The following is a 57,671-nucleotide window of genomic DNA, read 5'->3' on the forward strand; positions in this document are numbered from 1 at the left end:
AACCGGATTATTGGAAAGGTAAACCCTGATAAGCGAATCGTCGATCCTGGCCTGCTTCACTGCATCAACATTGGGAGCTGTTTTACAGGATGCAAAGGCGATAACAGAAATAAATAGTACTAACAATAGGTTCTTCATATCATTTTTAAAATCCGGGCGTTTAAAACTACTCAATTATCGCCATAAAAAAAGCCCGGCGATTTATCATACCAGGCTATTATTTTCATTTAAATTTATTTAAGCGCCTGTGGGCGTAAGGTCCACATTAAATATCAACACCGAGTTTGCCGGGATTTTATCTGTTGTAGTAGTACCATATCCGTATTGCGATGGTATCAGCATGATGAGTTTCGATCCTATGCGCACATGCGGTATTACTATTCGCCAACCATAAATCAAGCTTCCTAAGGTGGCGTTAAGGCTGGTGCTCGAGTCAAATACGGTACCGTTAAGTAACGTACCAATATAGCTTCCGGTGATTTTTGTATTAAGCGTTGGATAAGCCCCTCCTCCTTCGCTAATAACCTGGTAGTAACACCCTAAGGTATCTTTCACATTGGTAATCTCGGGGTGGGCAGTAAGATATGCCTTAATTGCAGCATCGTCATCCGAAGCCTGTTGTATTGCGGCACTAATTGTCGGGTCACTTACTTTTGTACACGATGACAGCGAATAGATGGCTAAGGGAAATAGAATTAAAAATAAAAGTTTTTTCATTTTCATACAGATCAGTTAACATTAATAGGGTTAAAAACATTAAACGTTGCAAATTGTGAAAACTTATTTAGGCAGGTATTTTAATTCTGGCAAAAACACCGTTGTAAATATACAATCGAAACCGTATTATAATAGCAAACAGAGCACTGTTTTTTATTTATCGCGTTGTACCAAAAACCGTGGCTAATTGGCTACCGCTGTTAAATTGACAGAAAATATCAGTACTGAATTTGCAGGGATAATGCCGGCCTGCGCATTACCATAGGCGTAGCGCGATGGGGTGATTATCAGCATTTGCCCGCCTGTTTTAAGGTAGGGTAATGCAATTTGCCATGCTGGTATCAGGCCATTTAAGCGGTACACCAGGTTGGTGCTCGAGTCAAATATAGTCCCGTTGGTTAACTTGCCGGTATAAGCCGCTGTAATTGTAGTTGTTAAAGCAGGGTTAGCACCGGTACCCTGGGTAATTATCTGGTAGTAAACACCGGTTGTATCTTTTACCGCATGAATTTCGGTATGTGCTGCAAGGTAGGCCTGGATGGTTGTTTCATCTGCGGCGGCCTGTTTGGCGGCATCAAAAGGCACCACGTTATTATTCGATTTCAGGCACGATGAAAACAGTGCAACGGGTAGCAGCAACAATAGCAGAAGTTTTTTCATTTTTATTCAGATCAGTTTAGCACCTATACGGTTTAACTAATATAAACGCTACAATTTAAAAATCTTATACTGTTGTTTTAATCTTAAGCTCGTTAAGCTGTGTATCGGCGATGCTTGATGGCGAATCGATCATCACATCGCGACCCGAATTGTTCTTAGGGAAAGCGATAACATCGCGGATAGAATCTAACCCGGCAAAAATAGATACCAGCCTATCAAACCCAAGGGCTAAACCACCATGCGGAGGTGCGCCATACTCAAAGGCATCCATCAAAAAGCCAAATTGCTTTTGCGCCTCTTCGGGCGAAAAGCCCAGGTGCTTAAACATCAATGACTGCATGGCACGGTCATGGATCCTTATGGATCCGCCACCAACTTCAGTGCCGTTAATAACCAGGTCATACGCGTTGGCGCGTACAGCCCCCGGATCGGTATCCAGCAAGGCAATATCTTCCGGTTTTGGCGAAGTGAAGGGGTGGTGCATGGCATGATAACGTTCGGTTTCTTCGTCCCACTCCAGCAGCGGAAAATCAAGCACCCAAAGCGGCGCGAATTTATTTTTATCGCGCAGGCCTAAACGGCTACCCATTTCCAGGCGCAATTCGTTCAGTTGCTTGCGTACTTTATCGGCATTGCCGGCCAATACCAGCATTAAATCGCCCCGTTCTGCCTCAAACGCTGCAGCCCAGTTGGTCAGCTCATCTTCGCTGTAAAATTTATCAACCGATGATTTTAAAGTACCATCTTCGTTATAACGGCAATATATCATGCCGGTTACGCCAATTTGTGGGCGTTTTAACCATTCGGTAATTTCATCCAATTGCTTACGGGTGTAGCTGGCACAGCCTTTGGCGTTGATACCCACAACCAGTTCGGCGTTGTCAAATACGCCAAAACCTTTGCCTTTTACAACATCATTCAGTTCTACAAACTCCATCCCGAACCTTACATCCGGTTTATCAGAACCGTAAAGGCGCATCGCGTCGGCATATTGCATCCGTGGGAAATCGCCAAGGTCGATACCTTTTACCGTGGTGAACAGGTGGCGGGTAAGGCCTTCAAAAATATTCAGGATATCCTCCTGGGTAATGAACGATAGCTCGCAGTCAATCTGGGTAAATTCTGGCTGGCGGTCGGCACGCAAATCCTCATCCCTGAAACATTTCACAATCTGGAAATAACGGTCGAACCCGCTTACCATCAGCAATTGTTTAAATGTTTGCGGCGATTGCGGCAACGCGTAAAATTCGCCCGGGTTCATGCGGCTTGGCACCACAAAATCGCGGGCTCCTTCCGGGGTCGATTTGATCAGTACCGGGGTTTCTACCTCCAAAAAATCAATGTCGCTTAAATAGCGGCGTATTTCCTGTGCCATTTTGTGGCGCAGGATAAGATTATTACGAACAGGCGCACGGCGTAAATCAAGGTAGCGGTATTTGGCACGCAGCTCTTCGCCGCCATCAGTTTCGTCTTCTATCAGGAACGGCGGAATTTTAGCCGAGTTCAATATCTCTAAACCGACTACAGCAATTTCAATTTCGCCGGTTGGTATTTTTGTGTTTTTGTTTGATCGCTCCAGCACCTTGCCGGTAACCTGTATCACAAACTCACGGCCAAGCTCGCGGCTTTTTTCGCGCAGCAAGGCATCAGTATCCGTATTAAAAACAAGTTGGGTTAAACCATAACGGTCGCGCACATCAATAAATGTGGTGCCGCCCAAATCGCGCGATTTTTGTACCCAGCCACACAATGTAACTGTTTGACCTAAGTTGCTGATATTTAATTCGCCGCAGGTATGAGTTCTTAGCATAACAATATTTATAAAAGTTTGCAAAAGTAAGTTTTTAGTTCGAAGTCCGAAAGTCGGGAAGACGGAAAGTCCGAAAGATTGAATATTGCTGAAATTTTACTCTGCTTTTTTTTCCACCTTCTGACCAAATCGCTAATTGCTAATCTTTTCTTTCGGACTTTCCGTCTTCCCGACTTTTTTGACTTTCCGACTAAAAAACTATCTTTGCCCATAATTCTCAAGGGGTGCCTTGCTTTGGTGTATCTAAAAACGAACTATAACGCGTTTTTAACCAAACTGAAAGACAGGCTGAGATCAAACCCATTGTTTGAGTCTTAAGTTCCGAGTTTAAAGTTCTAAGTCTTTTATTGACTTCCGACTACAGACTTCCGACTACAGACTTAAACATGCACCTGATCCGGATAATGCCGGCGTAGGGAGAGGTGACAAGTTAAGTGTACTGCCATTGTACCCTGGTGAGCAGATGGTTTAACTAATTTTTAGTTTAAAAATTTTGAAAAATGTATTCGCGGCTATCATAGCCCTGCTGCTGCCTGTTTTGGCATCGGCCCAGCTTTCCATATCCGGAAAAGTAACCAATCAATCGGGCGAAGCACTGCCCGGTGCAACTATTACCCTTACAAACCCAACTACCAGCGTTGTTGCCGATGCTACCGGCAAGTATGGCTTTACTAATCTTAAACCCGGCAACTACACACTAAATGCCAGTTTTATTGGTTACCAAGCCATCAGCAAAAATATCGTTTTAGCGGCCAGCCAGGTTATCAACCTAACGCTCAATAATGGCACGTTTGCGGCCGAGGAAGTGACCATCAGCGCCACCCGTGCGGTTAAAAACTCGCCAACGGCATTTACCAATCTCAGCAAAAACGATTTAGCAAAAAATAACTTCGGGCAGGATCTGCCTTACCTGTTGAGCCTTACCCCATCGGTTGTGACAACATCAGATGCGGGCGCGGGCATCGGCTACACCGGCATCCGCATCCGTGGCTCTGATAATACCCGGGTTAACGTTACCATCAACGGCATTCCGCTGAATGATGCCGAAAGCCAGGGATCATACTTTATCGACCTGCCCGACCTGGCCTCGTCGGTTGATAATATCCAGGTGCAGCGCGGCGTGGGTACATCAACCAATGGCGCTGGCGCTTTTGGCGGCAGCATCAATATCCAGACTACCGCGCGCCGCGATACTGCTTATGCCGAGATCAATACTTCGGCCGGTTCTTACGGTTCTATCAAAAACACGGTTAATGTCGGTACCGGCTTACTGGGCGGGCATTTCAGTTTAGATGGCCGTTTATCACGCATCCACTCCAATGGTTATATTGACAGGGCAACGTCCGATTTAAAATCTCTTTACTTAAGCGCTGCCTGGTATGGCAAAAACAGCACCATCAGGGCCAACGTAATATCGGGCCACGAGCGCACTTACCAGGCCTGGAATGGCATTGCCGATTATGTTATTGGTGATAATACCCGAAAGGATAACCGCACTTATAACGAGCTTGGCCTGATGGACGACGCCGGTAATTTTTATAAAGACCAGGTTGATGATTACCTACAAAACCACTACCAGTTGCTGTACGATCAGAAGATAAGCAGTAAGCTATCTTTTAGCGGCGCATTGCACTACACCAAGGGCAAGGGTTACTATGAAGAGTACCATCAACAGGATGCTGTAGTCAATTATGGACTCACCCCGGTTATTATGGGTACAGATACCATTAAAACTACCGACCTGGTACGCAGGCTTTGGCTTGATAATGAATTTTATGGTGTTACGTACGCTTTAAAATATCAGCCGCAAAGTAACCTGAACATGACCCTGGGCGGCGCTTATAATGAATACAAAGGCGCGCACTACGGCAATATTCTTTATACTAAAGAAAGTGCCGGTATTGGCCCCAACTATGAGTACTATCGTGATAATGCCAAAAAGAACGACTTTAATATTTTTTACCGCGCCGAATGGCATTTAAACAAGTTACTGCTTTATGCCGATGCGCAGTACCGTCACCTTTACTACAATTTTTACGGTATAGACAAAAACCAGCAGAACGCGCAGCAAAGCATCGAGCTTAACTTTTTTAACCCCAAAGTAGGTATTACTTACCAGCTTAATGAGCAAAACAATGTATATGCATCATTTGCGGTAGGTAACCATGAGCCAAACCGCGATGATTATGTTAACTCCACCCCGCAAGCCAGGCCTAAGGCCGAAAACCTGAAGGATTTTGAAGCAGGTTACCGTACTGTTGGCAAAATTTTTAGCGGCGGTATTAATGGCTTTTATATGCTGTATAAAAACCAGCTGATACTAACCGGGGCGCTTAATGATGTGGGCAGCGCTATACGCACCAACGTTCCGGATAGCTATCGCGCAGGTGTTGAGCTTGATGGCAAAGTACGTATAACCAGCCAGCTTAACTGGGGCCTTACTGCTACCTGGAGCGCCAACAAGATTAAAAACTACCACCAGTTTTTCTCTAATTACGATGACGGCACTTTGGTTGAAGAAACATTTAAAAAAACCACCATTGCTTATTCGCCATCGCTTACCGGGGCCAGCATCATTAGCTACAGCCCGGTTAAAGGCGGCGAAATCGCTTTTATAAGCAAGTACGTGAGCAAACAGTATTTAGATAATACCATGAACCAAAACCCTGCCGGTTTTAACATAGCGCCCGATAACGCCGCTAATCCGTATGCCGCCAACAGGTATTTAAAAAGCTATTTCACCAGCGATGTAAGGCTGCGTTATAACTTCAGCATCAGCTCGGTAAAAAACATTGGTTTGGGCCTGCAGGTTAATAATGTTTTCAGCAAAAAGTACGAGGCTAACGGTGCTACATACCCGGATATTGAAGGCGGCAACATGGTAAACTATAACTACTATTTTCCGCAGGCGCCGCGCAATTTTATGGCGATGCTTAGCCTAAATTTTTAATACACACGAATGGATGCACACGAATCGTCTCGAATTGGGGCGAATTTCACGAATCCGGGCAGATGTTATGCTTGGGATGGATTAGCTATACAGATGACAAATTAATTAAGAAACGCGTTTATGCATGATTTAATAAAGCTTTTCTTTGATCAGATAAAGGAAACCACCTGGGTGCAATGGCTTGCCGTTGCCCTGGGTGTTGCCGAAGTTTTGCTGGCGCGAAAAAATAATATTTTGCTTTATCCTGCCGGTATTTTGGGAACCGCAATTGCTATTTATTTGTTGCTGGATGTAGGCTTGTACGCCGAGTCGATACTGAATGGCTATTATGTGATCATGAGCGTTTATGGCTGGTGGTACTGGGTAAAACGGCGCAACCAGCCACCTGTAGAAATTTCATGGAGCACCAAAAACGAATGGGGTATAAGCATTACCATATCCGTTATTGGCTGGGTATTTTTTTATGTGCTGCTCAAAAACCTGCCGGCTAAATATTTTACGCCATCAAACGTACCTGTTTGGGACGCGCTGATATCGTCAACCGCCTGGGCAGGCATGTGGCTGCTGGCCCGCCGAAAAATAGAGAACTGGATTTTTTTAAACATATCAAACCTGTTTGCCGTACCCATCCTGTTTTACAAGCACCTCCCCATGTTTGCGCTGCTCACCATCTTTTTATTTGTTGTAGCTATTTTAGGGTACTTTGACTGGGCGGCGAGAGTCAAGAATCAAGAATCAAGAATTAAGACAGGAAATTGAAACGTGGGATGAGGTTGTTAGTTGGATTCCATCTGTTCTTTAAACGGGTTCATATCAACCTATTGTATCAAGGCCGAAAATCTATCATCTGCACATCTGAAATTTGAAATCTGCACATCTATGCCCCATCCATCATACTTACTAAAACCCGAATGGGTAAAAACAATCAGGGACGCATCGGCGGAGGCCGAAAAACTGGCCATGCTGCACCCTGATCAATTGAAACTGGTTTACGAGCAGGGCTGGTTTAGATTCCTGGTTCCGAAAGCCTATTCGGGCCTGCAACTGCCTTTGCCGGAAATGGTGCGGTTGGAAGAAAGCCTGGCCTGGGCCAACGGCAGTTTGGGCTGGGTGGTTACCCTTTGCAGTGGTGCGGGCTGGTTTGGCGGTTTTTTATCGGCAGATATCGCCCCGGAATTATTGAACAACCCTGAATTATGCCTGGCAGGCAGCGGCGCATCAACAGGAACGGCAACTATTACCAATGGCGGCTACATCATTAACGGCACCTGGAAATATGCCAGCGGCGCGCACCATGCCACCCATATAACAGCCAACTGTATCATCAAAAATGGCGACGAATCTGTTTTAGATGCCGACGGAAACGAACTGGTATTACCATTTATTTTTGATAAAAAAGACGTGGAGGTTTTCCCCGCCTGGAAATACATCGGCATGATGGCCACCGGCAGCGATGCCTACCAGGTAAGCAACCTGTTTGTTAAAGCCGACAGGTGTTTTAAGATCGACCCGGAATATGCTGTAGTTAACGCCCCCTTGTACAAATACCCCTTTTTACAATTGGCCGAGGCTACCCTGGCAGCAAATATATCGGGCATGGCTGTACACTTTCTCGACCTGTGCGGGCCATTGTTTGATGAAAAAGAGTTAGGCAAACGGCAACCCGATACTCACCGCGATACAACAAAACAACTGCTGGATGAATTAACTACCACCCTTAATAAAACCCGGGCCGAATTTTACCAGGCCGTTGATGCTTCCTGGCAAAGTGGCTTAACAGGCCCCGCCGGGTATCTGACCGAGGTAAGCACAACCAGCCGCAAGCTGGCCAAAACAGCACGCGAGAGTGTTGACAGGCTGTACCCCTACTGCGGCCTGCAGGCGGCCAACCCCAATACCGAAATAAGCCAAACGTGGCGCGATTTGCATACCGCAAGCCAGCATAGTTTGTTAAATAGCATCGGCGGGTAAACAGAAGCTGAAAGCAGAATGCCCAAAGCTTAAAGCTAACTCATATATTTTCTATCCGACAAAAACATATGTGAAATTAAATAACAGGTTGGGCGAATCCAAATATTTGTACCTCTTGCCGGCCAACACAAGTCTCCCCTGGCTCCCGTATCTGCAAATAAAATAAGTTATGTTTGATGCCTATAACTTCGCAACGCTATAAGCTATCCGTTAGTTCTTATTAAATAACAACTTACGGCCCTTAACTATTCAACGCAAATTCTCTGTCTTGATTCTTGACTCTTAATTCTTGATTCTTATTTGTAACAAAACCCATACTTAACATAAACTTCATATGGCTTTTTAATTTCATTGTTGATATTTGGCGATCCAAAAACAAAAAAATGAAGCTTAAATATCTGTTGCTTTTAATTTTAGCCACTGCCTCTCTTTCGGCATCGGCACAATCTCATAAAAAAAAACATAAACATACCAGCAGGAGGAACAACGATAGCGAAATTACCTACCACCGCGAACGCGCTATGCCCATGCCTACCGGCCTGCCCCGCCCCAAACTGGTTATTGGCCTGGTGGTTGATCAAATGCGGTGGGATTACCTGTACCGCTATTTTGACCGTTACGAAGATGGCGGTTTTAAACGAATGCTTGGCGAGGGCTTTACCTGCGAGAATACCAATATTGATTACATCCCCACAGTAACAGCCGCCGGCCATACCTGCATTTACACCGGGTCGGTACCGGCCATTCATGGTATTGCGGGCAATGATTTTATTGTACAAGCCACCGGAAAATCGATGTATTGCACAGATGATAGCACGGTAACCGCCGTTGGCAGCACCTCAAAGGCCGGCCAAATGTCGCCACGCAATTTGCTGGTAACTACCGTTACTGACGAGCTTAGATTGGCAACCAATTTCCGCTCAAAAGTTATCGGCATAGCTTTAAAAGACCGCGGTGGAATTTTGCCTGCAGGGCATACCGCCAATGCGGCCTACTGGTTTGACGACGCCAGCGGCAACTGGATAAGCAGCACTTACTATATGACGGATTTGCCTGCCTGGGTTAAAAACTTTAACAGCCAAAAAATTGCCGAAAAATACCTTAAACAGGATTGGAATACCCTTTACCCTATAACCACCTACCTGCAAAGCGCCCCTGATAACAGCGGCAAATACGAGGGCAAATTTGCCGGCACCAGCGCGCCAACCATGCCGGTTAATACATCGGCATTGTACAATGGCCATTTAGGCATGATCCGATCTACACCTTACGGCAATTCGATGACGCTTGATATGGCTAAAGCGGCTATAGCAAATGAACAATTAGGCAGCAATACAGTTACCGACTTTTTGGCCGTAAGCCTGTCTTCTACAGATTACATAGGGCACCAGTTTGGCCCTAACTCTGTAGAGATAGAGGACACTTACCTAAGGCTTGATCATGACCTGGCCGCCTTTTTTACTTATTTGGATGGCACCCTGGGCAAAGGCAGTTACTCGGTATTTTTAACCGCCGACCATGGCGCCGCTCATAACGCCAGCTTCCTGAAAGATCATGACGTACCTGCCGGAACCTGGGACGATGCCGCCGCGCAGAAAGAAATGAACGCTGCATTGAACGACAAATACAAGGTTCAAAACCTGGTTATCAGCATGGATAATTACCAGGTTAACCTTAACAATGCCGCCATCAAAAAAGCAGGCATCAGCGAAGACGCGATAAAACTTGACTGTATAAACTATCTGCAAAAACAACCGGCTGTACAATTTGCCGTTGATATGCAAAACGCAAACGCCGCGACTATCCCGGTTGATCTGCGCAGCCGTATTATAAACGGCTACAATACCGAGCATAGTGGCGTGATACAAATTGTATTAAAACCAGGCTATTATTCGGGGCACGGGGCAACCGGAACAACCCACGGCACCTGGGCGCCATATGACACCCACATACCGCTTGTGTTTATGGGCTGGGGCATTAACCATGGCAACACTACACGCCAAACCCACATGACGGATATTGCCCCTACCGTGGCATCACTATTACACATACAAGCCCCCGATGGCTGCATTGGCAAAACCATTAGCGAAGTAATCAGGTAATTCGGGGTCGGGTTGCGGGGTTCGAGGCTGGGGTTCGACATTTTACCGGCAACCCGCCCCTCGCAACACGAACCACGAACCTCGAACCCCAAACCCCGAACCTCGAACCAGGCAACACACCACCGAAATGAAAAAATACATATCCAGGTTTCATTACATCACACAGGACATGCCGCAGCGCAGCCATACACAACAGGTTGAAATTGCCTGTAGCGCCGGCGCCAACTGGATACAGTATCGATGTATGACTAAATCAGACAACGAACTGGTTGCCGAAATTGATCAGATAGCATCGGTTTGTGATGACTGGGGAGCAACCCTTATCATTACCAATCATTACCACCTGCTGGATAAAGTTGATGCCCAGGGTGTGCATATCGAACATGAGTCCGCCGATTTCAGCGTGATTCGCGAGGCTATTAGCGACGATAAAACTTTAGGTGCATCGGCCACTAACCTGGCCGGCCTGCTAAAAACACAGCATTCAGGCGTGGTTGATTACTGTGTATTGGGCCCGTTCGCCCATACTGAAACCAGGCCAAATAATTTCCCCTTGTTGGGTTACGATGGTTATCGCCAATTGGAAAAAGCCCCCATCGAAATTCCGGTTATTGCAACCGGTGGAATCCAACTACAGGATGTTGAATTATTACTTAAAACAGGCATTTACGGTATAGTGATATCCTCGGCCATTAACCGTTCTATTGATCCGGCCGGAATGGTTAAGGAGTTTTACCGCAAAATGTACTAAACTCACTATTGACCTGAAGTGAGCTTCATTTTTGATATTAATATTGCTTAATAACAAAGGCGCTGTTGCCTGCATGCCAAAACAGCAGCAAAATAGCCGGTCAAAGCAGGCAGTTTTTTGTTTCGACGATGCACATTTAACTATAACAAAGAAAATTTTAGTTCATTGAACAAAATGAGTTATTGATTTTGTAAATTGCATGTGAAATCCAATATATAACCTATATTTCTTTATGGAAACCTATAATAAACTGTGGCGGTTGTTTTTTGCTATTGCGTTAGTTTCAATCGCGGTTCAACAATTTATCTGCTCTGGTTTCAGGCCGGTTATTATGCCTCCCGAGCCGGCGTTTATAGGGCAAAGCACTTTTTGCATGTGTGTAGCAGGCATTTTGATGATACTGATATCGGCCGCTATTATTTCGGGCATCAACTCACATATAGTTGCCGATTACCTGGGGGCATTCATGTTGTTGATGATTATCCTCTCACACATACCATACAATATTAAAATCAACCCGTTTTTTTTGGCAGGATGGAACGATGCCTTTAAACTGCTGGCCTTGTGTGGCGGGGCCTTTATAGTGGCTACCTCCTTCCCTGCCGATACAGTAAGCGGCATTGATGCGGTTACAGAAAAGTTACGGCCCGCCGGCCCATACTTTTTTGCTACAACCATGATTGTTTTTGGCATCGAGCATTTTATATATCCAAAATTTGTAGCGCTGCTGGTACCATCGTGGATTCCATTTCATTTATTCTGGGTGTATTTCGCGGGTATAGCGCTTATTGCTGCCGGCGCCGCCATTATGCTTAAATTTAAAGTAAAACTTGCGGCCTCTTTGTTAGGCTTAATGCTGTTTTTATGGCTTATCATGGTGCACATCCCACGCGGGCTCGATACCTCCATAGTGGATAGGGCTAATGAATGGACAAGCGTCTTTGAGGCTTTGGCATTTAGCGGCATAGCATTTTTAATAGCCGGCACTTATAAACCAGCGCAAACGGCAGCCAGTCAATAATTAGTCAAATCATCCGTATGGGTTTTAGCTAAAATGGTTTTGTTGTATATTCACGCCAAATTTTAAACTCATGACAGCTTATAGCTTTTTACAACATCTCCATTCGGGTTTCAGGTATATTGTACTGGCCTTAATTTTGGCGGCCATTATAGGTGCGCTTATTGGCCTGATAGGAAAAAAGCCTTATACCAACGGTAGCCGCAAACTCAATTTGTTTGCCATGATATCGGCGCATACGCAGCTGCTTATTGGCATAATACTTTATTTTGTAAGCCCGCTGGTACAGTTTAACAGCGAAACCATGAAAAATAAAGTGACCCGGTATTTTACTGTAGAGCATTGGGTTATCATGCTGATTGCCCTGGCTTTAATAACCATTGGTCATAGCAAATCAAAAAAAGCAGCCACCGGCGAGGCCAGGCATAAAGCCATTGTTACCTTCTATTTGATAGGTTTAGTGATAATTTTAGCCGGTATTATACTTATCCCACGTAGCTAATAGGATTTAGCAACAAATAAACTTTCAAAAAAATTTGATAATTCATTTTTCTTTATAAATTTGTGGCCACGATGATTAAAAACACAAATAAAAATAGCTGGTGGCACCAATTAAATTTGGCAGCCGGATACGTTTTTAGTCAGCGATGATCTAATCAATTGTAAACCTAAGTGGAAAACCCGGCGACCCCAATTCGCCGGGTTTTTTTATTTATATATTTTTGAAAACATAACATGAACACTTTTAAAATAACAACCACCTATAAAAAATTACTGGCCGATACCACCACGCCGGTGAGCATTTACCTGCGCCTGCGCGATGTATTCCCCAACTCGCTGCTGCTGGAAAGTTCGGACTATCACAGTCGCGAAAATAGCTTAAGCTACATTTGCTGCGAACCTATTGCCGGCTTTGTACTCAACAACGGCATACTAAAAAAGCACTATCCCGATGGCAGTCATGAAAGCCTTGAAGCCGGCAGCTTTGAACTGATTGACCAGCTTAACCAATTTGTTGGCAGTTTTGAAACCGACCCCAACCCGTTGAAAATCATATCAAACGGTTTGTTTGGCTATTTTACTCATGAGGCGGTTGAACATTTTGAAACTATCAAACTAAAACAAACCGACGATAATCCCCGGCAAATCCCGGTAATGCAATACCACATTTACCGTTATATCATCGCTGTAGATCACTTTAAAAACGAGCTTTACATTTTCCACAACCAGGCCGAAGGCGGCCCAACCAACGGCGGTATCGAAAAACTGGAATACCTCATCAAAAACAAAAACTTCCCCGAGTACAGCTTTAAAAGCAGCGATGTAGAAAAATCAAACCTTACCAACGAGGAGTTTATCGCCATTGTTGAAAAAATGAAGCAGCATATTTACCGGGGCGATGTTTTCCAGATAGTGCCATCAAGGGCATTCTCCCGTACCTTCCAGGGTGATGAGTTTAACGTGTACCGGGCATTGCGCTCCATCAACCCATCACCCTATTTATTCTATTTTGATTATGGCGATTTCCGCATCTTCGGCTCATCGCCCGAAGCGCAAATCACTATCAAAAATAACGTGGCCAGCATCTTCCCTATCGCCGGCACCTTTAAACGCAGCGGAGATGACGTGAAAGATGCCGAGATAGCCCGCAACCTGGAAAATGATCCCAAGGAATCGGCCGAACACGTAATGCTTGTAGACCTGGCCCGTAACGACCTGAGCCGCCATTGCGAGCAGGTACAGGTTAAAGCATTTAAAGAAGTACAATACTATTCGCACCTTATCCACCTGGTATCGCATGTAAGCGGCAAGCTACTACCCGGCGTGTCATCATTCAAAATAGTTGCAGATACTTACCCAGCGGGTACCCTGAGCGGCGCGCCAAAATACAGGGCAATGGAAATTATTGACGAAAATGAAAAAGCCAAACGCAGCTTTTATAGCGGCGCCATAGGCTATATGGGTTTTAACGGCGAATTTAACCACGCCATCATGATCCGATCGTTCCTGAGCAAAAACAACACCCTGCACTACCAGGCCGGGGCCGGCATTGTAGCCGGATCAGTTGCCGAAAGCGAACTGAAAGAAGTGGATAATAAAATTGCTGCATTAAGACGGGCTGTGGAATTGGCGGAAGAATTGTAGGCCCCCTAACCCCCTGAAGGGGGAACAATAGTGGGTAAATTAAATAATTGATAGATTTTTTTACGACATAACAAATGAACGAACATACAAACTCCCCCTTCAGGGGGCCGGGGGGCACCGGCGGCAATATCCTGATAATAGACAATTACGATTCCTTCACCTATAACCTGGTGCATTTGGTTAATGAGCTTGGCCTGCAATGCGATGTTTGGAGGAATGATAAATTTGCTTTGGAAGATGTGGATGCTTATGACAAGATCATCCTATCTCCGGGGCCTGGCATACCGTCCGAAGCAGGTTTATTACTGGATGTGATCAAAAAATATGCGCCAACCAAAAGCATATTTGGCGTTTGCCTGGGGCAGCAGGCCATTGCCGAAGTATTTGGCGGCAGCCTTTATAACCTGAGCCAGCCTATGCACGGGATTGCTACCCCCATAAAAGTGACCGATACCGACGAGCAATTGTTCCGCGATTTGCCCGATAGCTTTAAAGTTGGGCGTTATCATTCGTGGGTTGTAAGCGCAAATGATTTACCCGAGGTATTGAAAGTAACGGCTATCGACGAGGAGGATAATTCTATCATGGCATTATCGCACCGCGAATATGATGTGCGCGGCGTACAGTTTCACCCGGAATCGATATTGACTGAGTATGGTAAAGAAATGATGGGTAACTGGCTGAATGGCTAATTAACAGATATTGATAACTTTGCGAACATGTAATGAGATATAAACAACCGTCATTGCGAGGTACGAAGCAATCCCCGACATGCTAAGTCCCACATAGTTCAGGATTGCTTCGTACCTCGCAATGACGGTCCTATTATAATTTGATCTATGACGATACTTGATAAAATAGTTGCCAATAAAAAAAAGGAAGTGGCGTATGCCAAAAAACGGACATCATATGTACAACTGGAAGAATCGGAATACTTCCATAGGGAAACCTACTCATTTAAGGATTTTCTGCTTGATCCTGCCCGTACCGGTATAATTGCCGAATTTAAGCGTAAATCACCCTCAAAAGGCATTATTAACGATAAGGTAAGGGTTAGCAAGGTGACAACCGATTACGCGACTGCAGGTGCATCCGCGCTATCTGTATTAACCGACCGCGATTTTTTTATGGGCCGCAAAGCCGATTTAAAAAGAGCGCGTTCTGTAAATAACATCCCTGTTTTGCGCAAGGATTTTATGATAGACGAATACCAGGTAATTGAGGCCAAAGCATTGGGCGCCGATATTATCCTGCTGATAGCGGCTATTTTAACCCCGGCAGAAATTGATAAGCTTGCCACGCTTGCCAAAAGTTTAAACCTTAACGTGCTGCTCGAAGTACATAACCTGGAAGAGTTGGAGCGCAGCATTCACCCAAAACTGGATGCAATTGGCGTAAATAACCGCAACCTGGCCGATTTTACGGTATCTGTAGAAACATCCTACCAGCTGGCCAAACATATCCCTGCCGAATTCATGAAGATATCTGAAAGCGCCATCAGCGATCCGGAAACCATCAGGCACCTGAAGCTGGCCGGCTTTAACGGCTTTTTAATTGGAGAAACCTTTATGAAACAGGCCGATCCAGGGCTGGCGATGAGGGATTTTGTAGCGCAGCTTTAAAGGGAAAACCTTAATAAAAAAGCGGGACCGCCAATTGGCAGCCCCGCTTTTTTATTAGCGTCACTATAAATTAGTGCTTGTCGAAAAACAATTTGGTAGTTACCAAGTCGCCGCCAATGGCAGCTGAAGCGGCTTTATAGTTAGCCCCGTTTACATTGCTCTCTGCAATTGGGTAAGGGAAACGTACCGGGAATGCACTTGAAGCCGTTGATGGCGCAACCAATGCAGGTACATCCAGCCTGCGGGTTTCTATCCATGCATCCCAGCCCCTGTTATAATCTGCAATCCATTTTTGGTAAGCAAGATTAGTTGGGGTATAGGGATTAACCAACAAATAGGCGGTTGCATCACCTGCACCCCAATATGAATACGATGCCTGAACACCGGCAGCATAGTAGAGTGCAGCAGTGCCGGTAATATACCCTTTCGCAACAGCTTCTGCCTGATAAAACGATACTTCAGCAAAATCAAGTAATAAACCAGGAAAAGTTGGCGCAGTTAACGTAGGACTAACGTGCGAGAAACTGTCATAGTTTGATTTAGCACCAGGGGCGCTGCCTTTATATGTACCATCAGCTAAGGCAGTAAAATACTTGCCCACGCGGGCGTCTGCATGACCGTTTAAGTAACTAACAAGTGTATTACAGGCTACATAGTCAAATCTGCCACTTTGAACGATATCAACATAAACCGGGTTTGTATTTGGAGTAGCTCCTAAATAAGCAAAGGTTGCGTTATCCGCATTAGAGGTAAACACACCGCCAGAAACCGCAGATGCCGCCGCTGCAGCCGCAGTAGTTGGATCAGAGTCGGCTATGGTCAAAGCCATTTTTAATTTAAATGAATTGGCAAACTTTTTCCACTTTGTTGTATTGCCTCCGTAAATTACATCAGCACTTCCAAAACTTCCTGCGTTTGTATTTAACGCGGCTATGTCTGCATTTAAACGGGTTAGCAGATCTTTGTAAATAGTTGCTGCGTCATCATACTTAGGAAAGTTATTATTAGCATCAAATGCCTGTGTATAAGGAACATTACCAAAAGTTGTTACCAGGTAATAAAAAGAATAAACCTGCAGGATATCCAGTATTGCTATATCGTTTTTCTGAATATCAGCGCTGGCGATAGAAGCGTCAGTAGGTACAATGGTTTTAGCCAAGCGCAAGTTATTTAATACATCACGATAAAGGGCGTTCCATTCCGCACCATTTATATTACGGGCATTGATGAGGTAATTACTTTCATCAGTGTACGTGGTTTCTTGCCATTGCTGTTCAATTAACCTATAAATATTAGTGTTTACGCTTGACGTGGTAACAGTATTGGTTAAAACCCGCTCAGCCTGTGTAAATAATGAGGCGGCCGGAACCGTTGGGAAAAGCTTTGGATTCGAATTTAACGAAGCCAGGTCTTTATGGCATGCTCCAAGCGAAAGGATCGGAAGCAATGCCGCGATAAAATATTTTTTCATAATCGTTAGAATCTTACTTTTAAGTTAAGGTTAAACATTCTGGCGGTTGGGAAAGCACCACTTTGATAACCTTGCAGGTTACCTGAGCTTAAACCTTCTTCAGGATCGGTATAAGGGGTGTTTTTATGGATGATCCATAAGTTACGACCACTTAAACCAACGTCGATGCCTTTAACACTGCCAAGCCGTGAAAGAACAGATTGAGGCAAAGAGTATGCAATCGCTGCCTCACGTAATTTCACATAACCCGCGTCATAAACGAAACCAGCTGCAGGATTATGCTCATAGCCATATAAACCAGAACCTGTGTTATCTGCTCTAACGGTATTTTGAGCTCCTGTAGAGGTAACACCAGGTAAAATCACACCGCCACCATCTGACAATGCATTTCTTGATGGCTTACCTAAATCGTTGTTACCTACAGTTTCAGGATACAAACCTGTATCCATACCATAATAAGTATCTAACGAGAATACGCTACCACCTTTTTTAACGTCAACCAGGAAGCTTAAAGTAAATGATTTATACCTAAACGAACTATTGATGCCGCCCGTCCAATTTGGGTTAACGTTACCCAACACTACGTTATTGCTTGAAGAAAGCACATAATACCCGTCGTCTCCAACAACTTGCTGCCCGTTTTTAGTAGCAAGTGCATTTCCATCTTTATCAACATAACCATTACCGCGAATATCGCCATAAGGACGATCCAGGCTTGCATTAAGCGAAACCCCGCCCTGGAACGAACCAAGCTGAAGATTGGTAGCCTGTTGACCAGAGCCATCAGTATAAAGTTTTAATACTTTGTTTCTGTTACGGGTAAAGTTAACATTCACTTTCCACGTAAAGTCTTTTGTTTGTACCGGTGTACCATTTAATGCAACTTCGATACCTTTATTTTGAATAGTACCGGAGTTAATATAAGCAGCATTATAGCCGGTAGCTGTAGATAATGTCACCGGAATCAGCTGATCAACGGTTTTGTTGTTGTAATAAGTGAAATCAAAACCTAAACGGTTGTTGAAAAATGCCATTTCCAAACCACCCTCAGAGGCTTTTGTGCGTTCGGGCTTTAATTTTGCATTGTTTTGAGTTGTACCGATAAATGCCTGAGGGCTTGAGCCAAATGCTGTAGTAAGCGAATAGTAATTACTTGTGCTTTGTGGCGTGCCGCTATTACCAACTTCAGCATAATTGATTCTTACTTTTCCATACGATAGCCATGAATATTGTTTAAGCAATTCAGAGAAAGTAAAACCTAAATTAACTGACGGATAGTAATATTTATTGCTATATGAAGGCAAAGCCGAAGAAGCATCACGCCTTAAAGTACCATCTAAAACCACCATTTTTTTCCAGGTGAACGTAGCACCGGCAAAAATACCATCTGTTTCAAATGGGACATACGTTTCAGTTGGAGCGTTTGGCGTATTCTTAGAATTTGATAAGCTATAAATACTTGGTACAATTAAGCCCCCGTTTGTGGTTGCCGCAATTGACTGGTAAAGATTTTTACGTACGTTAACCCCTAACAGACCTTTAAAATTAAGATCCTGAGTTATATTATTGTCAGTTGTAGCAAGGAAATCAAAGTTGGTTTCATTAAAGCTCAGGTTTCTCCTGGTGTATGATGATAAACCAACAGAACCAACTTGCCTGCGTTCTTCCTGAATCTGGCTCCAGTTATCAACAGTTACACGGCCTAATAAATTTAGCCAATTTGTAGCTTTATAATTTAAGCTAACGTTACCGAAGTAACGGTTGCGGGTATCTGTTTCAAAGTTTTGATACCGGATGAAGTAAGGATTATCCCAATAAATTGGAACCAGATTGGTTGGGCTTGCCCAGTTCCAGGTAATATTTTGACCACCGGAAGCAAAGTATTGATCTTTAAGTTCTTTGATGTCGTTATTTACCTGATACCATTGCCTGAAAGAGTTCAGGATGTTATCTGATTGATAACCGCTTCCGTAACGTCCTTTACCATCTGTACGAGTGTAGCTGATATTGGCAGCTGCAGTTAGTTTACTGTTGATGTTATATGTTCCGCCAAAGTCAAGGTTGTTTTTCAACTCGTTACTATTAGGCATAAAACCGGTTTGGTTATTGCGGGTATAACCTAATTTAAAAGTACCATTATCGCCACCATTAGTAATGAACAAACTTTGGTTATTACTGATTGGGTGAGTGAAAAATGTATTGGGATCATTAGCAGCAGCAACCCAAGGCGTAGCCTTACCAAAATTAGGAGAGTATTTGCTAAACGCATCCCATTGATAAACCTTCAGGTTTGGATCGAAGGCATGGCCATATGAAGCGTCTTCGGTCAAAGGATCAACCAAATCTTTAACACCGTCGCCATTGATGTCCCTATAAAGGAAATAACCGCTTGGATCTTCATAATAGGTTCCGTAACCACCGCCATATTGTTTTTGGTATGTTGGCAAGGTTGATTTATCAACAGCACCGTAACCGTAACTTGTGTTAAAAGTAATACCAAGTCCTTTATTAACTTTTTTGGTTGTAATTAAAATTACACCGTTGGCACCGATAGAACCGTATAATGCAGTAGCAGCAGCGCCTTTAAGAACGGTAACTGACTCAATATCATCCGGGTTGATATCTGAAGCGGGCGAACCATAATCATAACCACCTGTACCGGCAGCTACTGAGCTCGAATTGCTGTTACCCTGGTTGCCACCGCCAGAACCACCGTTGTTGTAAGGCACGCCATCAACAACAAATAAGGCCTGGTTGTTGCCGAGGATTGATTTAGTACCACGTAAAACAACATTTGTTGAACCGCCGAGGGCGTTGTTCTGCCTGATTTCTAACCCGGCTACCTTACCTGATAAACCGCTTACAAAGTTACCGCTACGTTGTTTGCTAACCTCGTCGCCGGTTACTTTCTGTGCAGCATAGGCTTGCTGGTTACGCGTTCTGTTTAAGCCCAGCGCTCCAGTTACCACTACCTCGCCAAGTTGCTGGCTCGAGGCAACTAAAACAACATTAACTGTTGGTCCATCGGCAGGCAAGGTTTGGGTAATGTAACCAAGAAAACTAAATGACAATAAAGCATTGTTGGGCACGGATAAGGAGAATCTTCCGTTTGCATCGGTCTGGGTACCGGTTGTAGTACCCTTAATGCTTACTGATACCCCCGGCACCGGTAAGCCATCTTCCCTGGCCGTAACCTTTCCGGTTACGGTATGGTTTTGCGCATATAGCTGTGTTGCAGCAAGTAAAAAGATGCACAAAGTCGTAAGTAGACTTTTTTTCATGAATAATGTGTTAGTTAATAGTTAAAAACTTTAAGAGGTTAAATGTATATGGGATTTATAAAAAATCAAATAAATAATTGTAACATTTCGTTTACATAAATATTATTGCGCAAAATACATATTTTTCATAAAAAATTCATAAACATTTATTTCCTTTGCATGTTCTTACGCTATTACTAAATCATTTAGTTAATAATAAGACAGTTAATAAAGTTAATTAGAACAGGGAAAATGCGCGAGGCATTTTCCCTGTTTGCTTTTATTGCCTATTCCACAAAATACATTAAAAAACAGGACTCAGCCTGCAAAAAAGACAAGGCACACCATAGTCAACCAAAGTGCTACTAACAGACAAACATTTTAAAATACCAAAAGATAGTTTTGCAACAATGTCAGCGGAGCCAGAAAAAGCCAGAAAAAGCCTAGCAGATGGAGTTATTAACCAATATCTATTATTACAATAATTCATATTAAATATCATTTTCTTTAAAGTAAACAAAATGTTACAATTTATTAACTCGCTGAAAAATAAATGATTAATTAAAAAGGGCTTGTGAAAACACAAGCCCTTTTTAAACCTATACAATATTGGGAATTATTTTTCGTTGCTCATCGAAAAAGGCACGTCGGCGTCTTTTGTGCCACGTTCTTTATTGGGGGTAGCAATCATATCAAAATTCAATTCAGCGCCGTTTAACAGGCCTTTGTGGCTCACCCAGTTATTGGTGTAGGGCTTGCCATCAATAGTAAGGTTGTTTACATATTTGTTGGCGGCACTGTTGTTGGGCGCGGTAATAGTCACCGTCTTACCATTCTCTAAATTAATGGTTACCTTTTTAAATAAAGGCGCTCCTAATACGTATTGATCGCTGGCCGGTGTTACCGGGTAAAAGCCCATGGCCGAGAAGATGTACCAGGCCGATGTTTGCCCATTGTCTTCATCGCCGCAATAACCATCGGGGGTAGCTTTATACAATTTATTCATGGTTTCGCGGGCCCAGTATTGGGTTTTCCATGGCTGGCCGGCATGGTTGTACAGGTAAATCATGTGCTGTATAGGCTGATTGCCATGCGCGTACTGCCCCATGTTGGCTATCTGCATCTCGCGGATCTCGTGTATTACGCCGCCATAGTAGCTATCGTCAAACGTGGGCGGCATGCTGAATACCGAATCCAGTTTGGCAGCAAATTGTTGCTTGCCGCCCATCAGGTTTATAAGGCCCTGTATGTCATGAAAAACGCCCCAGCTATAGTGCCAGCTATTGCCTTCGGTAAAGGCATCGCCCCATTTAAACGGATTAAATGGCGTTTCAAAAGTACCATCCTGGTTTTTACCGCGCATCAGCTTAGTTTGCGGATCGAAGATGTTACGGTAATTCTGGCTGCGTTTTTTATAAATATCAATCTCTGATTTTGGTTTGCCCAAAGCTTTCCCTAATTGGTATATCGCAAAATCATCGTAAGCATACTCTAAGGTACGTGCGGCATTCTCGTTTATTTTAACGTTGTAGGGCACATAGCCAAGGGTGTTATAATATTGCACTCCCCTGCGGCCGGTTGCGTTTGGCCCTTCGTTGTTGGCGCCGTGTTTAAGTGCCTGGTACAATGTTTCAATATCATAACCACGCATTCCTTTCAGGTAAGCTTCGGCAACTACCGAGGCCGAATTATTACCAATCATACAATCGGCATAGCCCGGGCTCGACCATTCGGGCAGCCAGCCGCCTTCTTTATAATCATTTATCAGGCCTTCCTGCATCTCTTTATTGATAGAGGGATAAACCAGGTTCAGGAACGGGTACAATGCTCTGAATGTATCCCAAAAGCCTGTACCGGCAAATAAATAACCGGGCATCACCTTACCATTGAAAGGGCTGTAGTGAATTTTTTCGCCTTTGGCATCTATCTCGTACATTTTATTAGGGAAGAAAAGCATCCTGTACAAGCTGCTGTAAAATGTTTTGGTTTGCTCCACGGTGCCGCCTTCTACATTCAGCCTGCTCAGGGTTTTGTTCCAGGTGTCTTTGGCTTTCTGGCAGGTAACTTCAAATTTATCATCAGCCAGTTCGCGCTTTAAATTAAGATCGGCCTGTTCAATACTTACAAATGACGAAGCTACTTTTAAATGCACCTGTTCGCCGTTGGTGGTTTTTAGGGTGATAACCGCGCCCGCGTGGTCGCCCATATATTCCAGCTGGCCGTCGTCTTTTTTCCAATCGTGCCATGCCGATGCCAACGCAAAAGGTTTATCTACATAAATAACAAAGTAGTTTTTGAAGTTTGCCGGAACAGCGCCGCTGTTTTTGGTGCTGTATCCTACAATCTTTTGCTCACCGGGAATAATCTTCACGTATGATCCTTTGTCAAAAGCATCAATTACAATATGCGAGCTATCGCTTTTGGGGAAGGTAAAGCGGAAGCTTGCAGCACGCTCGGTTGGGGTAATTTCGGTAGTTACATCATAATCGGCCAGGTAAACGCTGTAGTAGTAGGGTTTAACAATTTCGGCCATGTGCGAAAACCAGCTGGCACGCTCTTTTTCGTTCAGCTTTAACTTGCCGGTTTCCGGGAAGATGGAAAACATACCATAATCATTCATCCATGGTGATGGCTGATGGGTTTGCTTAAAGCCGAGGATCTTATCAGCATCATAAGTATACTGCCAACCATCGCCCATTTTACCGGTTTGCGGAGTCCAGAAGTTCATGCCCCATGGCAGGGCGATGGCCGGGTATGTGTTTCCGTTTGACAAGGATGGTTTGGATGCTGTACCCATCAGCGGGTTAATCAATTCAACGGGGTCAGTTACCCTGGCGCTTTGCTGGGCAATTGCAGCTGCCGGTAAACAGGCCAGGGCCAGTAAGAATAGTTTTTTCATTAATCGGAGTTTGTTTTTTAAGGGTGATGAAAGCAACAGTGGTTATTATAAAAGCTGCTGTTGATATCGTCGGATGTATTTGCTTTGTTATTTGTTCTAATAATTTTTCCCCGGTGCGAATATGGCAATCTGCCATAAGTAAAAAAACTCCCGCGCATGAAAATTCACGCACGGAAGTATTAATCAACTTTCTCTCAAAAAGTATCGTTCACCATTTCAACTCAACCTTTATACCATCGGGACTATTGGCGAAGCCCAGGTATAAGGTTTTTGATGAGGTATCCCATGATGTTTTAATATCAGTAATCATTTGCCCTTTGCTATCGCTTATAACAATTTGCTTTGGTTGACCCGGCAATAAAACCCTTGCGCTGGTAAGCGTTTTTACCGGGCTTTTGGCTATAAAAGAATAGCTGCCGCCTGCAGCTTTTTCGTCATAGATCCTCGAAGCCGAAGCTAATACCTGGGGTATGTTGTTATTGGCTACCCGTGCAACATTGTACAACAACGCCTGCTCGCCGGGATTGATCACCTTTTCGGCCAAGATCGGCAGCTGCGGATCGAACAGATCAATTACCGGACCTTTTATTGTATAAGGCTTGCTATCGGCATTTTCATCCATTACGGCTACAATATCGTAAGGGCCACGGGGCAGGTACAAGCTATTTTTAAACGTTAAGGTACCTGCATGGGCATCTTTTTCATAGGCTTGTTTAACGGTGCTGATGTAATTACCGTCGTTATCGGCCTGTAGTACGTATTCTTTGGGGTTTTGCCTCAACACATATACTGCGCCTTTACCAACGTTAAGCTTTTGGCTGTCGCCGACGGGGTTTATCCCTAACAGTTTAAATAAGTGTTGCGATGGCGCTGTAAAGTTATTGCCCTTGGTATCCCACCATTCCATAACCGACTGGTAAGGGTCATCATCCCGGCCGCAATAAATTAATATGCCACCCTGTTTTACCCAGGCGGCCAATTGCTGGTGAATTTGGGCCGATATGGGCTTCATATTAGCATAACTCATCACCAGCACCTTGATATTTTTAAGCGATGCCGCATAGCCCAGGTTTTCCATGTGCACCGTTTGTACCGGAACGCCATGTTTTAGCAGTGGCAATGTTTGCCCGTAAAAGTTTGAGAACTGCGGATCCTCGAACCCGTTATGGGTAGGGAAACGCTGAAACATCAGTGTATTACTCATCAACACGCCAATGCCGTTCACACCCGTTACTTTATTGGTTGATGGAGGCATGCTATTGAGGGCGTTAACCATCACCTGCATTTGGGTAGAGTAATACTGGGGGATCAGGATCTTTTCGTTACTATTGGCAACCTTGTAGGGATGCGTATAAATGCGCTCGGGCCAGGGCATCACCTCATAATCAGATACCGTTGGGTACAACAACTTGGCCGTAAAGGTAGCCTGGTAATTTAGTTTATAATCGCTCCAGTCCTTTTGCCTGTCCTCAATTGGGTCGGTTAAAAAAAACATTTTGCGGCCGGTTGGCGCCGTCATGGATACCATCGACCCATATTCCAGGTAGGCGTTTTCAAATACGCGTTCTTTTTGCAAGCCGTTAAAATAAGTTGGCTCGCGCGAGGTGCCCGTCCACACCTGGGCTATGTAACCATCAATACCGGGCAGCGAAGCCAGGCTGGCCTCGGGACTAACAATTTGCCACGACGAATAGTTAACCAGCGAATGCGTGGCGATAAACACCTTTATATTTAAGCCTTTGCTTTTGCCATAGGCTTTAGCGTAGGATGATACTTTTTCAATGGCATCATAATACAGGTGATACTTTAATTTGCTGGATAGGTAAGTATTCTCGGCAGATGCATCCTGCGGCTTCCAGGGAAAACCGTAATAGCTTTGCCATTGCGCTTTGAAGCCCGCGCTATAGCCCGCACGCGCCCAAAATTCAGGTTCTTCTAAAAATATATTGGTGATGCCAACATCAATTACTCTTTTAATAACCGCCGTTTTCATGTACTCGATGAACGAGGCACCGGGCACTACATATGGCATATCCCTGCCATGAAAAATGGTATCGCCCTTTTGGGTAACCTGCCCAACACCCAGGTGGTTTTTACCATCCCATTTACCCAGGAAATAATCTTTGTAATCGCCCCAGGCTATGCCGGTCATGAAGTTGGTTTGATAACCATGATCGCGCCAGGTTTGTACGCGCTGTTCAAAGGTCATGCCGGGGTGGTCGTTGGTTCCGTAAACAATGGCAATGTCGCTGCGTACGTCAATCTCGGGCATCCAGGGGCTGGCGGTTTGGAAAGCAGTCTTCTCTTTTAACGGTGCCGGTGCCTGCTGCGCAAAAACGGCAGACGCCAGCATAGTTAAACAACAGGAAACAAAAATGTTTTTCATAGATAGGTGCAGGGCGGTAGGTGCCGCTTAATACCACACAATAATAGGATAGGTGGTATTAAAACAAGGGTTAATAAATGGGTTAACCCGGTTTAAATTTCATTAACCCATTAAAATTAATCGCATTATTAACCGGAAATGATGGAAAGTCTTTAGTCGAAAGTCTTAAGTTCTAAGTCAAAAAGGACAATTCAGATTTACGGGGAATTTTGACTTAAAACTAATCGTTCTTAACCGCCCTATTTCCCGCAAATTTTATCAAATGGCAAAGGGTAATCAATTCCTAATGATCTTTTATATTCGGCTACAAAATCATCATAGGTGCGGCGGGCGTGTTCAATACCCCTGGTGCGCCTGATGGCTTTCAGTTTATAGTTGATGCCGGCATCGCTAAACGGGTCGATATTTAAAATCAGCCGGCTTATCTCCAGCGCCTTTTTAAACTGCCCCTCATCATAGGTGTTTTTTATTACAGGCTGCAAAGCCGGCATTAACGCTTCTTCGTACTCCTCCTTAAAATCATCCAGCCAAACATCGGGCATAGCCGGCAGCAGGCCGCCACGGACCATCAAATCAAAATGCGGAACCTCCAATTCTGCCGCCCCCTGCCTGTTATTAAGGCTGGCTTGCACCACAAAATAATCACAAAAAAAGGCGTCCGAAACAGTGAAGCTATAGGTGTCATTGATATAGGCCAGCTCAATCCCATCCAGGTCAGCAAGAATACTTCTCAGATGATTTAAGGTAACGCCCCTGATGTTTTTTGTTTTGGCTACATCTTTATCGGCCCAAAGGGTGGTTGAAATGCGCCTGGAGGTTACACCGTTTTTATCGCGGCTGTTCAGTAAAATCAAAATGAATAGCTGTTTAATTTTAGGGCTAAACAGGTAGGTAATATCCTTGCCGTTTTTATCATACACCGCAAATGCGCCCAGCAAATAAACCGCATTAATCTTGTTGCCAATAATTTCCAATTGGCTTTCATCCTGGGTTAAATCAGCAGTATCGGGCACCGGTTTGGCTTTTTTCCTTTTCAGGTAGATGAATGCTCCACCGGCTACGAATAGTACCGCCGCCAGCCCTCCAACATAGCTATACACACTGATTGTTGCGCTTTTAGCCTGTTTTGATTTTAAATAAGCGGCATAACTTACCGGGGGAAATGCCAGCGAATAAATTTTGATACCCGATTTTACAGGCGAAGTAAATTCCTGGGTGGTGCAATAAAATTCGTTCGCGTCGCTATTAAAAAACAGGTTAACATCCGTTTCAATCCGTTCGGATGTTACCGGAATCTCGCCGCTCACAACCTCATATGATCCATCTTGAATAGCATATTTATAAAGCTTTAAGCTGGTTTTAGGCCGCTCGTGCGGGTAACACAACACATAAAAATATTTTCTATCCTTTGATAGGACGAGGTTATTGGCGGGCACGAAAGCCTCTTCATCAGGCTTAATTTCCCATAGTTTTTTGATGGTATGGCTGGTTAGGTTAACCCGGTACAAATCATAAAAATGCATACCACCTACAACCTGGCTGCCCGATTGATTGCCGATACCGCCAAATATATACACGTCGTTATTCGCGTCGGCAACGCTGCAGGCCGAAAAAAACCGCGGATCGATATGGTCGCCGGTAAAAACCACAGGCTGCCAAACCTGTTCCAGGGTATCAAACTTAAAAAAATCATTATAGTACCTGAACGACCCGTAGCCGCCAAATAAATAAAGATCGCGGTAATCTTTATCGTAAAACACATTATGGTGATGCCGTTGCGATGGCAAGGCTGCGTTTCCTTTAACCTCCCAGTTTAACCTCGAAAGATCAAGCGATACCAGGCCCGATGGGTTGCCCGGGGCGTTGTTAACCTCATACACATACAGCTTATTTTGCCTGGGGTTAACAATGCTTTTGCCCAGTAACAGGGGCATAGGCAAGGGGTTTTGATAGGAACCGGATGATTCCTCATCATTCCTGACATTATATTGCACTACCGAGTTGCTGCCAAACAGCACCATGCTTTGTTTTTGCTGATTAAAGTTTAGGCCCACAACCTCGTTAAAGCTTTTTGACAACCGCGGCTTCCAGAAGTACGATTCATTAATAAGCCAAACCGGGTTTTCAACAAAGCCAACCTCGTCGCCATTGCTGCTGTGCACGTTTTGGCCTTCCCATTCATCTAACGGGAACGAATAAGCCTGGGAGGCATCGCCAACTTCCAGGTTGCGGATGGCCATATTGGGCACATCGGAGTAACGCGAATTTTTGCCAAAGGTAATTACCGGGCTGATGCTGCCGGTGAAACTAAAGCCCGAAGCGCCATACGGTTTACCGTTAACCCACACTGTTGCTTTATCCCCACGCAGGTCCAGCTTGATTTTGATGGCTGTCCATGTCCTTTTTGATAACTGGGCAGCGCTCAGCGGGATGGTGATCTTATTGCTCTTACTGTCGATATTGAAATTTAAGTAAGGGGTGCCGTTCAAATAAATATAACTGAGGCTATAGGAGTTATTTTTACTATCAGCAAGGTTCAAAACATAACCCAGGTGCGAATTATCCCATAAAGCCAGCTGAAAGGCAATGGTTAATTCATCATTAAATGTGGGGCTTTCCTGTTTAAAAACGGAATAGGACGTCCGTTTTTCCATTAAACTATCGTTCGAGTTGAATTGCAAGCCCTGCGCCTGTAATTTTCCGCACGAGCCAAGGGCGGCAGCAAAAACCAAAATCCTATATACCCAGGGATGAAGTAATAAAATCCGGCTCGCTTTTGTCATTGAATACACTTGTCTAAAATCCCCGGGACCAGGGGAATGGTCCGCTGTTGAACGCAAGTGCTAAAATATGTTTTTTTTAAGTATGTAAATGGGGAATCTCTTTATTACCTCTCCGGCACAAATTTATTATAGGCATCAACAAGAATTGCCTCTTTATCGTGTATCGTATAATATTCCGCACCCAGGCTTAACCCGTTGTCAGTGCGCTCCAACATTACCTTGACAAAGCCATGCCGGGTGTCACACGAATACTCCAGTTTGGCTCCATCCAGAACTTCGCTTTCGGCGCTAAAACGCTCGTCATCGGTATGGGCTACGGGGTGCAGCTCATCAAAGCCACCTGCGCCGGCTACGATGTATGGCACGGTGATGCCATTAGGATAACGCTTGCTGATACGCTGATAATTATGTACGTGCCCGCTAAAAACCATATCGGGCCAAACATTGGTTTCGGTAAATGCGCCCTCCAGGAATTCGATCATGGGCAAGCTGGAACCATGATTAACATCGGCCGAGTATGGCGCGTGATGGATACAAACCAGCAATGCTTTTTCGGGATGGTTTTGCGCCGATGATTTTAATTCCTGCAGAAACCAATCCCGCTGCTCCGGCGCTATTACGCCATATTTGGGCACATTACTGTGTAAGCCAATTATGGTTGCAAGCGGGGTATCCAACGTCCAGTAAATATTGGGCTGCACCATGCTTTTCCGCGGGTTGTCGCCGGAAAATAGTATTGCCCGTTGTTGAGTATCGCAAAAAACAGCAGCAAAAGCATCCAGACTTTGGTATGGCTTATCGGCATTAGGGTTTATGTCGCTGTCGTGATTGCCGGCTATGGCAAATACAGGGCCGGGGTAATTGTTATAGGGATCAAAAAACTGGCTTTTGTAATATTTTTCTTCTCCATGGCTATACACTACGTCGCCCAGGTGATACAGGAATGAAGGTTTGTTTGCTGCCTCCCAGGTTCGATACTGGGAAGCCATGGCATCAGGCACCCTTTTCTGAAAATCCGGATCGCGAAAGCCACCGGTATCGCCCACTACTTGAAATACCATGCGGTTATCGTTTACACCAGGCAATATGTCATTAACATTTAAATGGTAGGGATACTTTCCGGACGGCGGGGGAGGCGGCAAAAACTTATAGGTATCGTCGGGCTGGTCTTTTTTTAAAACGGGGGTGGTATATTTAAGGGATAATATCATTTAGCGCTAATCATCGAAAGACCAAACATACCAAACAAATATAAATTGAGGGTGAACAAAAGTTTAAGTAGCCGGCACTAACAGTTTGTAGCGCCAGGTTATTCGTGCAGCACCAGGATAGCTTTTACTGATTTGTTCATGACCTGGTTTACCGTGCTTCGGGTAAATAGCCGGTAAACAATGTTATGATGATGTTTGACCAGGCATAGAATGTCTGTTTCGTGCGTTTGTACAAAATCAACAATACCATTTATAGCGCTGCTGTTGTTAATATAGTTAAAATCAAGTTCGGCATTTTTTATTAGGCTGCTTAATTTGGCCTCCCCCGTTTTGATATGTTTATCGTCGGGCTTATCGGCTACATACAACACCTGCATTTTAGCGGATGCAAATGCCTGCACCATTTCGTTCAAAGCGTTTACATCTTCGGCAGACAGGCGGGTTTCAAAATCTGTGGCCAGCGTAATCACGGGCACCCTCGAGAACTTACTTTCCAGTGGGATGATTAAGGTGGGCGTTTTCAACTTGCTTACCATCATGCTTGCATTACTACCCACAATACCCGCAATACCTGTTGAGCCGGTTATCCCCATTACCAAAAGCTCTACCGGGTTTTCATCAACATACCGGGTTATTACACTTTTCAAAAAACCCACATCGCAAAGTGTGTTAACCTTAACCGAAGCATAAGCTTCCTGCCGGGTAAATTCGGCTGCCCACTCCTTCAAGGCCTCCCTTTTGTTGTTATAGTAATCTTCAATAAAAATAGCGTTGTAAGTGCTGTTGTTAATGCCTTCGGTAGGGTGTATGGCATGTATTACGCAAATATCACGGTTTAATACCGCGGCCAGCTCCATAGCGTAAGCCATTGCATTGGCTGCGCTTTTTGAAAAATCGGAAGCAACAAGAATCTGTTTCATTTTTGGCCTTTTAAATAAACAAATGGAAAAACATGAATAATAAAGATGCTAAAATTATTGCTACCGGTAAAGTAAGCACCCAGGCCATCGCAATATTTTTTATTGTTTTATTATTAAGATTGCCCTTACCGCCCGAAGCAACCATAGCGCCGGCAATTCCGCTTGAAAGCACATGTGTAGTACTTACCGGCAAACCAAACGCAGTACTAAGGCCGATGGTTGATGCGGCGACAATTTCAGACGTAGCACCCTGCGCATAGCTTAAATGTTCGTTGCCAATTTTTTCGCCAATTGTAACTACAATCCTTTTCCAGCCAATCATGGTGCCCAGCCCAAGCGATATGGAAATTATAGCGATAACCCATACCGGCGCAAAATCTGTTACATGCTCCAGCTCGTCTGAGGCAGATGTAAGCGAGGCCCAATCATTTGCCGGTAATTTTATCGCGTTATCTTTAAGCACCGTTCTGATTGCTTTTACAGCCGCTTCTACCTGTTTACGGTAACGGTAAGTTTTGGCTACATCGGTTTCATTTTTTTCGGCCAGCGAGGCTTTTGCCCGGGCAATTATATCTGCCAGGTTTATAAATTCACTGTTGGGGGCATTGTTTGCAGAGGTATTTTTAGTTATCACGAGGCTGGCCTGGTTAAACGCCGCCAAAACTTTATCATTACTTATATGATGATTAACGGCAAACCGGGCAGGTAAAAACGCTATCAGGATAAGCATGAATAAGCCTACACCCTTCTGCCCATCATTACTACCATGAAAAAAGCTAACCAGGGTACAGGTGGTGATGAGTAAAAGCCTGATTAAAATTGGCGGACGGTCATCTTCGCCGGTTGGGATATGAAACAAGGCATGTGATTTGGTTGCATGCTTTAAAAACAACATGAGCAGGGCTGCGGCACCAAAACCAATAATGGGCGATAGAACAAGCGACAGGCCTATCTCTTCGGCTTTACCCCAATTTACCCCGGGGCCATGGTAGTACCAGGTAAAGGCCAGGCCGGCGCCAATCATAGCGCCAATCATGGTATGCGAACTGGAACAGGGAATACCCAGATACCAGGTGCCCAGGTTCCAGATAATGGACGCGAGCAACACCGATAATACCAGGCAGGCACCTACGCTCACGGGCAAAGTCATCAAGGCATCAAGCGGCACCAGCTTTAAAATACCCATGGCTACCGTTACACCACCCAGAAACACGCCTAAAAAATTCCATAAGCCCGACCAGGGAATAGCATATACTGGTTTTAAGGCCCGGGTATATATTACGGTAGCTACCGCATTGGCTGTATCATGAAAGCCATTCACAAACTCGAACCCGATAACGGCCAGGATGCAGACGATAAAGACAACCAGTAAATAACCGCTTAAATTAACCTGGCCAATAAAAGGAAGTGTGGCTGCAAGTATTGAAATATGCATATCAAATTATGTTTTATCCCGGCAGGCTTATTTAGCCTTTTTAACCTGCTCTCAAATAACAGCTTCAAACATTGCTTTAATACCAATTTCAGGTTAATTGTTTGTTATTTAATTGTTTACCATTTTTATTAAGGGCCTGTTTAAATTTATTCAATAACAATTTTATTGCCAATAGTTTGACCATATTTTTAGATGGTTCAGGCTGGAGTTCATAATTTCCGCATAATATTATGTCAAACCAGGCAAATGTTTTTTCAGCAACTTATCTTTTATGGACTGGCTTAAAACCGGCATTCCTGCCATCAGAGCGCACAACAACCCGTATAAAGTGAATGTGATAGCCGAAATTTTTAGTTACCTGTTCGGCCGTTTCCACTCTATATCCGCTGACAGCTAAAAAATCTATTGATTGTATTTGTTTTAATGAAAATGAATATTAACTTTGAAAAACAAAGTGCTTTCAAACAGCAAAAACTCGTAATTAAATGCCTTAGTGCGCAGTGGCTTGATGTTGTTTTAGGGATGAATGGCGCTTAGTGGAATTAAACGGCTTTAAAAATTCAAAATTGAAGATTTTAACCAAAACGTTTTAAAATACAAACTCATGAAAGACGAAATACTCGGCCATCTAAACGATCCCGGTCAACTCGAGAAGCTTTACCGGGCCAACAAGACGACTTTTAAACGAGCGTTCAGTACCCTATACCCCGAGCTTAAAGGCAATACACTTGCTGATTGCTGGAATGAAAGGCTGAATTACGAAAGTGACGAGATTAACTGGGGCACAGGCAGGGAATTGTTATTTGTGATAGTTGCTTCGTTGGCAGCAGGCTTTATAGCAAAGTTACCTGCAGTTTTTCATATCGACGAAGAGTTTTTTTATCCCAGGAACATCGGGTTTATCGTTTTCCCCCTGTTAACGGTTTACTTTGCCTGGAAGAACAAATTATCGGCCGCTAAAATTGCTTTTATTGTTGGTGCCACACTTGCGGGTGCACTTTTTATCAATTTGTTTCCCATTGCCAAAAAAAGCGACACCCTAATTTTATCGTGCATCCACTTACTCTTATTTCTATGGTCGGTATTAGGTTTTGCTTTTGTTGATGAGATGAGAAATGACGGGGAGAAACGGCTGCGCTTTTTAAAATATAACGGCGACCTGGTAGTAATGACGACCCTTATATTGATAGCAGGCGCAATAATGACAGGCATAACCCTCGGACTTTTTTCGCTTATCGGTTTTGATATTAAAGAGTTTTATTTTAAAAATGTTGTAATTGTGGGGCTTGCGGCGGCGCCGATTGTGGGTACCTGTCTTACCGAAGCTAATCCGCAATTAGTGGGTAAGGTTTCCCCGGTAATTGCCAAAATATTTAGCCCGCTCGTAATAGTTATGCTGGTGATCTATCTTATAGCAATAGTTTATTCCGGTAAAAACCCTTATAACAACAGGGAGTTCCTACTGGTTTTTAACGCCCTGTTAATCGGTGTTATGGCCATTATTTTCTTTTCGGTTGCTGAGGCATCTAAGGCAACTAAAAGTTATACAGAAACCTGGATTCTTTTTCTGCTGTCGGTTTTAACCATAGTAGTTAATGGCGTTGCGCTTTCTGCCATCTTGTTCCGGATTTCGGAATGGGGCTTAACGCCGAACAGGGCTGCGATTTTGGGTGGCAACGTTTTAATATTAATTAATCTGCTCATGGTAACTACGCAACTTTTCAGGGTGCTTTCAAAAAAAGCCGACATAACCGGCGTAGGCAAAACTATTGCCTTTTACCTCCCTATTTACTTTATCTGGACAATCATAGTAACCTTTATATTCCCGCTGATATTTGGATTTAAATAAAGAGACCGATCAGCAATACGGATGAACAAACCAATAGCGCTTGTATATCAGGTTTACAGCACCTACAGTTTTATCAGCTTACCATTATACACCACATGCCCCGCTAAAGAAATTACATAAACATAAATGCCGGGATTAAGGTTCACCGGCACGGTATTTTGCAGGTTATTAAGCGTTTGGGTTATGCTGAGCTTACCGCTGGCGTCATACAATTTAAAATCGTAATTATTGATATCGCCGCTTAAAACGGTAAATTGTTTATCAACAGGATTTGGGTACACGGCAAACTGCTTGTTTTGCAGTACAACGGCTTTTACGGTATCGGTATAAATAACCTGGTTATCGGCAGTGGTTAGTTTGGCCCGGTAATATTGTACCTGTTTGGGGGCGGTATCTGTAAACTGGTAACCAAGCTGGTTTGCTATTACCGCCGATGTGCCAATTGATGTAAAGGACGCCGGGCCAGTCATTTTTTCCCAGGTAATGGATTTTAGGTTTACGGTGCTGCCCAGGTAAAGATCTAATAAAACTTTATTGCCTGTTACATTCGCCAGTAATGTTTTCACATAACAGCCCACGCCCTGCGTGGTAACATCAATGGTATAGCTTTTTAAGCCTTCAAAACCATTACCAGTAGCGCTTACCGCAAAATATTTGGAGGTTTGCTGCCCTGCTGGGATGATAACCGATGTATCTGTTACCGCACTTAGTTTTTGCAAAACATTATCTTTTATAGTGTAAACAACATAGCCTGTACTGCCTTGTTGTGGCGACCAATGCAACAACGTACCCTGTGTACAGTTATAACCAACGCGCAACCCTACCGGGGCAGAGATGTTAAATTCGGCACTTAAAAACGAGTTGTTGCCAATATCCATTTTCAACATGGCCGCACTGAATACGTCCGGGGCCTGCCAGTTATAATAATTATTTTTCAGCGTTACATTATTAATGGCTTTCCAGGTAACTCCGTGATCATAACTGATACTCAGCCTACCCATTGCCGTATCAAAGGAACTTTGCCAGCGCAGGTAATTATCGTCGGCAGCAAAAAGCTGACTTGCAGCAACAGGGTAAACCCACTCGAACTTATTTGCCTGGATTGCTTGATAAGCCACATAAAACTTTTGCGACCCCAGTGGCACTTTCCTGCCTTTTACGTGTATGGTGTAAATCCCGGCGGCCGGGTTTGCAATGGCAACCTGTTCTGTATTATTTATGGTATCTATCACCCTTTGCGCAGGTTTGTGTAACGAGTCGAGCGATGGGTAGCTGCTTAGCGTCCAGGGTAAAATGGTTTTTCCATCGGGGCCGGAAACTGACAGGTCAAGGTCATTAACCAACGCAGTGGGTGCATTTAGCGCCGCCGCAGGATCTGTCCAGGCTATTGATACCTTCAACTCTTTTGAGCCGGCAGGTACCTCTACCGTAAAATCGCTTTGCCCGCCATTGCCTACCGCTCCGTTATTAAACCTGTTTTCCTGTAAGGTGCGCATCGCTTCCAGGCCATTTAACCTGCCATAGCCGGTTTTAAAATCGACGTAGGTGTTGCCAATATCATCGGCCGAATTGATAAGCAATACTTTAATTAATGCAGCAGGGGGTAAATTTCTATGCGCTTGCTTATACGCCTGCTGCAATAAAGCAATAGCGCCCGAAGCCAGGGCAGCGGCGCCCGATGTTCCGTCCTCGCCATCTGCAACCAGCTCCGGCTTTATGCGTCCATCATAGGCCGGGCCGCCAGAGCTTAAATCTTCGGGGAGGTTTGTACGGCCTGTACCGCCTATCACCAGCACGTTTTTTGCCTGCTTAAAATCGCCCGACAAATTGGCCACACCCGTTAAGCCGTTGTAAACTCCGGTTGCCGGCGCGGTAAGCCCAACATTGCCCGACGAAAACACGTGTACAATGCTGTCATTTGCGGCTACCTGCTCATCATAGGCCACGGTTTCGGCACCGTAGTAGTTTTCGATACCGGTACCGTAGGAATGGTTTTGCAAGCCGATATCAAACATTTTAAAAACAACGGTGCTATCTGGAAACAGATTGATAAAATCGGCAGATGTAAAGCGCACCTTAGGTGCGGCGCCAAGCCCTTTTATGAACGAATTTGCATTGCCGCCAATCAGCGTGGCCATGGTAGTAGCATGCCCGGACGTTGTAGCTGATGCCGGAAATGATTCAAATGTACGGCCGAGCAGATCCAAATCGTTATCGTACCTGCTCTCCTTAATACTTACATTGATGCCCTGTCCGTTAATCCCGGGGTAAATGCTACGTATCCCGCTAATGGTATTTGCCCCCAGATCGATATCGCTGATTGCCAGTTCGGCGTGTGCCTTGCGGGTATTATCCGCAAAAACAACGTAGGGCTGCTGTAATAATTCATTTAGCCTGTTAACACGGATATTGGCTGTTACCCTGTTACCGTTTGCGACGGTTATTTCGGCATATTTTTTTACTTCACTTTGTGCGGTGGCATTGTTCAGGGTAATATCAACGGCAATTATTTTACTGCTATTAGCATGCTTTTGAGTGGCCAGGGCAAGGTTATCTGACGCTTTCCACAAGGAATTTGCAGGGGCTATTATTTCAAAATCCGCACCTTGCGGGATGGGTTTGTTTGAAGCTATAATGTAATAATTGTATGAAAGCCTTTTTATAACATGCGCGTTTGCGGAGGGCGCAAATGGCCGTTTATTGGCCTTAACAACATAATAATTAACAGAATCGGCTAATGCGGGTTTATTTGCTGCCGAATAAAGGTTTTTGATCATTTTGTCGCCCGCTGTTTGCTGCGACCAGGAGTACTTAAAACAAAGCAAAAAAACAAAAGGCAGTAATTTTTTAACCATGCTTTAAGTTTAATAAAAATAAGGGAGAGCACCGCCCTCCCTTATAATAGTAAATAATATAATACCCGATAGTGTTACAAATGTTTAGTATAAATAATTTAAAGCTATTACATCATTCGGATTAAAAGTACGATCGGTACCAGATGAGCAAGCCAGCATCCATGATCCGGCATCGGCTTTTGTTGGTGTACCGGGAATATTAATTGCTCCAATACCTGCGCTGCCTTCATTAACGTGCCTGCCGCCGCAGCTAAATGCACGGTTCATATAATCGGTATGGCGGAAACCGATGCAATGGCCTATCTCATGCTGCAAAACCGATGTTAAATAATTTACATCAGGGTTGGTGCCGTAAGCTTGCTCGTTGGTATTCATTTGAATTTGGTTATACGGATCGCCAGCCGATGTTGGGAAGCCCGATGAGCCCAGGGTAATGTATCCACCGCTTGGCCCTTCGTTAAAGCCAATTACCTGGATATTACCGCCGCTGCTTACTATTTGGAATTGGATAGTAAGGCCTAACGCATTATAACGTGCAACCGCGTTGCTTGTTGCTGTAGCATAAACAGTTGGCAGGTTTGATACCGAAACGGTAATTGTGCGGGGCAGGTTTTTAACCAGGTTGGTAGTCCGGTACTGCTCGTTTTCGGCAATTCTTAAATTGGGGCTTGTGCTTGCCTCTGATAAATTAGCTGCAGTTAAAAGGATGTCGCCTTCTACCAGGTAATTATCTCCCTGTTTTCTCACTTCGTCGGTGCTGAAGCCCAGGTCACTTATCTTTTTTAATACATCCGCCGAAACAGCTGTTGTTTGCTTTGCCGGCTGGCTGTTATTTTTAGTACAAGAAAATAGAACAGACGCGGCAACGGCGGCGCCAAAGCCAATTGTTAGTAATACTTTGTTTTTCATGTGTGTTTTTCGTGTTAAGTTTGTTTGTAAGGTTTTTCTAAAAACTACAATTGGCTGGCCAGCATTTCAAATAATATAATTTATCGGGTAATTATATTATTCGTTTAATTGTATACAATTACAATCTTAATTTTTAGTTAAGCGTAAATTAATTTATATTTTTCTAAAAAGCAAAAATTGGCAATTATTTTTCCAGGAGTTAAATAGATAACTCAATAGTTACCTGCGGTTCTTATTATGCTCCCGGTAATAAAATACAGCTTCCCGAATACCTTATTAAATAGCAAGAGGCCTGTCTTTTCGGGACGGCCTCTTGTTAACTTTGCCGCTTCGTTGTTTTACCGAAGCTTTGACCAATCACAAGGTTTTGGCCTCATCCTGGTTAACTACTTATTTTTTGGGTTATATTTTTAATCACGTCGTCCAATTCATTTGCCGACGAGGCCAGGTACTCCAATACCTTTTCTCTTTCCGGATCATCTGAGGCAAGGTTTTTAATAATTGGAATTAAGCCCATTATCCGCACAAGCGGCGCCCTTATAATGTGCGATTGAATCCATGATATTTCTTTTAGCTTTTTGTTTTGCTTTTCAATTTCAATGATATGTTTCAATTGGTCGGTAATATCATGCGCAATAATCAGCTTGGCTTTTTTACCCCTATAATCCATATTATTGCTTTGAATATCAACCTGAATAAGCTCGCCATCCTTTTTTTTATGGGTAAAGGTTCCCCTTTTTGTTAACCCATCGGTGTTATTAATCTCTTTTATGAGTTCCTCAACTTTTCCAATATCCTCCGGCGGCCTGATATCCTTTATCGTCATCGACAAAAATTCATCGCGGCTGTAGCCATATTTTTTTATTGCAGCGGCATTTACATCTAAAAAGCATAGTGTTTCCGTATCAACAACCCATTTGGGTAAGGGGCTTAAATCAAATAAATCGCTATACCTTTTTTCAGATTCAAGTAATAACAGGTTTGCTATTTTGCGTTCGGTAATGTCTTTAAAAAAAACCGAAAGGCCGTTATCTGTCGGGTAGGCGCTAATGTCGTACCATTTTTCTAATGGCGTAAAATAATCTTCAAAGTGTACGTACTGTTTCAGGGCCATTGCCTCATGATACATTTTATATGATTCGGAATTTACTGACCCCGCAAATACGTCCCATAAATTTTTCCCTAAAATAATATCCCTCGGCGTTTTCAGTACTTTTTCGGCCGTATTGTTCCAGTAGGTGACAGTCCAATCACCGTTCACGGCAAAAAATGCATCCCCTATGCTTTCCAAAATCCTGTTCTTTTCTTCAGACAACTGCCTTCGCTCAAGTGCAAACTGCACCTCCTTTTGCATTTCGGTCATTTTTATGCTCTGGGCCACCTGCAATTCACTATATTTTTTTAGCTGAAATGCCCATAATGCGCAAATAAATGAGATAACGGCTGTCAGAAATATGTGTATTCCAAATGTGCGCAGGTCAAAATAGCTCAGCTGGGTAAAGTAGATGCCCAACACGGTAGCGTCCTGAAGGTAACTAAATAGTGCATGATGTATAACAACAAATAGCAGTATTGGGATTTGCAGTTTCCAATTTTGATAGGTAATCATTGCTGTGCAGCCAATGAAAGCAAAAAAGTGCATTTCAAACATGCCATGCATCTGGTAAATGAATTGTGCCATAAATAGTCCAAACACAACGCTTAAAACATATTGGTATAATATCGAACCTGGCAAAAGTAATTTTGCAGAATAATAAGCGGTTAAGCAAATTCCCCCTACCCCAAGCGCAATAAACCAGGTACTATAAAACGTTGCCAAAAAAAGGCCCACCAGGAAATAAGCAACCAAAAAATAATTCATTATTTTATCTGACCGCTCTTTTACACCAAAAAGGAGAGCATTGGGCTGATGTGACAATGAATTTGGGTTATACATACTTAAATGATCATTTATTGCAATTGGGTAGCTGGCAGCCATATGCCCTAAGCGCACGTTGGTTAAATGCCAGCTTAGGTTGTGCAGCTAATAAACCATTTATAGCAATTTTTGCATAATTTGTTTTTTCATCGGTACAATACCTGCTTCGGTTGTAGTTGCCACGGTAATATAATTGGTGTTGCGGGTTCAGCAGCGCTACCTGGGGTGTTGAATATACGCCGCAGCTCTTTGCAATGGATGGATCGAATATCACCGGAATAGTTAAATCAAATTTATCCTGGATTTGTTTGGTTGTATAATAATGGTTATTTAATACTACCACTACAAAATGTACCTGCCGGCCATATTGGTTTACCAGCGATTTAAAATTAGCTACGTTGAACCGGGAACATGGGCAATCCGGGTTAAAAAAGTGGAAGAAAATGGGCTTGTTTTCATTTTTTAACACCCCGTTTAAACTGATAAGCTGCCCCTGGTAAACTGGTTTATAGTTTTTGGGAACGGGGGTTGGTAATTGAAAAACCAATTCGTTATACCAAAATAAAGCCCCGATCGCGCCAAGTAAAAAAATCAACCAAATACTCACTACGAGCTTCTTCATCCTGTTTTTTACGTAATGATAGTTCAAAAGTTACTTATTATAATCTTATTATATAGAAAAACAATTAATTGCCTTTACCCAAAAAGTTTTTACAAAAAAAAGATAAAAACAGTTTTTTTTCCTATCATTACGGATGCGATTTTATCTGGGAACCCTTACCCTCTTATTTTTTCTTATTTCGGCCAATAGCCCCGCGCATGCAAAACGCCGGGCGGTTCGCAAAAATCATAAGGAGGTTAAATCTGCAAAAAGACATAAACATTTTCATACATATACCAGGCCCGTAATAGATACAGCCATTTCAACCGGATGTGCCAGCCCCGAAGAATTGATAACTTTTGCAAAATCGCTGCAAGGCATCCGGTACAGGTTTGGCTCAACCAATCCCGAAAAAGGTTTTGACTGCTCGGGGTTTGTTAACTACGTATTTAATCATTTTGGCATTGCTATCCCCAGAAGTTCGGTCGACTTTACCGACGTTCAGGGCGGAGTTGATTTAAAGGATGCTAAATTTGGCGACCTGATATTATTTACCGGTACTAAAAAACATACCCGCAGGGCCGGCCACATAGGCATCATTGTATCTATGCCAGGCGAACCAATTCAGTTTATCCACTCTACTTCCGGTGAAGCAAATGGAGTAACCCTTACCAGTATGAATGATTATTATATGGGGCGCTATATGCGTACCATACGGGTATTTACGGATAACAACCAGGTTAATACGTACCCTGAAACAGCCTCGCGTTAATTGGCTTGTTGCTATTGCCACACGCAATTGCCATCACTCGTATTTTCAGAATATTTAATAACCTTAAAACGAGGCAACTACAAGTACCCGGATTTATTACCCTTGTAATCCGCGCCCAATACCAAAAGTTATCATACCTTTGCAGTCCATCAAAACAGTGCGGGATGGAGCAGTTGGTAGCTCGTCGGGCTCATAACCCGAAGGTCGTAGGTTCGAGTCCTGCTCCCGCTACATTTAAATCAAAAGCCTCAAGTCGGAAGATTTGAGGCTTTTTTAATCCCCTGTCAACTGCTAAACAAGAGCCGGTTGAATAAATTGATAATAAAAACCCTCCCCTGTTGGCACCGGAATCAAAAATGGCGGCCTCTCAACAAATTAAATCAGTACTTTTACCCCATGGCAAAAGTTATATCATTTGAGAACAACCCTTACCAGGAAAACACTTATGTTTTATATGACGAAACCGGCGAATGCGCAATTATTGATCCGGGAATGTATACGGCTACCGAGCAAAATGCGGTAGCGAATTTTATAAAGGATAATAATTTAAAACCGGTTTTACTGCTGAATACCCATTGCCACATTGACCATGTATTGGGTAATAAATTTGTATTTGATAAATACGGGCTTAAACCCAAATTTCACCGGGGCGAGTTGCCGGTGCTGACCGCTGTAGTATCATATGCCCCGCAAATGGGTATCAGGTACGAGGTATCGCCACTGCCGGATGAATACCTGCCCGAAACAGGCAACATAAAGTTTGGCAATACTGTTTTAGGGCTCATCTTCGCCCCCGGCCATTCGCCGGCATCGCTGTGCTTTTATGATAAAGCAGCCAATATGTTAATTGGCGGCGATGTATTGTTCAGGCGAAGTATTGGCCGTACCGATTTACCCGGCGGTAATTTTAACCAACTGATAGACAACATCGAAAACAAACTATTTGCCCTACCTGATGATTGTACCGTTTACCCGGGCCACGGCCCCGAAACAACTATTGGTTACGAAAAACAAAACAACCCTTTCTTAAGTTAAAAGTCAAAATTAAAAATTCAAAAAACTTCCGAACTCATCACTCAAAACTCTTAACTTAAAACTTTATTGAACACCTCGGTTTACATAGCAAAAAGATACTTATTTTCGGGCAAGAAGATGCACGCCATCAATATCATTTCGGGCATATCTATGCTGGGAGTGTTGGTTGGCAGCGCTGCTTTGATTATTATTTTATCGGTGTTTAACGGGTTCGAGAAAGTGATCCTGTCGCTTTATAGCAATTTTACGCCCGAGATTAAGATTGAGACCCGCCTGGGCAAAACCTTTGATCCTAATACGCCGTATTTTACTTCACTGCATAATGATCCTCAATTGTTTTCGTTCACCCAGGTGTTACAGGAAAAAGCATTAATAAAATATGGAGATAAACCATTTTTAGGTACGGTTAAAGGTGTAAGCGACGATTTTTTAAAAAATAAACAATTGGATAGCACAGTGCAAAATGGCTCCTTTACCCTTAAAAGCGGGGGGCGAAATTTCGCGGTTATCGGGTCGTCCATTCAGGGCAGCCTTGGCATTAATGTACATGACGAATTATTGCCGATACAAATATTTTCGCCAAGTCGTACAGCTGTAAATTCGGCAAACCCGCTTGATGAGTTCAGGGTGCGCTCCATAAATGTCTCGGGGGTATTCGGTATCCAACAGGATTTTGACGACATTGTGGTAACCCCTATTGAGTTTGCCCGCGATTTGCTGGATCAGCCTAAAGAAGTGAGCTCATTAGAACTTACTTATAAAAAAGGGACCGATGTAACATCGGTACAAAACAAAATAATTGATGCCATAGGCAAAAACTTCACGGTAAAAAACCGAAAGCAGCAAAATACCGAGCTTTATAAAACCCTGAACTACGAACGATGGAGCATTTTTATGATATTGACTTTTGTGCTTATTATTGCAATATTCAATATCATTGGCTCGTTAACCATGCTGGTTATTGATAAGCGTGCAGATATTGCCATTTTAAGTAGCCTGGGCGCAAATAAAATGCTGATACAGGGCATCTTCTTTTTTGAAGGGATGATGATATCGATATTTGGCTGTATTGTTGGTATTGCCCTGGGCCTGGGCGTTTGCCTGGTGCAACAGCATTATGGTTTAATAAAAATGGGGGCTACGTTAACCGTACTGGATGCCTACCCGATCGACCTGGAAATAGCCGATTTTGGGTTGGTTTTTTTAACAGTTGGCGCCATTTCTGTAATCGCATCAGGAATAAGTGCACGATTAAGCATCAAAGGATTGGACGAAATCAAACAGGATTTGTAAATTTGTTATATGAGGATAAGCTATTTTAGGTATTTGGCCCTTTTATTTATTTTTTTTATAGTGGCGTCCTCCTGTAACAGGAAACCGGATAAGGCAGATAAGCCTGTTGTTTATAAAGGCTTATATAGTTTTGGCCCCGAGATAAAATCATTTAAAGATTGCGATAGCGGGCAGGAGTTTTGGGTTACCGATAGTTCGGCACATCTTGAATTGCAATACTCTCAAATGAATTTCGAAAAACCTTATGAGCCTGTATATGTTGAGGTAGAGGGTGTAAAATTAAAATCGGGTAAAGAAGGCATGGGCTCAGAATATGACAGCACCCTTGTAGTAAAAAAAGTAGTAAAAATAACAAAAGAGATCCCGCAGGATATGTGTAATTAGTTTTAAGTCTTAAGTCCAAAGTCGGAAAGAAAATCTAACTTTTCGGCTTTGGACTTTGGACTAAAGACTTCCTAAAGGGAACCAAATAAACAAACATCTGCCTCAATTGGCGTTAACTTATCATTATGGAATCAAAACGTCAGCAAAAATTTGCAGGGGTAATACAGGAAGACCTGGCCGCCATTTTTCAGCGCGAAGGCATGAACTATTTGCCTAATACCCTGGTAACCATAACCAAAGTACGTGTTACCCCCGATTTAGCCATAGCGCGTATATTTTTAAGCTTTTTTGGCAATACCAATTTGCAGCTGGCGCTGCAAACCATTAAGCTGCACGCCTCCGAAATTCGTTACAAACTGGGCGCCCGTATTAAAGACCAGGTAAGGATTATCCCCCAGCTGGAGTTTTTTGTGGATGATACCAGCGAATATGTAGAACGTATGGACAAAATCTTCGACAAAATAAGCAAGGAAGAGCGCCAGCCCGATACCGAATAGCTGATATAGATGGACCGGCACCAACAGCTGAAAACCTATTTACAAAACAACCCCGGTGCCGTTGGCAAAGTGGTTGATTACGATGCCGGCACCGACCGGCTTTTTCCGTTGGATTTTACCTCCGCCAATGCCGAATTGAATACGGAAATTATTGCCGATACCCAACGGTTTACCAATTGGATAAGCGATAAACTAAAAGCCAATAACTGCCGCTACGGCATTGGCGGCTACATGGAGCACCGCACTATTTATGCGGTAAGCGCTCATTTTGATACGGAAGATGAACCGCGGCGCCTGCATTTGGGTGTTGATATCTGGGGACCGGCAGGTACGCCCATTTATACACCGCTCAATGGCAAAATACATAGTTTCCAGGATAACAACAACCTGGGCGATTATGGGCCATGCATCATCCTGCAACATAACCTTGATGGTTTAATACTGTATAGCCTTTATGGTCACCTGAGCCGTAAAAGTTTGGAGGGGTTAACTATTGGTATGGCTGTTAAAAAAGATCAGCAAACAGGCACACTTGGCGACAATACTGAAAACGGCCAATGGCCGCCACACCTGCATTTTCAGCTCATGTTTGACATCGAAGGTAAGTTTGGCGACTATCCCGGCGTATGTAAATATTCCGAGATGGAAAAGTACAGGGCCAATGTGCCTGATCCGGGATTGGTGCTGGGGTTTTAGAATAAGATTTACTAATAACCCTGACGATGGAAACGATAACAAATTGTTTTAAACAAATCATTGCTAAACAGAGGGACTTGAAATATCCCATGCACGAAATGCTAAGGCCTCCTGCCGGAATTGAAGATATTTCAGCTGCGGAAGTGCAGCTTGGATTTAAGTTTAACAATGAACTAAAGGAGCTATACCTATTAGCCGATGGAATAGAATTAGATGGCATTACACCTTCTGGCTTTACCGGGTTAATACCAATTCATGATTTTTTAAATTTAAATGACGCGATAAACTATTACAAACAAGGAATTGACTTTAAAGAAAGTTTCCATAATTGAAAGTATGGCTTTTCGGTAGGTGAGAAGTTATTTCCCTTTTTAGAAGACAATGCAGGCAATTGTTATTGGGTTGACTTAAATGAGGGTACAGCTAATTTCGGTAAAATATTTTGGACTAATACATTTGGCACCGATCCGAATTATATATTTAATTCGTTAACAATTATGTTTAACATAATTACTGAATGTTACGGTAAAGGGATTATCCATGTAGACGAGGAAGGGCACCTAAATTGTGACTATAATAGATTTGAGTTCATCGCCAAAGGTTACAATCCGGATTTACTGTTTTATATTGATAATAAATATTAGAAGCAACCCTTACAATCCCCAAACATTATTCCCGTTTTATTGTCGATATTTATACTATGATAAAGCACTTGCTCATCAGTGTAACAGCAATGGCAGCAGTATTTACCGCCGGCGCCCAGCCTGCTTTTAAAGGAGGGCAAGGGGCATTGAACGATTTTTTGAAATCGAAAATAGTTTATCCGGAGTATTCGAGCCGCAATTGTATTTCGGGCACAGTAAACGTGTCTTTCAGGCTGGATAAACAAGGCCGGGTAACGGATGCCCGGGTACAGCAAGGCCCCGGAATTGACCTGGATGACGAAGCCCTGCGGGTTATTAAACTTACTTCCGGCCTATGGACGCTGCCTGCAGGCTATAACCCCACAACCAACCTGGTGCAGCCCATCAGGTTTGACCCTGATCAAACGCTTTGCGGGCAATCAACCATAAAAGACATGCAGGCCGCAATTACTGATTATAAAAACCGGCAGGAACTTGAAAATGCTGTTACCAATTATTACATCAACAAATACCAGGGCAAGGCCGATCTATCAAAAGAGGCTACCATCATAGCCCTTAAAAAGCAACTGGGCTTTGATGACGAGTTGATAGCCGATATACTCAGCAAGGCCAACGAGAAGGTAAAGCAAAATGACATGGAAGGCGCCTGTACCGACTGGAATTTTATCCGTAACATAGGCAGCGATAAGGCCGATAGCTTTATCCAAAAATATTGCAGCAAAAAGCCCTGACCGGCGTACGTACCGACCAGGGCTTTTTGAGCTTGTTTGTGAAACAGATGTAGCTGGCTAAATTGCCAGCTCAACCTCCCCAATGGCCAGCAGCATAAGGCGACCCTGGTATTCAACCCATACATCGGCAAAGCCATTACCATCATAACCTAAAAATTTCATGATGGGGCTGCTAATGTTCAGGTTTTTCCACCTTTTACCAATGTACTTAAGTAATTGACCTCGTTTTAGAGTGGTGTGCTTTGCCATAAGTTTGATTTTTAAGGGTGAAACAATAAACTAAGTTAATTAACAATCGAGAAAATTCTTAACCTTTAGAAAAAAAAATTTCTTTTGTATCGGATTTATTACAACAACATAACGTCGGTTCTGCTATTGCTAAATATTTACATTATGATAAGCAATTAATGATCAGCTACTTATCATTAAAATATTTTATTTGATTTTATTGTAATTTTTAGGATCAAGCGCCCCGGGCGACCAGGCTTTAAAAAACCCCAATATTTTGTCTTTACTATAACCTTTACCCTCCTCCAGGTACTCGGAGTTTTGGGTATGCAGGCGGTTGCCTTTATCATCCAATACTATAAATACCGGGAAACCAAAGCGCTGCGGGTATCCCAGGTTGGTCATTACGGCATCGTTGGTGTTTTCCTGGCTATAGTTCACGTGCAAAACAACGTAGCTCTGGTTCATATAGGTATTAAGGGCACTATCGGCTGTTACCTGGTTATTAAATTTTATGCACCAACTACACCAATTGCCCCCAATTTGCAGCAGTACATTTTTGTGCTGCTTAGCCGCCTGTTTAACTGCGGCAGTAATTTCGGCCCCGGCATCGGCGGTTGGGTTGTATATATGGGGTTTCTCCTGTGCCTTGGCACCTAAACCAAATGCAAACACAAGGGCAATTAAAAACATTTTTTTCATAGCGGGCATAAATGCTTAGATAACAAGGTGTATAGTTTTATATAAGCAACACAATTTACAGAAAAACCAGTTGCTTAAGCATGTTGTTTTAAAATTATTACACAAAAAGCATAAAAAAGGGCACTTGTAAACACATTGTGGAAAACTCTTGAATTGAATGATAATTTAAGAACAATAAATTTGATGTAACATACCCAAATTATATCTCTTTATTCCATTTACCCGTTAGGGGCTGATACGTGCAGGCGCTTATTTAAACTTGAGTTTTTTCAGTTATAAATAGTTAATATGTGTGAAGCCCCTGCGTAAAGCGGGGCTTTTTTTGCACCATAAGGCTGTTAAGAATTGATATATTGAACTGCCCCGAAAATATTTTTGTTACGCTAATACATGGCACTCAAAACCCAGGTCGGCAAGTATTTGAATAATCGTTAACGGGCAAAATTTGCCGCCCTTAATTCTCAGCACGCTATCACAATCATCCAGGTCGAAGCTTATTTCGGCAAAAGGCAAATAGTGCTGCAGCACTACAATCAGGGCAGTTGCGTGCGGCGCTTTTTTTACATTGGTTTTAAAAATTTCAAACATAGCTGATTGTGGTTTCTGCAAAAAAATCCCGCCCCAAAAAAACGGCGGGGTAAACACGCGGTTCAAATAACAGCTTCGCCCATTATTTAAAAACATAAAACATGCTGGCTTGCATATTAAATTCCTTGTATGTGGGTAAGCTGCTGCCAACCGCAAGTTCACAGTATCAAATTTGCATGATACCAGGCTATTTTAATAGCAAAAGATGCCCGAAGCGGACAAAGTGGCGCCGGAAGCGGAATAAGAAAGATAAAAAATGCGGGTTAAGTTTACCGGGATAATCCGGTTACTGATCAATATTAAAAATTGAGAACCATAGCAAGGCGTTTATAAACATCAGCCTTTTGCAAGCCAGCTAAGAAACTGAGGGGCTTTACCTTTGCTTACAATTACCTTTTCGCCAAAAGGCACATTAAGGTTTATAGAAAGCTTTCGCGAAAAAAAATTGGATACATCTGTAATTGCTTTTCGGCAAACCAGGTATTGCCTGTTTGCCCTAAAAAAGTAATTCCCCGAAATTCGTTCCAGTTCGTCGAGGTTTTTATTTGGATAAAACGTTTTCCCTGAGAATGTAAGTAAGTGGGTAATTTCATTGGCCAGGTAAAACATGGCTATATCATCCAAATTAACCGGAATTATCTTGTCTTGATGATAAACCAATACCGAGGCTGCCCTTTGTGTATCCTTGCCGGCCAGCATCTGAATCAGGGCCTCGTATTGTGGCGTTTGATCTGTAGAAAACAATTGTTTTAACCGCCCGTACTTTTGAAGGGCGTCGTTCAGCGTTTTGCTGGTAAAAGGTTTTAGGATATAATCTATTCCATTGGCTTTGAAAGCATCCAAGGCATACGCGTCATAGGCCGTGCAAAAAATAACAGGTACTGAAAGAAGTCCGGCAACAAAAATTTCAAAACTAAGCCCGTCACCCAATTGAATGTCGCTAAAAATCAAGTCCGGTGCATCGGCGGTCTTGAAATATGCCAGGCCCTCTTTAACCGACTTTATTTGTACAATATTCACGGGTTCATCCATCAGTTTCCTGATGTTCAGCTCCAGGTCGTCGGCAACCAGGCCTTCATCTTCAATGATTACGATGTTCATTCTTTAACAATTTTATAGTTACCGAAAACGAGTTCGGTTCTTCTTTAATGATAATATCATCTCCCGACCATATGTGGTATCTTTCGGCCAGGTTGGCCAGGCCGTAATTGGTTGATGCAACTTTAATGTTTTTTACCTGCCGGTTATTGCTGATAACCAACCAGTCGTCCTGCTGACTAATGGTTACGCAAAGCGGATCTTCCCGGGTAAAATTATTGTGTTTAATGGCGTTCTCCAACAGTGGTTGTAACGAAAACGATGGCAGGTAGTAGCCTTTTAAAGTTTCTTCGGGCAGCGTAATGGTACAATTTAGCGCGGCTCCAAACCTTATCCGCTGCATTTCCAGGTAATCAAATAACAGACTCACTTCATCCTCCAGTTTAGATACGTTTGATGTATGATGAAATATGGATGCCCTTAAAAAATTAGCCATGTGCACAATATAATTATCAGCAGTTTGCACATCCTTATGATACAAGGCCTTAAGGGTATTTAACGCGTTGAACAGGAAATGAGGCTGTATCTGCTGTTTTAACAGCAGGTTGGTAGCCTCGGCATTGGCCGCCTTCAGCCTTGAAAGTTCCAGCTCGCTATATAGTTTATGCTCGTATAGCAAAACCGAATCGTGTAAAAGCATAATCATTGTATTAATCACAATACCCGACCCAACAAAGGCAAAAAACAAACCAACATCCCAAAACGACCATTTTTTATGGGCCACATAAGCAAAAACGGGCCATAATGCCAGGTAAATAAATACGCTTACCGGGTAGGTTAGCAAGCGGCGGTACAAAGTAAATTTTTTTGACCGTAACGGATAGCGTACCAAAAGAATGACCATAAGGCCAACATCGGCATAACCAACCAACAAAATACCCGACATGGTTAATAGCGTATAAGGCAATACAGGCTCTGCAGAACCGCTGCGGGAAATGATGAGGTAAAAGATAACGCCGATAATTACCGATAGTAACCAGCTTAAGCGATTTAAACGTTTTACGGGTAATTTTTCATGCATATAAGCAAATGTACCTAATAGATTGGATGTAAGTAAACATGTTAAACCCAAGCGGGCAAAAGCGGGGCTTAACCGCCTGAAAACCGCTCCGAAAAGACAAAGGACACATTATTAGCAGCAGTAGCCAGCCGGTATTTAATTAAGCTGCCTTATCCTTCTGCTTCAAAAACCGGCAACATTACAAGGCCTGCTTAAATGCGGACCTCATATTCAATTTGCATTCCTGTTTACCACCTATGATACTGCCGACTTAATAAAATGGCATTTTATTCAAACTAACACACACAACCTTCGGGCGCAATTATGCCCGTTTCACTATGTTTTTGATAACACCCGATTAATGCGGCCGGTACCTTCGCTTCCAATTAATGTTAAAATTAAATTTTACAACTATGAAAAAAACAACCGTATTCGGTATCAACATGCTTATTGGCCTGCTGTTTATCTCCCTTGCTTCTTATATACAGGCCCCGGAAACACAGGTTAAAATTACCGGGATCAGATCTGCCGGGGGTAAAATCATTCTTAATGTTTTTAAAGATGATGAAAGCTACAACAAGGAGCAGCCTTACAAAAAGGTCACATTTGATAAGAAAGCAATTAACAACGGTACACTGACAGTGATGGTTAAACTGGAGCCGGGCACGTATGGCATAACCCTTATCGACGACGAAAATGAAAACGGAAAAATTGACAAAAATTTCATACGAATGCCCAAAGAAGGTTTCGGTTTTTCCAACTTTTTTATGGAAAAACTCAAAAAGCCGGCATTCGATGATTTTAAGGTCGATTTGAAATCCCCTACTAAAATCGACATCAGGGTAAAATATATGTAAACCCGCCCGGGGAAGCCTCAATAAAACGAAACTATTATCCTATATGAAAAACGCATTTAAAATTAACCTCAATAAAAACAACATGAAAACATCAGCAATTTATAGAAAACTATTAACGGGTATAGCAATGCTCACCGCAGCCGTATCTTTTTCATCCTGCGAAAAAAACACCATCGACCCTTCGGGGCAATTCAATATAAAAGTAGTTAACGCGGCATCAACTTCGGGGCCTCAGAGTTTTACAATTGCTAATTCGGTACTGGTAAGCGGCGGACTTAAATATACCGATGCCTCCCCTTACATTACTACCGCTTCGGGCAAAAGACTGGTTATGGAATTTAAAGATGAAGGATCAAGCAATGTTTATGCATCCGGCGAGCTTTATACTACAAATGGTGTAAGTTTTACGGTGTATATGGCAGGCAAGGGATCATCGGCCCGGGTTAAATCTTTTGAAGATGACCTGGCTACGCCTAATAATGGAAAGGTAAAAATTAAGTTTGTCCATTTAAGCGATAACGCGCCGTCGGATATCAATATCAAAGATGCATCAGGCGACGACCTTGTAACCAATATCAGCAGGAATATTGCAAGCGGTTACAAATATGTTGATCCGGGAACGCTAACGGTTCAGCTATATGGCACGGCCTCCAGGAAAAATATCGGCAATTTTAATATTGCCGACCTCCAGGCGGGTAAAATATATTCCCTGTACTTCAGCGATGCAAGCGATGGCAGCCTTAGTATAAATAAGGTGTTGCACAATTAACCCATTCAATTACCTGAGTAAAAGCCGGATTGTGATAACATCCGGCTTTTTGTTTTAATCGGGTTATCCAAGCTCAATTCATACCACTCCCCCTTGCTATTTAAGCCATAATTAATATCGATTTAGCAGGTTAAACCGATTCTTTAAATCCCGTTGCAACAGGTAAAAAAGCCTCTAAATAATATTTTCTTACTCCATTATTGTTTAAATAACACTTAATTTTTGTAATTTTTAAAATAATTTGGCGTTATTTTCACTACAATAGCACAATAATTCTGTGGGGCTGTCAAATAAATTTGATTAGCGAAACTGATTTTAAAAAACCGCTTTCGAACCCATAATTACCTTAAATTTTCCAAGAATGTCACCTGGTTACTTTATTAATAATATTCCGCGCCCCTGATTAAGGCATTTCTTAACATTGCCACGCGACTGCTCACCTAATTGGCAGGCGATAATAAATTATTTTCAAATTTTTTCTTTTAATTGTGTTTTTGACAATAAATATTATATCTTAGCTTTCAATAGACGCCTGTCTGTTGATTTTTAACCAGTTAAAACCATTTCATGAAAATCCTGAATGATGCTCAACTTATGGAGCTATTAGTAATGGGCAACAAGGAAGCCTTGGAACTGCTATTTAAAAAATATTACAAACTCCTTACTATATCGGCCTTTTATATTTTAAAAAATGAAATGGAAGCAGAGGATATGGTTCAGGCTTTTTTTGTCGACTTTTGGGAACGACAACTGTTTAACAATATCAACTCATCGCTAAAAGCTTATTTAACAACAGCTATCCGCAACCGTTGCTTAAAAGAAATTGAGAAAGAAGCGCTGAGGCAAAAACGATTAGCCGATTATCAATATACCATTTCGGAATTAGAAGAAGAGCAGGAAGTTATATGCGGTGAAATTAATGTGGACAAAATATTGGCCGACCTGTCTGTTCAGCGGTTCCAGGCGGTAACTTTGGTTCATTGTCAAAATAAAAAGTATAAAGAAGCTGCCTATGAAATGGGCATCAGCGTCAATTCGTTAAAAACGCACTTAAAGCTGGCCTTTAAAACCATGCGCGATGGGGTAAAAAATGCAAGGTAGTTCACCCTTTTATTCAAAATCTGGTCTTATACATAATGACATATAATAAAACATATATTCAGGAGCTAATAATTGACAAAATTGCAGGAGCGATAAGTGAAGAGGACGACCATATACTTCAACAGGCAATACGTGCAGACCCTAAAGTTGCAAAACTTTGGATTGAGATGCAGGATGCTTTAACCTCTGATAAAGCTAAACTCTTTTTTGACAATATAGACGAAAATGCAGCCTGGGATAAAATTGAGCCTCAAATTGAACAGGTAAAATCAATTCAATCCAACCAAAATAAATTTATAAAATGGATGTCGGTTGCTGCATTGCTGTGCATTACGCTTTCGGCCGTTTATTATTGGCAGTTAAAACCGGTTGCCAATTCAATAGCCGTAAAACAAAGAAAAAAGCCGGCTATAGAGCTGCACATGGCCAACGGACAACAAATTGATTTATCCGACACCGCTAAAAGCGTTATCAATACCCCGTTCGCCAATCTAAAAAAAGGGGCCAATGGCCTAAGTTATACGCTTGGCGATGATAAGGCTCAAAATTGGAGTACCCTTACCGTACCTGCAGAACTGGACTACCAGATAGCCCTGTCAGATGGTACCCAGGTTTGGCTTAATTCGGCTTCAAGTTTGCGCTTTCCATTTTCATTTACCGGCACCACCAGGGAGGTTTATTTAACTGGCGAAGCATTTTTTAAGGTAGCTAAAAACGCGGCACACCCTTTTATAGTTCATACCGGCCAAACAAATGTGCAGGTGCTTGGCACCCAGTTTAATGTAAATAGTTACAACTCAAATGTAACCACTACATCTCTTGTTGAGGGCAGTGTATCTACAAGCGGCCAGCATAACGAAAAACTTTTGCTCAAGCCCGGATACCAGGCTGTTTATACCCCTGTAACAGGCTTTTTAAAGCAGCCATTTGATGCAGGCACAGAACTGGCCTGGATGCATGGCCAATATTATTTTCATAACCAAAAACTGCGCGATATAAGTGAGGTACTACTGCGCTGGTTTAATTTAAAGGTTGTTTTTGACGATGCCGCCAAAGCCGAAGAATCATTTAGCGGCGCTATTGAAAAAAATAAACCGGTGCAGGTTTTTATTCAAAACCTAAAATCATCTGCAGGTGTGGATGCTACCATTAAAGATGATGTTTTACATGTAAAATAAAACTTGCCCCAAAAGCAACATAAAATTCCCGGTTGACAAAATCGGCGCGGGCACATACCAATTTATACAAAACCGGCTTCCAGATAAGCGCGGTTTTGTAGGTTAAAAGGCGCCGTAAATTACTTTTTACCCACAGGCATTTAGCAAAAAACTTTTTTTTTAATTTCTGTTCACCCATTTTTCTCAGAAGCGGTCTTTAGTACAAACCCAATTATAAACCCAATAACTATGGAGAAAATTTTATTTTACCGGCGGCTGCTACTGCCTGTTTTTATTTTTTTATGGGGCACCCAATTTTGTCACGCACAAACGCAAAATCCGGGGCCTATAACACTCAAAAAGGCAAATATCACCTTGGCCGATGTGTTTCAATCCGTTAAAAAACAAACAGGGCTAACAGTTTTTTACAGCAACAATTTATTAAACGACCGGGAACTGGTTACCGTTGATTTTCAAAATGCCAGTGTGCAGGATGTTTTCACTTTTCTTTTAAAAGGCAAAAACCTGCGTTATGTATTACGCGATCAGCTTGTCGTAATTGAAAAAGTTGCGGCCGAAAAACCAGTCCCTGCAACTCCCAAAAAAGAGCCGGCGCAGGCGCCATTGCCCAAAACGGTGCAAGGAACTGTTACCGACGAAAAAGGCCTTACCTTGCCAGGCGTAAGTGTTAAAGTAAAAGGTACCGGCATAGGTACCCAGTCAGATGTTAACGGTAAGTATTCTCTCAATTTAAAAGGAACTGATAAAACTGTTATCACGTTTTCATTTGTAGGATCTAAAACTCAGGAATTTGATTTAAACAACTACCAGCCATCAAATGATACTTATGTGTTAGATGTAACCATTGGTACCGATAAAACCGCATTGGAGGAGGTTGCCATCGTAGCGTATGGTACTCAGAAAAAGGCGAGCTTAGTGAGCTCTATTACCACTATAAGCCCCAAGCAGCTTAAAGGCCCTTCAAGTAACCTTACCACTATGCTTGCCGGTGTTGTGCCGGGGATGATATCCTACCAGCGCAGCGGCGAACCGGGCGCTGATAATGCCCAATTTTTTATACGCGGTGTTGGTACCTTTGGTGCCGGTAAAGTTGACCCGCTGATTTTAATTGACGGTATAGAATCATCAACTACAGATCTGGCCCGGTTACAGCCCGATGATATTGCCGGTTTTTCGGTATTAAAAGATGCTACTGCTTCATCATTATATGGTGCAAGGGGTGCAAACGGTGTAATATTGGTAACCACTAAACGAGGCGATGTGGGCGCAGTGAAATTCAATGTGCGCGGTGAAAACTCAACTTCGTCAAACATCAAGAATATCGACCTGGCCGATAATATTGCTTATATGACTTTGGCCAACGAGGCGGTACTTACCCGTAATCCGCTGGGCGCCCTGCCTTACTCGCAAAACAAAATCGACCATACAGCTAATGGCGACGACCCGCTGTTATACCCCAGCAATAACTGGATAAAACAGTTGATAAAAACCAAAACAAGCAACCAAAGGTTCAACATGAATGCCAATGGCGGGTCCGAAAAGGCTAAGTACTACCTCGCCATGACCTATAATATTGACAATGGTAACCTGGCCGAAAATAGCCTCAATAATTTTAGCAATAATATTAAGCTGCAATCATACTCCATTTTATCAAATACCACCTTAAACCTAACCAAAACTACCGAAGTTGTAGTTAGTTTAAAAGGACAGTTTGATAGCTATCATGGCCCTATAAGTGGCGGCGGGTTTACATTTTTAAATGCTTTATGGAGCAACCCGGTAGCCTTTCCGGCTATTTACCCAGGCAGTTTATTACCCTATGTAAACCACCCCCTGTTTGGTAATGCTATTATTCCAAGTGGCGGCCTGTATGTCAATCCTTATGCACAGTCGCTTTCAGGCTTTCAAAGCTCAAACACCAGTACTTTAACCGCACAATTAAATTTAAACCAAAAGTTTGATTTTATTACCCAAGGCTTATCTGCAAGGGTTATGGCCTATACAACCCGCTATTCGTACTTCACCGTGGCACGCCAGTATAGCCCTTATTATTATCAATCAAATGTACTGAACGGACAATTTAACGGCTTGACATTACTTAACGACGGGTCATCGGGAAGCATAGGCGCCACACCAACCGAGTATTTAACCTATAGCCCGGGGGGAAGCGTATCCAACGCTACTACTTATATAGAAACAGCCATAAACTACAACCGCACATTTGCCGAGAAACACGCCATCAGCGGTTTGCTAATTGGTACCATGCGTAATTATCTTACTGCTAATGCGCCAACGTTACAGTTATCGTTGCCATCGCGTAACCAGGGTGTATCGGGCAGGTTTACTTATGGTTACGATAACCGTTACCTGTTGGAGTTTAACTTTGGCTATAATGGTTCCGAGCGTTTTGCCAGTAACCACCGTTTTGGGTTTTTCCCATCAGTGGGCGCCGGCTGGGTTGTATCAAACGAGAAGTTTTTTGAACCAATGCTTTCAACCATCGATAATCTTAAATTCAGGTTTACTTATGGCTTGGTGGGTAACGACCAGATCGGATCGGCAAACGACAGGTTTTTCTACCTGTCGGATGTTAACTTAAACAGCGGGAGCAACGGTCAGTTTGGTACCAATTATACCTATAGCAGGCCTGGTGTGGTTACCTACCGTTATGAAAACCAAAACATTACCTGGGAGCAATCAAGGCAAACCAATATAGGTATGGATTTAACTATTGCAAAAGACTTTAGTTTAACCTTAGATGCATACCAAAACAAACGGGATAACATTTTAATGGTGAGAAGCACTATCCCTACTTCTATGGGCTTACAGGCCAACATATCGTCAAACGCGGGTAAATCATCAAGCAAAGGCGTTGATGTTGCCATGGATTACAAGAAAAATTTCACCAACTCTTTCTGGATCCAATCGCGCGGAACGCTTACCTACGCTAAAAGCAAACTGTTAAAAAACGAAGAGCCGGTATATAGCGATAACTTAAAATATCTGAGCAGGGTGGGTAATTCATTAAGCCAGATTTATGGCCTTGTTGCCGAGCGTTTATTTATTGACGACGTAGATGTAGCCAACTCACCGGTTCAAAGTTTTGGCAACTACAAAGCCGGCGATATTAAATACCGCGATATGAATGGCGATGGTAAAATATCCAGTTCAGATGTAGTGCCGATTGGTCATCCGCTTGTGCCCGAGATTATTTATGGCTTTGGTTTTTCTGTCGGATATAAAAACTTCGATGTAAGCGCGTTCTTCCAGGGGTCGGCCCGCTCATCGTTTATCATCAACTCTGCCAATATTTCGCCCTTTTACCTGGTTAACGGATACCAGTCAAGTACCGGCCTCAACTCTGGCAATCAAAGCGGTTTGCTGAGCTCTATAGCCAATGATCACTGGTCAGAAGATAACCGGAACCCATATGCTTTTTGGCCGCGCTTAAGCAGTACTATCCAGGAAAATAATACACAAACATCAACATGGTGGTTGCGAAATGGCTCTTTTCTGAGGTTAAAATCGGCAGAAATTGGATACAATTTTACAAAAAATCAGCTTAAAGGCATCCGTATGAAAAGCGCACGCCTTTATGCAAACGGTTTAAACCTGTTAACCGTAACCGGCTTTAAACTGTGGGATCCCGAAATGGGAACTTCAGGTCTGGGATATCCAATTCAAAAGGTGTTTAACCTGGGCTTAAGGGTAGAATTTTAAAAGCTTTCAAATCAATTATATGAAAAGTAATTTTATACAAAAAATTAAGCATACAGTATTAAGCCCCGCACCTAAAGGGTATATCGCCCTGCTATCGGTGGCTTTAATGATAATTTTGCCGGCATCGTCATGCAA

General features: G+C 43.0%; 47 protein-coding genes and 1 tRNA gene (2 of these 48 cut by a window edge). 27 read left to right on the top strand and 21 right to left on the bottom strand.

Translation table 11 applies throughout. The features are described from left to right. From ACFGVS_RS17405 to aspS, 4 genes are all read right to left on the bottom strand, one after another. Window positions 1-138: the 5' end (the start) of an FKBP-type peptidyl-prolyl cis-trans isomerase gene (locus ACFGVS_RS17405; RefSeq protein WP_274210383.1), read on the bottom strand. The gene continues 324 nt to the left of window position 1, outside the view; the window shows 138 of its 462 coding nt (coding positions 1-138); it begins with the start codon at window positions 136-138; the stop codon falls past the left edge of the window. A gap of 99 nt (window positions 139-237) precedes the next feature. Next, window positions 238-717 carry an FKBP-type peptidyl-prolyl cis-trans isomerase gene (locus ACFGVS_RS17410; protein WP_274210384.1) on the bottom strand — a complete coding sequence of 160 codons (480 nt, stop codon included), beginning with the start codon at window positions 715-717 and terminating at the stop codon, window positions 238-240. Window positions 718-900: 183 nt separating this feature from the next. Further along, a complete protein-coding gene (locus ACFGVS_RS17415) occupies window positions 901-1,377 on the bottom strand; it encodes an FKBP-type peptidyl-prolyl cis-trans isomerase (RefSeq protein WP_274210385.1) in 477 nt (158 codons plus the stop codon). Between the two features lie 64 nt (window positions 1,378-1,441). Further along, on the bottom strand, window positions 1,442-3,187 hold the full coding sequence (gene aspS / locus ACFGVS_RS17420) for an aspartate--tRNA ligase (protein WP_274210386.1): 1,746 nt from the start codon (window positions 3,185-3,187) through the stop codon (window positions 1,442-1,444). A gap of 493 nt (window positions 3,188-3,680) precedes the next feature. On the opposite strand from aspS, the gene ACFGVS_RS17425 reads away from it, so the two are divergent. The 10 genes from ACFGVS_RS17425 to trpC all read left to right on the top strand — a co-directional run bounded on the left by ACFGVS_RS17425 (window position 3,681) and on the right by trpC (window position 15,746). Beyond that, the gene (locus ACFGVS_RS17425) at window positions 3,681-6,137 is read left to right on the top strand and encodes a TonB-dependent receptor (protein WP_274210387.1); all 2,457 of its coding nucleotides are present in this window, start codon (window positions 3,681-3,683) and stop codon (window positions 6,135-6,137) included. 120 nt (window positions 6,138-6,257) lie between these two features. Continuing rightward, window positions 6,258-6,896, top strand: a complete 639-nt coding sequence (gene pnuC, locus ACFGVS_RS17430) for a nicotinamide riboside transporter PnuC (RefSeq protein WP_439694902.1) — start codon at window positions 6,258-6,260, stop codon at window positions 6,894-6,896. Window positions 6,897-7,016: 120 nt separating this feature from the next. Beyond that, the gene (locus ACFGVS_RS17435) at window positions 7,017-8,108 is read left to right on the top strand and encodes an acyl-CoA dehydrogenase (protein ID WP_439694903.1); all 1,092 of its coding nucleotides are present in this window, start codon (window positions 7,017-7,019) and stop codon (window positions 8,106-8,108) included. Between the two features lie 383 nt (window positions 8,109-8,491). Then, the gene (pafA, locus tag ACFGVS_RS17440) at window positions 8,492-10,210 is read left to right on the top strand and encodes an alkaline phosphatase PafA (RefSeq protein ID WP_439694904.1); all 1,719 of its coding nucleotides are present in this window, start codon (window positions 8,492-8,494) and stop codon (window positions 10,208-10,210) included. Between the two features lie 127 nt (window positions 10,211-10,337). Further along, a complete protein-coding gene (locus ACFGVS_RS17445) occupies window positions 10,338-10,961 on the top strand; it encodes a thiamine phosphate synthase (RefSeq protein WP_439694905.1) in 624 nt (207 codons plus the stop codon). 232 nt (window positions 10,962-11,193) lie between these two features. Then, complete coding sequence (locus tag ACFGVS_RS17450; RefSeq protein WP_439694906.1) at window positions 11,194-11,982, top strand: hypothetical protein; 789 nt, start codon at window positions 11,194-11,196, stop codon at window positions 11,980-11,982. A gap of 70 nt (window positions 11,983-12,052) precedes the next feature. Beyond that, the gene (locus ACFGVS_RS17455; RefSeq protein ID WP_439694907.1) at window positions 12,053-12,481 is read left to right on the top strand and encodes a cytochrome B; all 429 of its coding nucleotides are present in this window, start codon (window positions 12,053-12,055) and stop codon (window positions 12,479-12,481) included. A gap of 233 nt (window positions 12,482-12,714) precedes the next feature. Beyond that, window positions 12,715-14,124 carry an anthranilate synthase component I family protein gene (locus ACFGVS_RS17460; protein WP_439694908.1) on the top strand — a complete coding sequence of 470 codons (1,410 nt, stop codon included), beginning with the start codon at window positions 12,715-12,717 and terminating at the stop codon, window positions 14,122-14,124. Between the two features lie 74 nt (window positions 14,125-14,198). Further along, window positions 14,199-14,816 carry an anthranilate synthase component II gene (locus tag ACFGVS_RS17465; RefSeq protein WP_439694909.1) on the top strand — a complete coding sequence of 206 codons (618 nt, stop codon included), beginning with the start codon at window positions 14,199-14,201 and terminating at the stop codon, window positions 14,814-14,816. A 147-nt stretch (window positions 14,817-14,963) separates the two neighbouring features. After that, the gene (trpC, locus tag ACFGVS_RS17470; protein ID WP_439694910.1) at window positions 14,964-15,746 is read left to right on the top strand and encodes an indole-3-glycerol phosphate synthase TrpC; all 783 of its coding nucleotides are present in this window, start codon (window positions 14,964-14,966) and stop codon (window positions 15,744-15,746) included. Between the two features lie 70 nt (window positions 15,747-15,816). Here the strand turns inward: trpC and ACFGVS_RS17475 are convergent, their stop codons facing one another. From ACFGVS_RS17475 to ACFGVS_RS17510, 8 genes are all read right to left on the bottom strand, one after another. Next, on the bottom strand, window positions 15,817-17,217 hold the full coding sequence (locus ACFGVS_RS17475; protein ID WP_274210395.1) for a SusD/RagB family nutrient-binding outer membrane lipoprotein: 1,401 nt from the start codon (window positions 17,215-17,217) through the stop codon (window positions 15,817-15,819). Window positions 17,218-17,222: 5 nt separating this feature from the next. Further along, window positions 17,223-20,498: a SusC/RagA family TonB-linked outer membrane protein gene (locus ACFGVS_RS17480; RefSeq protein WP_090640394.1), complete on the bottom strand. Its 3,276-nt coding sequence runs from the start codon at window positions 20,496-20,498 to the stop codon at window positions 17,223-17,225. Between the two features lie 595 nt (window positions 20,499-21,093). Then, a complete protein-coding gene (locus ACFGVS_RS17485) occupies window positions 21,094-23,376 on the bottom strand; it encodes a GH92 family glycosyl hydrolase (protein WP_439694911.1) in 2,283 nt (760 codons plus the stop codon). 208 nt (window positions 23,377-23,584) lie between these two features. Further along, window positions 23,585-25,762 (bottom strand): hypothetical protein, encoded by a 2,178-nt coding sequence (locus ACFGVS_RS17490; protein ID WP_439694912.1) that lies wholly within the window; start codon window positions 25,760-25,762, stop codon window positions 23,585-23,587. Between the two features lie 239 nt (window positions 25,763-26,001). Continuing rightward, window positions 26,002-28,545 (bottom strand): Kelch repeat-containing protein, encoded by a 2,544-nt coding sequence (locus tag ACFGVS_RS17495; RefSeq protein WP_439694913.1) that lies wholly within the window; start codon window positions 28,543-28,545, stop codon window positions 26,002-26,004. Between the two features lie 104 nt (window positions 28,546-28,649). Beyond that, entirely contained in the window at window positions 28,650-29,756 is a 1,107-nt protein-coding gene (locus tag ACFGVS_RS17500) for a metallophosphoesterase family protein (protein ID WP_439694914.1), read from the bottom strand. A 98-nt stretch (window positions 29,757-29,854) separates the two neighbouring features. After that, window positions 29,855-30,676, bottom strand: a complete 822-nt coding sequence (locus ACFGVS_RS17505) for a universal stress protein (protein WP_439694915.1) — start codon at window positions 30,674-30,676, stop codon at window positions 29,855-29,857. A gap of 10 nt (window positions 30,677-30,686) precedes the next feature. After that, on the bottom strand, window positions 30,687-32,111 hold the full coding sequence (locus ACFGVS_RS17510) for an inorganic phosphate transporter (RefSeq protein WP_439694916.1): 1,425 nt from the start codon (window positions 32,109-32,111) through the stop codon (window positions 30,687-30,689). A gap of 271 nt (window positions 32,112-32,382) precedes the next feature. On the opposite strand from ACFGVS_RS17510, the gene ACFGVS_RS17515 reads away from it, so the two are divergent. Beyond that, window positions 32,383-32,508, top strand: coding sequence for a hypothetical protein (locus tag ACFGVS_RS17515; protein WP_439694917.1), 126 nt, complete (start codon window positions 32,383-32,385; stop codon window positions 32,506-32,508). A gap of 207 nt (window positions 32,509-32,715) precedes the next feature. Beyond that, the gene (locus ACFGVS_RS17520; protein WP_439694918.1) at window positions 32,716-33,960 is read left to right on the top strand and encodes a hypothetical protein; all 1,245 of its coding nucleotides are present in this window, start codon (window positions 32,716-32,718) and stop codon (window positions 33,958-33,960) included. A 62-nt stretch (window positions 33,961-34,022) separates the two neighbouring features. Here ACFGVS_RS17520 and ACFGVS_RS17525 read toward each other — a convergent pair whose 3' ends face one another. The 4 genes from ACFGVS_RS17525 to ACFGVS_RS17540 form a co-directional block, all read right to left on the bottom strand. Beyond that, window positions 34,023-36,815, bottom strand: coding sequence for a S8 family serine peptidase (locus tag ACFGVS_RS17525; RefSeq protein WP_439694919.1), 2,793 nt, complete (start codon window positions 36,813-36,815; stop codon window positions 34,023-34,025). An 84-nt stretch (window positions 36,816-36,899) separates the two neighbouring features. Further along, window positions 36,900-37,724: a M57 family metalloprotease gene (locus ACFGVS_RS17530; protein WP_090640354.1), complete on the bottom strand. Its 825-nt coding sequence runs from the start codon at window positions 37,722-37,724 to the stop codon at window positions 36,900-36,902. Between the two features lie 382 nt (window positions 37,725-38,106). Further along, on the bottom strand, window positions 38,107-39,585 hold the full coding sequence (locus tag ACFGVS_RS17535) for a PAS domain S-box protein (protein WP_274210405.1): 1,479 nt from the start codon (window positions 39,583-39,585) through the stop codon (window positions 38,107-38,109). Between the two features lie 85 nt (window positions 39,586-39,670). Further along, window positions 39,671-40,264 carry an AhpC/TSA family protein gene (locus tag ACFGVS_RS17540; protein ID WP_439694920.1) on the bottom strand — a complete coding sequence of 198 codons (594 nt, stop codon included), beginning with the start codon at window positions 40,262-40,264 and terminating at the stop codon, window positions 39,671-39,673. A 133-nt stretch (window positions 40,265-40,397) separates the two neighbouring features. Between ACFGVS_RS17540 and ACFGVS_RS17545 the strand changes: the two genes are divergently transcribed. The 9 genes from ACFGVS_RS17545 (at window position 40,398) to ACFGVS_RS17585 (ending at window position 46,295) form a co-directional block, all read left to right on the top strand. Next, entirely contained in the window at window positions 40,398-41,015 is a 618-nt protein-coding gene (locus tag ACFGVS_RS17545; RefSeq protein ID WP_090640340.1) for a C40 family peptidase, read from the top strand. Window positions 41,016-41,173: 158 nt separating this feature from the next. After that, window positions 41,174-41,246, top strand: a tRNA-Met gene (locus tag ACFGVS_RS17550). 165 nt (window positions 41,247-41,411) lie between these two features. Then, window positions 41,412-42,050 (top strand): MBL fold metallo-hydrolase, encoded by a 639-nt coding sequence (locus ACFGVS_RS17555; RefSeq protein ID WP_439694921.1) that lies wholly within the window; start codon window positions 41,412-41,414, stop codon window positions 42,048-42,050. 66 nt (window positions 42,051-42,116) lie between these two features. Further along, entirely contained in the window at window positions 42,117-43,343 is a 1,227-nt protein-coding gene (locus tag ACFGVS_RS17560; RefSeq protein ID WP_274210409.1) for an ABC transporter permease, read from the top strand. A 9-nt stretch (window positions 43,344-43,352) separates the two neighbouring features. Further along, window positions 43,353-43,727, top strand: a complete 375-nt coding sequence (locus tag ACFGVS_RS17565; protein ID WP_255369753.1) for a hypothetical protein — start codon at window positions 43,353-43,355, stop codon at window positions 43,725-43,727. Window positions 43,728-43,852: 125 nt separating this feature from the next. Next, window positions 43,853-44,224, top strand: a complete 372-nt coding sequence (gene rbfA, locus ACFGVS_RS17570; RefSeq protein ID WP_177183692.1) for a 30S ribosome-binding factor RbfA — start codon at window positions 43,853-43,855, stop codon at window positions 44,222-44,224. Window positions 44,225-44,233: 9 nt separating this feature from the next. After that, window positions 44,234-44,920, top strand: a complete 687-nt coding sequence (locus ACFGVS_RS17575; protein WP_439694922.1) for a peptidoglycan DD-metalloendopeptidase family protein — start codon at window positions 44,234-44,236, stop codon at window positions 44,918-44,920. Window positions 44,921-44,946: 26 nt separating this feature from the next. Continuing rightward, complete coding sequence (locus ACFGVS_RS17580) at window positions 44,947-45,252, top strand: SMI1/KNR4 family protein (protein WP_439694923.1); 306 nt, start codon at window positions 44,947-44,949, stop codon at window positions 45,250-45,252. A gap of 368 nt (window positions 45,253-45,620) precedes the next feature. After that, window positions 45,621-46,295, top strand: coding sequence for an energy transducer TonB family protein (locus ACFGVS_RS17585; RefSeq protein ID WP_439694924.1), 675 nt, complete (start codon window positions 45,621-45,623; stop codon window positions 46,293-46,295). A gap of 57 nt (window positions 46,296-46,352) precedes the next feature. On the opposite strand, the gene ACFGVS_RS17590 is transcribed toward ACFGVS_RS17585, so the two are convergent. The 5 genes from ACFGVS_RS17590 to ACFGVS_RS17610 all read right to left on the bottom strand — a co-directional run bounded on the left by ACFGVS_RS17590 (window position 46,353) and on the right by ACFGVS_RS17610 (window position 49,932). Next, a complete protein-coding gene (locus ACFGVS_RS17590; protein ID WP_090640317.1) occupies window positions 46,353-46,544 on the bottom strand; it encodes a hypothetical protein in 192 nt (63 codons plus the stop codon). 186 nt (window positions 46,545-46,730) lie between these two features. After that, window positions 46,731-47,225 (bottom strand): thioredoxin family protein, encoded by a 495-nt coding sequence (locus ACFGVS_RS17595; protein WP_439694926.1) that lies wholly within the window; start codon window positions 47,223-47,225, stop codon window positions 46,731-46,733. 378 nt (window positions 47,226-47,603) lie between these two features. Then, on the bottom strand, window positions 47,604-47,813 hold the full coding sequence (locus ACFGVS_RS17600) for a hypothetical protein (RefSeq protein WP_274210415.1): 210 nt from the start codon (window positions 47,811-47,813) through the stop codon (window positions 47,604-47,606). Window positions 47,814-48,149: 336 nt separating this feature from the next. Then, the gene (locus tag ACFGVS_RS17605) at window positions 48,150-48,914 is read right to left on the bottom strand and encodes a LytR/AlgR family response regulator transcription factor (RefSeq protein ID WP_439694927.1); all 765 of its coding nucleotides are present in this window, start codon (window positions 48,912-48,914) and stop codon (window positions 48,150-48,152) included. Beyond that, window positions 48,895-49,932: a sensor histidine kinase gene (locus ACFGVS_RS17610; protein ID WP_274210417.1), complete on the bottom strand. Its 1,038-nt coding sequence runs from the start codon at window positions 49,930-49,932 to the stop codon at window positions 48,895-48,897. The genes ACFGVS_RS17605 and ACFGVS_RS17610 overlap by 20 nt, the downstream gene beginning before the upstream one ends. A 392-nt stretch (window positions 49,933-50,324) precedes the next feature. On the opposite strand from ACFGVS_RS17610, the gene ACFGVS_RS17615 reads away from it, so the two are divergent. The 6 genes from ACFGVS_RS17615 to ACFGVS_RS17640 all read left to right on the top strand — a co-directional run. Next, on the top strand, window positions 50,325-50,768 hold the full coding sequence (locus ACFGVS_RS17615) for a DUF2141 domain-containing protein (RefSeq protein ID WP_439694929.1): 444 nt from the start codon (window positions 50,325-50,327) through the stop codon (window positions 50,766-50,768). Window positions 50,769-50,850: 82 nt separating this feature from the next. Next, window positions 50,851-51,537 (top strand): DUF4397 domain-containing protein, encoded by a 687-nt coding sequence (locus ACFGVS_RS17620; protein ID WP_090641633.1) that lies wholly within the window; start codon window positions 50,851-50,853, stop codon window positions 51,535-51,537. 567 nt (window positions 51,538-52,104) lie between these two features. Continuing rightward, complete coding sequence (locus ACFGVS_RS17625) at window positions 52,105-52,638, top strand: sigma-70 family RNA polymerase sigma factor (RefSeq protein WP_090640295.1); 534 nt, start codon at window positions 52,105-52,107, stop codon at window positions 52,636-52,638. Window positions 52,639-52,673: 35 nt separating this feature from the next. After that, a complete protein-coding gene (locus ACFGVS_RS17630) occupies window positions 52,674-53,816 on the top strand; it encodes a FecR family protein (RefSeq protein ID WP_090640291.1) in 1,143 nt (380 codons plus the stop codon). 228 nt (window positions 53,817-54,044) lie between these two features. Continuing rightward, on the top strand, window positions 54,045-57,536 hold the full coding sequence (locus ACFGVS_RS17635) for a TonB-dependent receptor (protein ID WP_439694930.1): 3,492 nt from the start codon (window positions 54,045-54,047) through the stop codon (window positions 57,534-57,536). Between the two features lie 19 nt (window positions 57,537-57,555). Then, a protein-coding gene (locus tag ACFGVS_RS17640; protein ID WP_274210421.1) for a RagB/SusD family nutrient uptake outer membrane protein crosses the window boundary here: on the top strand, window positions 57,556-57,671 show its start. 1,861 nt of this gene lie beyond the right edge of the window; 116 of the gene's 1,977 nt are visible here — the first part of the coding sequence; the start codon lies at window positions 57,556-57,558; its stop codon lies off the right edge, out of view.

Origin of the sequence: Mucilaginibacter sediminis, from assembly GCF_051903035.1 — a bacterium.
GTDB lineage: Bacteria > Bacteroidota > Bacteroidia > Sphingobacteriales > Sphingobacteriaceae > Mucilaginibacter.

What these genes read in the sequence shown, in the direction of transcription:
- ACFGVS_RS17605 (WP_439694927.1), bottom strand. Translation starts at nt 48,914, where the DNA reads ATGAACATCGTAATCATTGAAGATGAAGGCCTGGTTGCCGACGACCTG.
- ACFGVS_RS17525 (WP_439694919.1), bottom strand. Translation starts at nt 36,815, where the DNA reads ATGGTTAAAAAATTACTGCCTTTTGTTTTTTTGCTTTGTTTTAAGTAC.
- trpC (WP_439694910.1), top strand. Translation starts at nt 14,964, where the DNA reads ATGACGATACTTGATAAAATAGTTGCCAATAAAAAAAAGGAAGTGGCG.
- ACFGVS_RS17490 (WP_439694912.1), bottom strand. Translation starts at nt 25,762, where the DNA reads ATGAAAAACATTTTTGTTTCCTGTTGTTTAACTATGCTGGCGTCTGCC.
- ACFGVS_RS17565 (WP_255369753.1), top strand. Translation starts at nt 43,353, where the DNA reads ATGAGGATAAGCTATTTTAGGTATTTGGCCCTTTTATTTATTTTTTTT.
- ACFGVS_RS17635 (WP_439694930.1), top strand. Translation starts at nt 54,045, where the DNA reads ATGGAGAAAATTTTATTTTACCGGCGGCTGCTACTGCCTGTTTTTATT.
- ACFGVS_RS17510 (WP_439694916.1), bottom strand. Translation starts at nt 32,111, where the DNA reads ATGCATATTTCAATACTTGCAGCCACACTTCCTTTTATTGGCCAGGTT.
- pnuC (WP_439694902.1), top strand. Translation starts at nt 6,258, where the DNA reads ATGCATGATTTAATAAAGCTTTTCTTTGATCAGATAAAGGAAACCACC.
- ACFGVS_RS17495 (WP_439694913.1), bottom strand. Translation starts at nt 28,545, where the DNA reads ATGACAAAAGCGAGCCGGATTTTATTACTTCATCCCTGGGTATATAGG.
- ACFGVS_RS17465 (WP_439694909.1), top strand. Translation starts at nt 14,199, where the DNA reads ATGAACGAACATACAAACTCCCCCTTCAGGGGGCCGGGGGGCACCGGC.
- ACFGVS_RS17500 (WP_439694914.1), bottom strand. Translation starts at nt 29,756, where the DNA reads ATGATATTATCCCTTAAATATACCACCCCCGTTTTAAAAAAAGACCAG.
- ACFGVS_RS17615 (WP_439694929.1), top strand. Translation starts at nt 50,325, where the DNA reads ATGAAAAAAACAACCGTATTCGGTATCAACATGCTTATTGGCCTGCTG.
- ACFGVS_RS17515 (WP_439694917.1), top strand. Translation starts at nt 32,383, where the DNA reads ATGGACTGGCTTAAAACCGGCATTCCTGCCATCAGAGCGCACAACAAC.
- ACFGVS_RS17595 (WP_439694926.1), bottom strand. Translation starts at nt 47,225, where the DNA reads ATGAAAAAAATGTTTTTAATTGCCCTTGTGTTTGCATTTGGTTTAGGT.
- ACFGVS_RS17585 (WP_439694924.1), top strand. Translation starts at nt 45,621, where the DNA reads ATGATAAAGCACTTGCTCATCAGTGTAACAGCAATGGCAGCAGTATTT.
- aspS (WP_274210386.1), bottom strand. Translation starts at nt 3,187, where the DNA reads ATGCTAAGAACTCATACCTGCGGCGAATTAAATATCAGCAACTTAGGT.
- ACFGVS_RS17435 (WP_439694903.1), top strand. Translation starts at nt 7,017, where the DNA reads ATGCCCCATCCATCATACTTACTAAAACCCGAATGGGTAAAAACAATC.
- ACFGVS_RS17590 (WP_090640317.1), bottom strand. Translation starts at nt 46,544, where the DNA reads ATGGCAAAGCACACCACTCTAAAACGAGGTCAATTACTTAAGTACATT.
- ACFGVS_RS17530 (WP_090640354.1), bottom strand. Translation starts at nt 37,724, where the DNA reads ATGAAAAACAAAGTATTACTAACAATTGGCTTTGGCGCCGCCGTTGCC.
- ACFGVS_RS17455 (WP_439694907.1), top strand. Translation starts at nt 12,053, where the DNA reads ATGACAGCTTATAGCTTTTTACAACATCTCCATTCGGGTTTCAGGTAT.
- ACFGVS_RS17505 (WP_439694915.1), bottom strand. Translation starts at nt 30,676, where the DNA reads ATGAAACAGATTCTTGTTGCTTCCGATTTTTCAAAAAGCGCAGCCAAT.
- ACFGVS_RS17625 (WP_090640295.1), top strand. Translation starts at nt 52,105, where the DNA reads ATGAAAATCCTGAATGATGCTCAACTTATGGAGCTATTAGTAATGGGC.
- ACFGVS_RS17575 (WP_439694922.1), top strand. Translation starts at nt 44,234, where the DNA reads ATGGACCGGCACCAACAGCTGAAAACCTATTTACAAAACAACCCCGGT.
- ACFGVS_RS17460 (WP_439694908.1), top strand. Translation starts at nt 12,715, where the DNA reads ATGAACACTTTTAAAATAACAACCACCTATAAAAAATTACTGGCCGAT.
- ACFGVS_RS17475 (WP_274210395.1), bottom strand. Translation starts at nt 17,217, where the DNA reads ATGAAAAAATATTTTATCGCGGCATTGCTTCCGATCCTTTCGCTTGGA.
- rbfA (WP_177183692.1), top strand. Translation starts at nt 43,853, where the DNA reads ATGGAATCAAAACGTCAGCAAAAATTTGCAGGGGTAATACAGGAAGAC.
- ACFGVS_RS17610 (WP_274210417.1), bottom strand. Translation starts at nt 49,932, where the DNA reads ATGCATGAAAAATTACCCGTAAAACGTTTAAATCGCTTAAGCTGGTTA.
- ACFGVS_RS17545 (WP_090640340.1), top strand. Translation starts at nt 40,398, where the DNA reads ATGCGATTTTATCTGGGAACCCTTACCCTCTTATTTTTTCTTATTTCG.
- ACFGVS_RS17620 (WP_090641633.1), top strand. Translation starts at nt 50,851, where the DNA reads ATGAAAACATCAGCAATTTATAGAAAACTATTAACGGGTATAGCAATG.
- ACFGVS_RS17535 (WP_274210405.1), bottom strand. Translation starts at nt 39,585, where the DNA reads ATGAATTATTTTTTGGTTGCTTATTTCCTGGTGGGCCTTTTTTTGGCA.
- ACFGVS_RS17415 (WP_274210385.1), bottom strand. Translation starts at nt 1,377, where the DNA reads ATGAAAAAACTTCTGCTATTGTTGCTGCTACCCGTTGCACTGTTTTCA.
- ACFGVS_RS17580 (WP_439694923.1), top strand. Translation starts at nt 44,947, where the DNA reads ATGGAAACGATAACAAATTGTTTTAAACAAATCATTGCTAAACAGAGG.
- ACFGVS_RS17485 (WP_439694911.1), bottom strand. Translation starts at nt 23,376, where the DNA reads ATGAAAAAACTATTCTTACTGGCCCTGGCCTGTTTACCGGCAGCTGCA.
- ACFGVS_RS17540 (WP_439694920.1), bottom strand. Translation starts at nt 40,264, where the DNA reads ATGAAGAAGCTCGTAGTGAGTATTTGGTTGATTTTTTTACTTGGCGCG.
- ACFGVS_RS17410 (WP_274210384.1), bottom strand. Translation starts at nt 717, where the DNA reads ATGAAAAAACTTTTATTTTTAATTCTATTTCCCTTAGCCATCTATTCG.
- ACFGVS_RS17520 (WP_439694918.1), top strand. Translation starts at nt 32,716, where the DNA reads ATGAAAGACGAAATACTCGGCCATCTAAACGATCCCGGTCAACTCGAG.
- ACFGVS_RS17630 (WP_090640291.1), top strand. Translation starts at nt 52,674, where the DNA reads ATGACATATAATAAAACATATATTCAGGAGCTAATAATTGACAAAATT.
- ACFGVS_RS17450 (WP_439694906.1), top strand. Translation starts at nt 11,194, where the DNA reads ATGGAAACCTATAATAAACTGTGGCGGTTGTTTTTTGCTATTGCGTTA.
- ACFGVS_RS17600 (WP_274210415.1), bottom strand. Translation starts at nt 47,813, where the DNA reads ATGTTTGAAATTTTTAAAACCAATGTAAAAAAAGCGCCGCACGCAACT.
- ACFGVS_RS17480 (WP_090640394.1), bottom strand. Translation starts at nt 20,498, where the DNA reads ATGAAAAAAAGTCTACTTACGACTTTGTGCATCTTTTTACTTGCTGCA.
- ACFGVS_RS17445 (WP_439694905.1), top strand. Translation starts at nt 10,338, where the DNA reads ATGAAAAAATACATATCCAGGTTTCATTACATCACACAGGACATGCCG.
- pafA (WP_439694904.1), top strand. Translation starts at nt 8,492, where the DNA reads ATGAAGCTTAAATATCTGTTGCTTTTAATTTTAGCCACTGCCTCTCTT.
- ACFGVS_RS17555 (WP_439694921.1), top strand. Translation starts at nt 41,412, where the DNA reads ATGGCAAAAGTTATATCATTTGAGAACAACCCTTACCAGGAAAACACT.